Here is a 49,525-nt window from a genome sequence, read left to right as displayed (position 1 = left end):
AGGCGGAAATTCGCCGGGCATTGTTGCGGGGAACGGTTACGTTTCAGCGCATGGAATTGATCCGGATTCGCACCAATTGGTATGAAAATCCACCGGAGGTGCATCTAACGGTGCGGACGCCGGGAGAAATTACCCCCCGCCAGGTTCCTGGCCGAGAAGATGGGGCAACCTTTTGTGCTGGTGCTTGACGTGGAGGCCGTGCAGGAAGTGCGCTCCGATAGGGATGCGGCAACCACACCGGATAACTCGCCCAGGCAGTAAATTTATTGCAATTTGATTAAAGCAGCGACAGCAGGGGCAATTTCTTTAATCAACGGTGCGAAAATAACGGCTGCGGCTTCATTAGCTGCGAAGTCGCTACTTTTGGGCCGCTTGCCCTCTATAGCAGAAAACATTTAGGTTGCCGCTCCTTGAGAAGCAACAAATACAGGAACATCTATGGTTCCGGGTTCTACCTATGTCAAGCATTCTGTGCTTAGCTATAGCAGAAAACATTTAGGTTATCGTCCTTGGGGAGCAAGTAGCGTGGAAACATCTAGGGTTCTGGTTGCTGCCTGTGTCAAGCATTCTGTGCTTAGCCATATATATTTGCCTAGATATTCGCCAGATTTGAACCCGATTGAACATGTGTGGTATCGGATTAAGCAAAAGGTGCGTAAGCTACAGGTAAGTGCAATCGAGAATCTACAATCCTTGGTCAATGAAACTATCCGTAGCTTATGTCAAGTTTTGTGATTTTAGCTATATAGCCAAGCCATCTATGGTTGTCAGCGCTTGAGTCCCAGCGCACGGCCTGGCCTTTGGGTTTTCTCTCCTCTCTCTGACAAGCTAAAGCAGCTTAGCTATAGCTATAAAAACCTAGAAAATCACATCGGCATTATATTCAACTTCATCCACCACTATAATGCATCATTACTTAAATAGCACTACTCTGACCTGGAACTCACGCTGGAGGAATTGCTGCGCAAGCAGGCGAGTTTTCAATAGGAATACCCCCGCCAGATGGCATCGGCCATTTGGATGACTTGTTTCATTGGGGCTACGTCGTGAACCCGCAGAATATCGGCACCATGGGCAATAGCGGCACAGCAAGCGGCGGCGGTTCCCCACACCCGCTGTTTGGGGTCGGGTTGGTTGAGGACGTGGCCGATAAAACTCTTGCGCGAGGGGCCAACCAAGATGGGGCAATTTAAGGTTTTGAATCGGTGAAGTTCCCGGAGAATCGTCAAATTTTGGTCAGCCGTTTTGGCAAAACCAATCCCCGGGTCGATCACGATGCGTTCAATGCCGAGCTGCTGGGCTTTGCGCACTTGTTGCTCTAAAAAATCTCGAATTTCCCCGATCAAATCGTCGTAGTGGGTCAAGGTCTGCATCGTCTTGGGGGTGCCGCGCCGGTGCATCAACACCACGGTTGCTTGGGCCTGCGCAACCACTGACAACAACTCGGGGTCGTCGGTGCCGCCAGAGACGTCGTTGACCCAGGTTGCTCCCGCCGCCAGGGCTGCTCGCGCGACCACGGCCCGCGTGGTATCTACCGAGATTGGCACGTTCACCCGTGGGGCGAGGGCTTCAATCACGGGAATCACACGGCGCAATTCTTCCTCGACGGGGACAATTTCAGCGCCGGGACGGGTCGATTGCCCGCCAATATCTAAAATATCAGCCCCTTCGGCTACGAGCCGCTGTCCGTGGGCCACCGCCAGCTCTGGGGCAAAATACTCCCCGCCGTCACTGAAACTGTCGGGGGTGACGTTCACAATCCCCATCAAATAGGTGCGCTGTCCCCAGTTCACCGTCAGTTCGGGCGCTTCAGTGCTTGCACTAGCAATTTCGCTAGCAGGGTCAACTGCGCCGGCTCAAAGTGGGCCACCAACAATTTGGCGGCCTCTTGGGGCTCCAACGGAATGGTGATTTGTTTTGGCGCTGCCGGTGCGACCGTCTCGCCCCCCGCCAGACGGCAGAGCACCTCGCTGGGTGCGACCTGTTGACTTTTGCCCTGCTGGATCAGTTCGCTGGCCTGTTTGAGTTCCTTGAGCAACACCCCTGCAATTTTAGTCAGGGGCACGCGCGGATTGGTGGCCGCTCGCTGGGCGGTTTGGGTCAGGGTTTGCCAGGTGGAAATGTCAGGAGCCAGATTTCCCAGCTGGCCACATAGGTCCGCCACCCGCTGCGCGCATTCAGCACCATCTCCCTGTTTGACCGTCTCCAGGATCTGTCGCAGGATGCCCAATACTTGGGCCGAAAAATTGGCCGGAACCGCTGGCTTGGTCTCGACTGGCATGCCCGTCAGCCGCTGTTGCAACAGCCCAAACAGGGGTTCTGCCTGCTGCAGGGCCGCCTGTCCCATCTCTTCGGTGAAATCCCCCTGCTCCAGACGCTGGATTAGGGTCTCTAGAGTCTCCAAGCCCTGTAAGAATAGGTTCTCCGTCTCTTGGTCCACCTGGGTGCTGGGATGTTCCTTGACGATCTTGAGACAGTCCTCCAGCCGATGGGCCGTGCGACGAATGCTGTCAAACCCCAGCATGGCCGCCCCTCCCTTGATCGAGTGGGCCGCCCGGAACATTTCGTTGACCATTTCGCTGTTGCGGGCGTTGGCCTGCAAGTTCATCAACCCCTGCTCTAAAGTCTGCAAATGCTCTTTGGCCTCTTCGATGAAGTACAGTAGGATTTTGCGCTGTTGTTCCGGTAACATGACCACTCTCCCTTCAACGGCGTGGAGGCGCGGGGCTATGGCATCAGTGTACCCCTATTTTTCCCCAAACGGGTACTCCCCGGTCAAGCGTGGATTCATTCTTGAGGTTCGGTCCAGGTCTCCGTCTCCCGCAAGTGGGTCAGTAAACTCTCCAAGCTACGGCGATAGATATAGGGCCAACCACCGTGGGTTTCCATGTCTAGCAACAAGTTGTACAAATCCCGGCGGGTCTGGGGCAAGGCGTCGTTGAAGGGGCCGGTTTCAATCTCCCGGTGCAGGGCCTCCAGGAGACGCAACAACGCCAGCAAAGCCGTCACATTGCCCTCGCGCGCCCGGGCTGCTGCCCGCACCAGGTCCTGAATCTCCCGCAATTGCGGGTCCTCTACGACCACACCCGCAGCACCGTGGGAATGGCCGTTACCGCCGTAAACTGGCGGATTTCCTCCAGCGCCAGCCAAAAATCCCCCTCCCGCACCTGATGCGTGACCACCACAATTTCGGCCAGGTCGTCCCGGCGACCAATCTGCACCACCGATTCCAGACTCACCCCGTGCCGGCCAAAACTGGTACCCAGTTGCCCGATGACCCCTGGCTTGTCCTGGGTCAAGACACGGGTATAAAAACGAGTCTGTACCTCGTCCATGGGCAATCGCCGCGTCGGTAGGGCGCCGGTCGCCCCCAACAAGGGATGATAGCCGGAGTTGGCCCGCAGCGTCGCCGCTACATTGACAATATCGCCCACCACGGCACTGGCGGTGGGTCCGGCTCCCGCCCCCGGTCCCTGGAGCATCACCTCGCCCACGGGGTCGCCCCCTAGGACAATCGCGTTTTGCACCCCCTGCACACTGGCTAGCGGGTGACTGACAGGAATCAGGGTCGGATGTACCCGAATGTCCAGCGCTTCCCCTTGCCGTTGGGCCAAGGCCAGCAATTTTATCCGAAATCCCAACCGTTCGGCGTACTGCAAATCCACTGGCTCAATCCCACCAATGCCTTCGCAGTAAACCTCCTCCCGCACCACCTGCACGCCGAAGGCCAGGGTCGCCAGGATGGCAATTTTGTCCGCCGCATCCTCGCCGTCAATGTCCGCGCGGGGGTCGGCTTCGGCATAACCCAAGGATTGGGCGGTCGCCAGGGCGGTGGCAAAGTCTATCCCCGCCTGCTCCATCTGGGTCAGGATAAAGTTCGTAGTGCCGTTGACAATCCCCAGCACGCGGGTCAGCCGGTTGGCTCCCAGCGCCTGCTTCAGGGGGTGAATGATGGGAATGCCGCCGCCCACCGCCCCTTCCATCAACACGTAGACTCCCTTGTCCTGAGCCGCCTGCCACAGTTCTGTGCCGTAGCGGGCCAAGACCGCCTTGTTGGCCGTGACCACGTGCTTGCCCTGCTGGATAGCCTGCAGGAGAAGACTGCGCGCCGGTTCCAGTCCACCCATTAACTCCACCACGATGTGGATGTCCGGGTCCTGGACCAGGCCTACCAGGTCGGTGGTGAGAATCCCCGCCGGCAGATGCAGCGCCCGCGGTTTGTGCAGGGACCGTACCCCCACCCGCCGCAACACGATGTCCGTTAGCAGGGGATGGCGTCCCTGGGGGTCGAGCAGAATCGCTGCCACGCCGGCACCCACGGTCCCTAGCCCTAAAAGACCAACGTTAATTTTATCCATGCCACCCCCGTTGCTCTGTTTCCAGGATAGAAGGGGAACCTTGGGCTAGGTAGCGCTCTAACCAAGCCACCGCCGCTTGATACTGGGGGTCCCTAGCGGGGTCAGTGATACCCTCTGCAGGCGTCGGCACCAGTTGGTCGGGCGTGATCCCTCGCCGGTGAATATCGTGGTGCGCTGGGGTTTGGTAGCGGGCCACCGAGACAGCTAACCCGTCCCCGTTGCTCAGGGGAAAGACCGACTGGATCAATCCCTTGCCGAAGGTGGGTTCTCCCACCAGCCAGGCGCGATGATGGTCCTGCAACGCCCCTGCCAAGATCTCGCTGGCGCTTGCGGTGCCGTGGTTGATCAACACCACCAGGGGTTTATCCGTCAACGCCTGGCCCGCCGCGGTGAAATCCGTTTGCTCCCCGTCTCGGTTAACGGTATAGACCACCGTGCCCTGGTCTATCCACTCTTGGGCGATTTCTATCCCCGCCTGGAAAAGACCACCTGGGTTGTTGCGCAAATCCAAAACGTAGCCCCGTACGCCCTGGGCCTCGAGCGCTTGAATCGCCCGGGCCATCTCCGCCGCAGAACTGGCGCTGAATTGGCTGAGTTGGATGTAGCCGATGTCACCGGGCCGCACCTCCCACACCACCGAGGGTAGGATCACCCGCTGCCGTTCCAGGGTCACTGTCCATTGCTGCTCGCCCCGTTGCAGTGTTAGGGTCACAGGGGTCCCTGGCGCGCCCCGCAACCGGCTAGCCGCCGTCTCCATGTCCAGACCCTGGGTGGGTTGGCCGTCAATCGCCACGATGCGGTCATGGCTCTGGATGCCCGCCCGGGCCGCCGGTGAACCGGGAATTGGTGCCACCACCAAAGGCACCCGCTGCTCCCCATCTAACACGAGCTGCAGCCCTACACCTGTCAGCGTTCCCGCCGTGGTAGTCTGCAGGGTGCGGTATTGCTGGCGGGGCAACAGCCGGGTAAAGGGGTCGTCCAACTGGACCAGCATTTCTTGAATGACCTGCCTTGCCTGGGCCATGGTCTCCAGGGGGCGCTGCAGGGCCGCCCGCCGCACCTGCTGCCAGTTGTGACCGTTGAAGGTGGGGTCCACGTAGGCCCGGTTGACGATGTGCCATACCTCTACCACCAACCGCTGGGCGTCGGTCATGGCCAAGGCTGGTGCCGTCACCCCACCGTAGCACCACAACAGCAATCCCAGCAAACAACTCCAAAGCAGGCGCATCGGGTTTCCTGCTCCCTAGAATGACAGCCCTAATTGCACGCCCAAGGCCATATGCACCACCGCCACCGCCAAGGTTGCGCTTCCCACGTAGGCGTGGAGGGTGCGAATGGCCGCTGCCCCCTTCATTCCCAGCGCCAACAGGGCGTTCACCGTCAATCCCGCCAATACCAGGGTTCCCGTTACAAAGTGGGCGCTGTGGAAAATCTCCTGCCCCTGCATCACCAGCGAGAGCAGTCCGCCGCTGTAGCCCAACGCCAGGAACAGGTACAGCCAGGGGACTAACTGGCGGTGTTCCCGCCACGCTTGCTGCTTGAGGTGGGGGTCGGTCGCCAACCGACCTTGCCATCCCCGCCAAGCGGCAAAACTGCCCATAAACACCAGTACGATGCCCATCATGACGGGATGCCCCCAGTGGACAATCGGTTCCGGTATAGACAGACCGTTAAAAAAATCAGCCACCGGCTGCAACCAGCTCCGCACCTGCGCGTCCATGGGTTCTCCTCCTCGCTAGCTTTTACGATAGCGTATCAGGCCGGTGGGGCTTCCGTCTCCTCTAGCACCTGGACCACGACAGCGGTGATATTGTCTCGGCCACCGTGCTGACAGGCCGCATCCACCAAAGCCTGCACTGTCCACTCCGGGGAACGCCGCCGCCGCAACGTCGCCGCAATTTGCCAGTCCAGCACCTCTTCGGTCAACCCATCGCTGCACAGGAGATAACAGTCCCCTGGCTCCAGCGTCAGAGACTGCACTACCACCGGTTCCAAGTCCTCGCGCCCAAGACACTGGGTCAGCAGATGGCGCCAGGGATGCGAACGCGCCTGCAGCGGCGATAGTCCTCCAGCTTCGACAGCCTGCGCCACCCAGGTATGGTCACGGGTTAACTGCTCCAGGTGGTTGTGCCGAAATCGGTACAGGCGCGAATCCCCCACATGGCAATACCAGGCCTGATTGCCCGCCCCGCAACACAGCAGTACCAGCGTGGTTCCCATGTCTCTGATCACAGGGTTTTCGGCCTGTTCCACCAGCAGGTGTTCGTTAGCCCGCAGGATGGCTTGTTGGATAGTCTCCGCTAGGGATGCAGTGGATTGCCAGTGGGTGTCGAGATAGAGCGCTACCAGCGAAACCGCCAATTGGCTTGCCCGTTCGCCTCCCGAATAGCCACCCATGCCGTCGGCCACCATGAAAAAGCGCCCTGCGGGATCTACGTAGTAGGCATCTTCGTTGTGTTGCCGGACAATACCAGGGTGGGTTAGGGCACTAAAGCGCAGCCGCATAGCGGTCACCCATCCACCGCGAGCCTGCAAGCAGCCGCATTTCCACGTTCTTAACCAAAACCGTCCTACGTTGCCATCATGACAAAAAATCGCGCCGCTCCCCTGCGTAAATTTACGGAAATCCCAGCCCTAGACAGCGGTTTCTGGCGGGTCAGGTCCATTGATATTAGCGTTCTAGGGCAAGGCCCTGCGGTTGGTTCCCTGTAGCCAAGGTTTGTCATGTCATACCGCTGCAGGGTGCAGCACCGTTCTAGGGTGGCCTAGCCATAGCGGCCTGAAGTGGTTTGGCGATAACCAAAGCCATGACACGCTGTTTCTAGTGGCCTCTTCTCTCTGCTTGAATAGTTAAAGAGAACGACCAGTTGCCTCAGCCGCCATGACGCCAATTCAGCGCATTACTGGTCGCGCCCTTCCCCTGGTAGGCCACGACATTGACACTGACCGGATCATTCCCGCCCGTTTTCTGCGCTGTGTCACGTTTGACGGGTTGGGGGCGCACGTCTTTGCCGACGACCGGGCGCGGGGCGACCACCCGTTTGACCAACCCCAGTACCAGGGGGCGACGATTTTGGTGGTCAATGCCAACTTTGGGTGCGGCTCCAGCCGAGAGCACGCCCCACAGGCCCTGCGACGCTGGGGGATCCGGGCCATCGTGGGGGAGAGTTTTGCGGAGATTTTTGCGGGAAACTGCCTGGCGCTGGGCTTGCCAGTGGCAACTGCTCCGCCTGACGTGATTCAGTTCCTACAAGCGCACATTGCCACTGACCCCAGCCAGGTGTTTACGCTGGACCTAGAGCGGCTGACCTTGGCAACGGGAACCCAAACCTGGTCGGTGCAGATGGAGCCAAGGGCGCAACGGGCGTTGTTGCAGGGCACGTGGGACGCCTGTGGTCAACTGCTGGCCAATCGCGAAGCCATCCTGGCGACGGCAGCCCGGCTGGACAGGCACGCAAAAATCGCCTACAGTCGGAGGAAAGATCTGTAAAGGGAAGGCAATGGACAAGCAGGAACTCCAGCAGAAAATCAAGGCCATCCAAAAAAAGCGGGACGTCCTGGTGCAACTTTTGGCGCAACCGGAGCTGGGTACCCTGCGGATTGACGTCACCCAGGCGCTGGAGGAAATGGACGACCTGCTGGCGGAATTTGCCCAGACCTTTCCCGAAGCGATGGTCTAGATCACTGACATCCCATCCCAGGAAGTGGTCAATCGTCCCTCAGCGGCTTGGGCTAACTGCCGAGCCACGCGGGCGGCGCGAGGCCGGATAACCGACCAGACCAACGGCGATAGCCACCCCTGGAGCGTGAGGGAGTAGGAAATCTGGGTGCCGCAGACGGTGGATTGCACTTGGTAAGTCACCCGCTCCTCCACGCCGGGCAGGGCAAACACCCGCACGCTCAGTAATTGCTGCTGCTGTACGCGCTCTACAAAAATCCGCACCCGGATGGGAAACAGGCGAGAGACCGCATCGTACAGCAAACCGGGCTTGGGCAGTAAACCCCACGGGACATGGGGGCGAGTAACCAGGGGATGCCAGGACAGATCCGCCAGATTCGCCAGCTTCTGCCAAATTTGTTCGACCGGCGCGCTGCTCAGGGCGTAGTAGGTGACGGCAATTTTTTTTGGCTGCAGGCGTGGACGTCGCCACCGGCTCATCCCTGCGTCTCCCAGTGTTGGTTTTTACCATTTTAGGACCTGGGTTTCCAGGCGGGCTATTCGCAACATATAGAAAAATTTTGCTCGACGCTACCCGTCCGGGGATGGATGGCTAGACTGGAACAGGGGCCCACATCTAGGGAATGTTGACCATGAACCTGTCGGCACCACCAGCAACGCAAAGCATCCTGCTGGATATCGAGGGCATGAAATGCGCTGGCTGTGCGCGGGCGGTGGAACAGCATTTGCGGCGCTATCCGGGGGTGTTAGCCGTAACGGTGAATTTGGCGACCCACCAAGCCCAGGTTCTTGGGGATGCCACCCAAGTCGTCCCGGAAAAACTCGCCCAGTTTTTGACCCAAAAAGGCTATCCAAGCCGGCCCCACCGTCTCTGGGAAACCCATCGGACACTCGAGCGCTCGCGATGGCACTTGCTGTTAGCCCTGGGACTACTAGCGCTGGCGGCGCTGGGGCACTCTTCCTGGGGGTCTCATCACTGGCCCTGGCTCCATCACCCCCTGACGGAATGCCTACTGGCAACCCTGGCGCTTCTCCTGCCAGGACGGGAAATACTCGTCTCCGGCTGGCAAAGCTGGCGGTCCGGAGCGCCGACCATGTATAGCCTCGTGGGGTTGGGCGTGACGGTGGCCTACGTTGCTGGTCTGGTGGCCTGGTGGCGGCCCGACTGGGGGTGGGACCGGTTTTTCTACGAAGTGGTGATGGTGATTGCCCTGATGTCGGTGGGGCAGGCGCTGGAGGCGCGGGCGCGTCAACGGGCGGGACAGGCGCTGGCGGCCCTGGTTGCGCTGCAACCGCCAACGGCGCGGCTGTTATCACCCCAGGGCGTGTGGGAATCCGTGCCGCTCGTGCAGGTGCAAGTGGGTCAAAAAGTCCAGGTGCAACCGGGCGAGACCTTCCCCGTAGACGGTGTGATTTGCGACGGGGTCACGCTGGTGGATCAGGCGATGTTGACTGGTGAATCGCTCCCCGTCCTGCACCAGCCGGGCGACCCCGTCTACAGCGGCACGGTGAATGTCACTGATACGGTGGTGGTGGAGGTAACAGCCACGGGAGCGGCGACTCGCCTTGGCCAAATCCTGAACTTGGTGCTCACTGCGCAAGCCCGCAAGGCACCGGTGCAGAGGATCGCGGACCGGATTGCGGCTGGGTTCACTTACGGGGTGTTGGGCATTGCCAGTGCGACCCTGCTGTTTTGGGGGTGCCTGGCGCCGATATGGTGGCCCGATATAGACCATCCCTGGCTGGTCGCCATTCACCGAGTGGTGGCGGTGCTGGTGGTGGCTTGTCCTTGCGCGCTGGGGTTGGCCACACCGATGGCAGTCCTGGTAGGTTTGACGCGCGGGGCGCAACGGGGCCTATTGATTCGCGGGGGGGACATCCTAGAGCAGGTGGTCACGGTGGATACGGTGGTGTTTGATAAAACCGGCACGCTTACCCAAGGGCAACCTCAGGTGGAGCAGGTACATCTGCTCCACTCCCATCCCCTGGTGACCAGCGCGGATGAACTGTGGCAACTGGCGGCCCAGTTGGAGTGGGGGAGTACCCATCCGATAGCGGTGGGGATTCGCCAGGGCGCACCCGCCGTCGAACGCCAGTGGTCTATTCATGACCGACAGGTGCAACCAGGCATAGGGGTTACCGCCCAGGTAGATGGCTACCCTGTTCAGTTGGGGCGTTGGCCGGCGGAGTTACCGTTACCCGTCCTCTTGGCACCCGGACAGACAGTGGTGGCGCTCCAGATTGCGGGACAACCGGTGGGGATTTTGCTCCTGCGGGACCAAGTGCGCCCTGAAGCCCACGGCGTGGTTCAGTGGCTGAGGGACCAGGGGTTGCAGGTGCGGGTGCTGAGCGGTGACCGCCCAGACGTGGTGGCACATCTGGTTCAGGCGTTGGGTTTGCCCCGTGACCACGGGCAAGGCGGTCTACTACCGGCAGATAAGGTAGAGTGGGTGACTCGCTGGCAACAGCAGGGGCATCGGGTGGCCGTCGTCGGCGATGGCAGCAACGACGCGCCGGCATTGGTCGCAGCCCAGGTGGGGATTGCCCTGGCGCGGGGAACCCAAGTGGCCCTGGAAAGCGCGGGCATTGTTCTCATCCACAACGACCTGCGGGATGTGGCGGCGGCCTGGGAACTGAGCCGGCGGACGTTCGCCAAAATTTACCAGAACTTGGCCTGGGCCTTTTTATACAACCTAGTGGCCATCCCCCTAGCGGCGGGCGTGTTTTTACCGTGGGGTTGGGCGCTCACCCCGACGTCAGCCGCCGGATTGATGGCCCTCAGTTCGCTGGCGGTGGTTCTAAATTCGCTGACCCTGCGACCACCTGTTCCCCTCATGCGCCAGCAGACGGCGTGAGCAGGGCCGTTAACCAAGAAGGGGCAAGCACTTGTCGCAGCGCCGCTTTCGCATCAGCCAGGGTGACCTCCAGGTCCTGGTTCTGGATGTCCGTGACCATAGCGTAAAGCACCTCGAAGGCAAGACGGTCTTCCCGCTCCATCCATTTGAATTGGCCGTTGGCAGCATGGTGTAATTTGGCAATTTCCTGGGCCGTCACCGGACCGCTAGGCAAGGGTTCACGACGGTCTCGCCACAGCAGGAATTGATACTGGGGGTAGGCGGCGACGAGTTCATTGAAGTTTTTGAGGCGGGCCACGAAGGAGGAGCCGCTGCGGCTGTGAAAGGCGATAACCTGCTGCTGGGCGGGGAGCAGGACCAACTCGGGCAAGGCTTTTTTACCCAAAGGCAAGTGCGCAAAGGGAATTTGAAAGGTCTCCAGGAGGGTGGTGAATTTACCCAGGTCATCTGTGTCGTTGATGACTGTGGGACGGTCGTAGCGGGCAAGCAGTTCGCCGTGTTTGCGCTGGAGATAGGGTTGGAGGATTTCCATCGGCGTCGGTCCCGCTGCGGCTGTAGCAGAGCGGTCGGGAAGAGACGGCGATGGGGAAAACAGGGGCTGCAAAAGGCGCCAGATTTGGGCCAGGGCTTGTTCCAATTGTTCCTCGCGGGAAGGGGTGGGCGTATCCGGTAAGGGAATATGTTGATACTTGTAGCGATAGTAAGCCGCCGCCCGATTCAGCACCGCCCGGATGGATTTTTGGTTGAGAATATCGGCCAATTCCTGCGGCGTAAACAATTCCTCCAGGGGGGTATCGCCAGCCCGTTGCTGCAGCATTTGTCGGAGTTGTTCTGGCTGGGGGTGTCGCAGGTGAATGACGTATTGGGAGAGCCGGTCGGTAACCGAGGGGTCAAACACGGTTTGAAACTGTTGCCAGCGCTCGGGAAACAGGTTGAGAATAACCAGGCTATTGGGCACGTGGGTCAGCATCTCCTTGACCGCCGCCCCAAAGCTTTCCAGCAATGGCGCCTGGTGGGCTTGGCCCAGGCCCTCCAGTTGGTCAAACACCAGGATCAGGGGCTGGTCCAGCACCGACAATTTCCCAAACACACCCATGGCCGTCAGGGCAAACTCCTCGCGGCTGAGGTCCTCCTGCCAATTGGGAAGGCCAATCCCTTCCGCCTGGTCCGGTTCCAGTTCTTGCGCGGCCAACCAGCGGCGGGTCAGTTCCTTTTTCGTCGGGTCAGTGTAGCGGCAAAAACGGACGAGACCCTTGAGAATGTGGACGGCATAACCCGCAGCGGCATAGCGCTGGCTCCACCAGTCGGTTAAGTAACGCTCGATGATGTGCCAGCTCTGGCGGTGACTGTCGGTGCCCTCTTTCCCCAAGCGTTGATACAAACTCAGTTGGTCATTTTGTAGGCTGGCCAGGATGTCTCTTCCCCTTTGCGTACTGAGAAATTTCGGCGAGTCGCCGAGGATACGGATGAGGCTGTTGGCTATAAACAGTTCCAGTTGGGTGTAAGGCGTGCCGGGGACCTTTTCGGCAAACGATTCCAGGATACGGGCGTAGGTGTGATACAGAACGGTTTGGGGGTGGTTGGGCTGGCGGATAAACAGTAAACGGTTGCTGCTAAGCAGTTCCTGGGCCATGCGCATGATCAGGTGGGTTTTGCCGGAACCCGCTGGGCCAAGGACCACCGCGCCCCGACTCTGGTGGTTGGGGTCCTTCTGAATATAGGGCAGGAGCGATTTCAGATAGCGGTACTCTTCGGCGTAAATACTTGCGCAATCGGGGTGTTGCTGAAACGGATGGTCCACCCGGCTGCTGTCAAAGGGATTGGTCATCAGGGCACACAGGCGACGGTAAAGCTGGTGGGTAAATTGGGCATCGTAACGGGCGCTATGGGCGTGGTTCGGGTCAAAGCGTTTGTTCCCGACCCTCAGATTAAGATATTTGCACAAATTTTCCAAGGAATAGTTGGCCAGGGCCGGCAAGCGCTGCCGAGCCAGCTCCCAGGTGCAGACGTAATTAAAATCTGGCGGGGGCAAACCCGCGCGCCGGTAACTGCGGGCGATAATTCGGCGGTCGTGTTCGGCATAGTGGCACACCAGGGATTTACCCGCAGCCAGGGTTTGCAAGTCCCGCAGGATTTGCCGTAGCGGACGGCTATGAGGACGACGGTCTGCATTCTGGGGATGCTCCTGGGCGTAGGCCGTATAGACCACCGCACCACCGGGGTCTACCAGGGCCACTTCCGCCAGGTAGTCCTGTCCCTCCGTGTCTATCACCAGGTAGTCCTTGGGGTTCACCGCCAGCGCTCACACCTGCGATGGTTCAAAAACGGGTTGGGCCACAACCGGAGATTGCGCTGAAGGACAAGCGGGCATCAAGGTAATCACGGTGACCTCCGGCGGGCAACCAAATCGTCCCGGCAAGTACGTCCCCAGCCCGCGATTGACGTAGAGCTGATTGTTCCCCACTCGGTGCAGTCCCTGGCTCCACTCCCAGTGCTGGGTCACCCGGTCACAGCTTTGGTTGAACAGGGGCGAAGGAATCCGGCGGCGTAACCAGCGAGGAATGCGCTGCCTCCAGGCGTGGGTATAGGCAGGCAGCGGCCCCCAACCAGGAATAACAATTTGGCCGCCATGGGTGTGCCCCGACAATTGCAAATCCACGCGCCACCGCTGGAGCACCTCGGCGCTGTCCGGGTTATGGGAAAGCACCAGACGCGGCACGTCCGGGGGTAAGGACTCGAACAGAGGCGCTGGTCGAAATTCCTTGGACCAAAAGTCCGCCAACCCCACCACCGCCATTCCCGGTCCCAGCGGGTAACAGACCTGGTTCCACAGGACTTCAATCCCGACACTCGTCAATGCTTGGGTGATAGTCGCCCGGGCTTGGGGCCATTCAATGTCATGGTTGCCCAGCACCGCGTAGATGCCGTAGGTCGCCCGCAACTGCCCCAGATAACTGGCCAATTCCCAGATGGGCTGGGGGTCGTCTGTAACGTAATCGCCCGTGAGGGCAATCAAATCGGGTTGCGCCGCTTGGGTCGCCGCCAGAGCCGTCCGCAGAAGCGATGGACTCAACCGCAACCCATCAAAATGAAAGTCAGAAAGCTGCACCACGCGCACACCGGCTAGGGTTTGGGGCAAGCCGGGAATGGCCACTGTCACTTGCTCCACCTGCAACGCACCCACCAGCCAACGATGCATCGACCACCTTGAGTATCCCTACCTATTCTTAACCAATTTCTCTAGTTAGAACCTTAAAAAATCATTGCAGAAGGTTTTATAGCTAAGCCGGCAAAAGTTGACATATAAGACAGACGGTTTCATCCACGAGAGAACGCAGGTTCTGTTTGGTTAAACTCCACGCATGACTGACCCACCGTTTTATTAATCGGATTGAAATCAGGTGAATATCTTGGTAACTAAACCAAGCGACACCCAGCCGCTTCCACGACCTATCTCACCGCCTTATCGCTGGTAAAAGTCTCTCACTTAACCATCGGATAGTAGCCTATCCAAGTGAATGGCTCCACCACACACCCTGATTGATAAACCGTTCCCCACAATGGTTTTTCCCCATAGACTCTTGGACTGGCCGATATAGGCCACCTTCTCTGGTGGTATTCACCATAAGCCTGTCGCTTTTGCAGGGCCTCAACTCACACCGAAGCAAGCAGCCATCTCCCGTTAATCCGCAAACCGCTGAAATGCTTATGACGATGGCCTTTTTGATAACCTTCCTTGGGGTGAACGTCTCCGGTTTCTGACCCTTGTCTGAGCCATTTTTGTACCGTTTGATAGCTGACGTTTAGGAGCTGACTGACTTCCATGATAGTTTCTACTGCCTTGTTGCGCAAATCATAGTTATATGGTCTGAGCATTTTTTCACCCCATAGTAACACGTTCATTATATGACAACCTTAAAAAGCTTAGCTATGACAACCATAAGTAACCTAAGTGATGAAGTTGCTGCGGCCAAGCCACTTCAGTTATCAGAGAGAAGCGGCAACGGAGCTACACTCTGGGACCCCAAATGTGACGAGCATGGATGACTGAGCGATGAAGTGCTGGCTCAGGAGTTTTTACAGGTTCAGCGCTTGAGATTCCTGCTTCCAAATGTCATGATGGGGGAAAAGGAACCGGCACCGGCGAGATGGATTTTCAACAACGACGGCGACAAATCCGCCGCCAACGACGGCGGCAATTACTTTTGGAGGTATGGCAGACGCTGGCGACAGCAGGAGTCGCTGCTGGCCTGGTCTGGCTAGTGCAACATCCGAGCTGGTGGGTGGTGCAACCGGAGCAGATTCGGATTCACACAGAGGGCCTGCTGACGGAAACTCAGGTGCGCCAGTGGCTCCAGTTTGACCAGCCCCAACCCCTGTGGCAACTATCGCCAACGGTGCTCACAGCACGCCTGCAGCAACAACCCGTAGTAGCTGATGTGCGGGTGCGACGGCGAGCCTTTCCGGCGCGGGTCGAGTTATGGGTTCAAGAGCGCTGGCCAGTGGCGGTACTGACCTGCACTCAGCCCTGTCCATCTGAGCAGCAGGGGTTTCTTGACGCCGAGGGCCATCGTTTGGGGGCGGAATACGCGCCAGTGCTACGGCAATTGCAGCGGTATCCCGTTTTGCAGGTGCGGGGCTGGCATCCGACCCAGGCCTCCCTGTGGCCACAGGTGTATCGCGCGATTGCCACGAGTCCCGTGCGGGTAACTGCCCTTGATTGGGAGCAACCGGGGGATCTGCGCCTGCAAACAGAGTTGGGGTGGATTCGCCTGGGGAGCGACGTGCAACAATTACCCGCGCAATTGCTGGCCCTAGACCGCCTGCGGCATTTACCTCGCCAGGTGCCTTTGCAGCGGATTGCCGCCATTGACCTCAGCGACCCGCAAGCACCGTTGATTGAGCTGCGCCGGTGAATTAAGTCTTTTTGCGCCGGGTCGTTGTGCGTTTGCGTCCGGCTGGACCCCGCTCGGCCAGCAACTGCACCGCCTGGTCCAGGGTCAGTTGTTCTGGCGTCACTCCTTCCGGTAACCCCGCGTTTACCTTGCCGTGTTTGATGTAGTAGCCGTAGGGGCCTTGATAGACCTGCACCGGTTCCTGGTCCTCGGGATGGGGTCCCAATTCCCGCACCAAGGTACTGGCGCTCCGGTTGCGGGTGGCTTTGGGCTGGGCAAGCAATTCCAGCGCCCGCTCCAGACTAATGGTCAATACATCATCCTCAGGCTTGAGGGAGCGGAACTCCTGGCCGTCCTTGCCGCGGTCGTGGACGACGTAGGGACCAAAGCGACCCAATCCCGCCTTGACGATGCCGCCCTGGGGATGGGGACCCAGAATCCGCGGCAATGAGAGCAACCCCACCGCCATGTCCAACGTCACTTGCTCTGGCGTTATCCCCTTGGGAAGCGAAACCCGCTTGGGTTTTTTGTGGGTATCGTTCACGTCGCCCAGTTGCACGTAGGGGCCGTAGCTGCCGGTGAGGACGTAAATCGGCTCGCCGGTATCGGGATGGAAACCCAGCTTGGTGGGGCCTTCGGTTTTCTGGCGCAGGAGTTCCTCCAGCACCGCCGGCGTGAGTTCCCCTGGCGTTAGGTCTTTGGGCAGGGAAATCGTGATAGTCTGACCATTCTGGGGGATTTCCACGTAGGGGCCGTAGCGGGTACTGATGTGGACTTTGGCATCACCCAACCCTTCGAGTTCCAGGGTGCGGGCCGCCGCTGGGTTGATGCTTTCGGCTTGCTGCTTCACCTGGTTGGCCAGCCCCTGTTCCCCTAGATAGAACTCCCGCAAGTAGGGCAGCCAATTCACCTGCCCTTCCGCAATCTCGTCCAGGGTCTGCTCCATCCGAGCGGTGAACCCCGTGTCCACCAGGTGAGGGAAATAACGCTCTAGCAGCGCCGTGACCGCAAAAGCCGTGAAGGTGGGCACCAGCGCGTTACCCTCAGTTCGCACGTAACCCCGTTCCTGAATCGTGCTGATGATGGTGGCGTAGGTGCTGGGCCGGCCAATGCCCTCGCTTTCCAGGGTTTTCACCAGGGAGGCTTCCGTATAGCGCTCTGGCGGTTGAGTCTCGTGGCGCACCGGTTCCACTTGGAGACAAATAGGGGTATCGCCCACCGCCAACGGCGGCAAGTGAATTTCCTGGTCTTCTAGAGCCGCCTGCGGGTCATCGGAACCCTCCACATAGGCCCGGAAAAAGCCAGGGAAATCAATGCGCTTGCCGGTGGTGCGAAATTCCGCGTCTCCCGCCTGGAGGGTCACCGTCAGATGGGTAATCCGGGCTTCCGCCATTTGGGTCGCCACTGTGCGTTTCCAGATCAGTTCGTAGAGAGCCAATTCCCGCCCCGTCAAGCCCGTTTCCTGGGGGGTGCGAAAGGTACTGCCCGCCGGTCGGATCGCCTCGTGGGCCTCCTGGGCGCCCTTGGTTTGGGTGGCGTACTGGCGAGGTTGGGGACTGAGATAGGCCTCGCCGTACATCTCCCGCACACAGGCGCGGGCTGCGTCAATCGCCTGCTGGGACAAATGCACCGAATCTGTGCGCATGTAGGTGATGTAGCCCTGCTCGTAGAGATTCTGGGCGATGCGCATGGTCTCCTGGGCAGAAAGCCGCAGTTTCCGGTTGGCCTCCTGCTGTAGGGTGGAGGTCGTGAAAGGCGGCGCCGGTTTCCGCTGGACTTGCCGAGACTCGACTGCCTGCACACGCCACAGGACCCCTTGAAGCCGTTGACACAAGTCTGTCGCTTCCGTTTCCTGAAGCCACCGCACTGCGCGTCCTGGGAGCAGTTGACCAGTTTTCGGGTCAAAGTCCTGGCCGGTGGCCAAGCGCTCACCGTTGAGCGCCACCAACCGTGCCTCAAAAGGGGTGCCTTGGGCCGACAGGCGCGCCTTGACACCCCAGTACACCGCTGCACGAAACGCCCGCCGTTGCCGTTCCCGTTCCACCAGCAGGCGCACCGCCACTGACTGCACCCGTCCGGCTGACAGCCCCGGCCCCACCTTTTGCCACAGGAGAGGTGAGAGGGTATAGCCCACCAGGCGGTCCAGGATGCGGCGGGTTTCCTGGGCGCGGACCAGCCCTTCGTCCAGTTGGCGGCAATTTTGCAGCGCCTCTTGGATGGCCTCGCGGGTAATTTCGTGGAACACCATCCGTTTGGTGGGCACTTGGGGCTGGAGCACCTGGGTCAAATGCCAACTGATGCTTTCTCCTTCGCGGTCTTCATCAGTGGCCAGGATCAGTTCCTTGGCGTCCTTGAGGGCTGCTTTCAGTTGGTTGACCACCTTTTTCTTATCTGGCGGGATGATATAGAGCGGTTCAAAGTTGTGGTGGACGTTGACCCCCAAGCTGGCCCACTCCTGGCCCTTGTATTCCGGGGGAATTTCGCTGGCCGACTGGGGCAAATCCCGCACGTGACCCATCGAGGCTTCTACCCGGTAATTCGCTGGCAGGTACTGGCGGATGGTGCGGGCCTTGGTGGGTGACTCCACGATGACGAGGGTGGGCTGGCCGTTGTCCGATGCTGGAGCCGGCGTACGCGAACGGGGCATAGCAGTGAACCACCAGTAAGCGGAGCAGTTGATGACCAGGATAGGATACTTACTACGTTAGGCAACAGACGGCGCCAGTGTGTAGTCCAAAGAACCAGCCAAGCTTGCGGGGAACCCCAAAATCCAGATAGCTCGGCACAAGTTATGCTCTGTAACCCCAAAGAGAACCCGTCGGGAAACTAAGGACCAAGCTTTGTCTTGGGACCCAATGACAAGGGCTTTCGATAGCAATACCCTACAATTGGGAGTGAGCGTTGCGTCATGGGCGTGGATGTTTACCCTTGTTGCGCCAGTAACGACACATCCTGTAGGTGAAAAACGAGTCACACTCCGCGGCTTAACCTGGCAATCCTATCAGCAAATTCTCCGCGCATTACCGGAATCACGGGCCGCTCGCCTGACCTATGACCAGGGAACGTTAGAAATTACCATGCCTTTAGAAGAACATGAATTTGCACTGCGTCTGATTGAGCGTTTTATCGTTATTTTGGTGGTTGAAATGGGGCTGAAACTCAAGACCATAGGTTCCACCACGATTGAACGAGAGGACTTGAATCGGAGTGCAGAACCTGATAGCGCCTACTACATTCAACATCAACCCGAAGTGGCAGGGCGCAGTGTGGATTTCCGGCGGGACCCGCCCCCCGACCTGGTGGTGGAAGTGGACATTACCCACACCGACATTGATAAAAATTGCTTGTACGCGGCCATGGGTGTACCGGAGTTCTGGCGTTATAACGGGCAGGAGTGGCGGATTTTTGTGCTGGTCAATGGGGTTTACCAAGAGTCAGATTCTTCACCGACTTTCCCTTGGGTTCAAAAAGAACATCTGTATCAATTCCTAGCCCAAGCGCGCCAGGATGAAGTAGCAGCCGAACGGGCCTGGCGGCAAACAGTCCAAGCCCACATGAGACAGTTAAAGGAATGACAGCTCTTGACACCCAGCGGTTGCGGCGCTTAACTGACCAGGATGGTCCAGCCGTCGTGGCGTTGGACCAGGCGGTGTTTGGGGGCTGGTGGTCCGCTCGGCAGTATGAAACGGAATTGCAAAAAGACAGCACTCTCTTTGTGGGGTATGACGTTGCCAATCAATTAGTTGCTATGGCTGCTGCCTGGCTCATTTTAGATGAAGCCCACATCGTTTTGCTGGCGGTGCATCCAGACCACCGGCGAAAAGGAATTGGTCGTGCCACTTTAAATTATCTGCTTCAAGAATTACCCTCTACCATTGCCCATGTTACCTTAGAAGTGCGTGCCCAGAACACCCCAGCACTCAATCTCTACCAATCCTGCGGATTTCGCATCCTAGGCAAACGTCGTCATTACTACCACAATCCTGACGATGACGCTTTCATTTTGTGGCGACATCAGCCCAATCATTAAAACGCACGGTAAACGACACTGAAGTAAAGCCCATAATCCTGCATATCGAATCCACGATCACGGTTGTAGATAATTGGCACTCCGGCGTCGAAACGCACGTCTAAACCTGGCACCGGTGTCCAAAGAAATCCTATACCTGCACCAGCGAGCGTGTTAGGTGTCGTTAATACATTTGGGTTTGTTCTGTTATTCCAGACCCGACCAAACTCAATAAACGGGGTCAAATAAAAAAACGGCTGACCATTCGCATCTCGGGCTGCGGGAATTCTAAATTCAGCAGAAATGCGCATGCCATTATCACCAGAGCGAGCATTTTGCCGATAGCCCCGGACTGACTGGCCGCCCCCGATGACAAACTGGTGTTGCGCTAACAAAGGCCTAGTTGCAAGTTGCACATCACCTCGTAAAATTAGTAAAAAATCGTTGCCGAGATTTTGCAGCCGCAGCCCCTGGGCTTGCCAGCTAAGAAAGCGTCCATCGGGAAAGACCTTTCCAGGAAAGGGACCATCGCCATTAAGGGTAGCATTGAAGATGGGCAACCCTAGATTAAATTGTGAGAGTGCTAGCCAAACCCCCGACGTGTCCCGATAAGTGTAGTCAACGCCAAATTTCAAGACACTCGTCCGGCTAGAGCCATCGCGGTCAGGTCCAAATCCAAAGGGTGTTGGCCCTGCAAAGGTAAAGGTTTGGGAAATTTGGTAGGTGAATCCCGTAGAAAGGGCCAGTTCTTGTCGCACGCTCCGAATAATCGGTTGCCGGAAGGAAAACTCAGCCAAACCTGAAATTGCATTGATGTCAAGCGCTTCAAAAGCCCTGTCTGTGATCTGGCTCGCAGTCGCTACTAGACGCACCTGGATTGTTCCATCCATCGGGTTAATGGGCACGCGATAACGCAAGTCAAGCTCATTCAGAGCCGGTACACCAAAACGACTAGGGGTTAGGCCAAAGGTATATGAACCAAAGATTTCATCACCGATGCCGCTAATATTCTGATACCCTAAGTAAAAAAGCCCCCGTTGCTGGGAGATGCTTGGAGGGATATAGTTATCAAAACCAACTCCTAGGACTAGAGGTTGCTTATCCTCAAGCACTTTCACGAGCAGAATGCTGTCTCCTGCGCGAGCCTGAGGGTCTTCACTCGGTCGTAAGGTGGCCTCAATGTTTTCAATGTAGGGGGTGGCCCTAAGCAGTCTCAATTGCTCCTCAAGAGCGTTCACATTTAAGGGAACCTTATCTGCTAGCTTCAGACGGCTACGAATGTAAGCCGTGGACAAACGCCGGTTGCCTGTAATTTGAATGTCGGCTAGCCGTCCTTCAATAACATCAATGCGAATCTTACCCAGGGGAATGGTCTCTTCAACGACAACCGCTCGAGAAGTGATATAGCCTTGCTCAACATAGATACGCGTAATAGCATCCGCAACATCCTGCAATTGACGACGGGTGACACGCCGAAACAGGACTGGTTCAATCAATTGCCTAATTTGTCGAGGCGAAAGGATAGTACTGCCAACAACTTCCACCGCTTCTACAGTCAGCATCTCATCGGGATTAGCTAAAGGTGTGGTCAAAATGAACCTAGGTGAGACTTGAACCAATCTGGGAGAAAATTCCATAGGTTGCTGGGCGCTAGACATAGGCCCTAGCTGCCCCGCCCGTGTGGAGCTAGCTTGGATAAGGTTGGCAGCCACTCCCTTGAATTCACCTTCAACATCTGCACTATTATCAGGGAGAGAAAGCAGGGAACTGTTCAGCCTAAGCCATCGTTCCGATACAGAACCGTTCTTGGTATGTGAGGCCGCATCCGTTGAGCCATGAGCCGGTCCACCTATCGTAACGACTGCAACCAATCCCAGACAAGGACCACACCACCAGCCTTGTCGGAACATAAAGCGCTAGATCTCTCTTGAACTAACTCTATTAAAGGACCGATTGCTTGTCCTGTCAACCGACAGAGCTTTGCCTACAGCGATTTTGGAGTTGGAATTTAGGGCCACGTGTATCCATCGGTAGATTAGGTTAAAATTGGAGCAGGGTTAAAGCTCCCATTGTAGGTGGTCAAGGTAGGCAGAGAAAGCGGGATATGCAGTATCCAGTTGTGGGTGTGATTGTCTCAGGGATGATGGTGTTGACCCTACCCGTTTTGGCGCAGGTGACTCCCGCTGGCAGTGGAACTTCTGTTTATCAGTCAGGCAACGAGTTTAATATCACTGGTGGCACCCAAGCAGGGCGTAATTTATTTCACACGTTTTACCAATTTGGTTTACATCAGGGTCAAACAGCTAATTTTTTTAGCAACCCTACCATCAGCAATATACTTGCTCGAGTTACTGGCGGCTCCGTATCCTACATCAACGGTTTGATTCAAGTGCTAGGTGGTCCAAGCAATTTATATCTAATGAATCCAGCAGGCATTGTTTTTGGCCCGCATGCCAGCCTGAATGTGCCGGCTGCGTTTACGGCGACGACTGCAGATAAGATCCTGTTTCCAAGAGGAGCGTTTAGTGCCTACGGAGAAAACCACTATCAGCAGTTGGTGGGTGAGCCTATTGGCTTTGTTTTCAGTAGCTCCAAACCAGGGATTCTTGTCAATGAAGGAAACCTGCAGGTGAAGCCAGGGCAGAGTCTAAATTTGGTGGCTGGTCAAGTTATCAGTGGGGGTACGCTGACTGCGCCAGGTGGGTCTGTTGTGGTAACCTCAGTGCCCGGAGAGCGATGGATGCGCTTGTCTCAACCAGGTCACCTATTGAGTTTTGAGTTTGACCGATTAGAAGCTATCAATGTCATGGTGGATAACACCATTCCGGTTACTCGCCTACCAGAGTTGATTGCGGCTCGAGGACCACAGGTAAGTACTTCTTTGACAGTTCAGAATGACACGGTTCGACTCCATCAGTTGGTTGTTCCTGACCAGGCGGGCACAACGATTGTTACAGGTAAAGTCAATGTTGCCTCGCCAGATAGCACGGGTGGCGCAGTTCACATCACAGGGAATCAAGTTGCCGTCTTGGACGGGGTGATTGACGCTTCTGGTCGAAAAGGTGGTGGTCGCGTCCTAATAGGAGGCAATTATCAAGGTCAAGGTTCCTTACCAAGGGCAAGACAAACTCTGGTCAATCAAAACAGTGTGATTAGGGTGGATGCCTGGGAAACGGGTCCTGGAGGTGAAGCGATTGTTTGGTCAGACGGCGTTACGCGCTTTTACGGCAGCATTAGCGCTAGAGGGGGTGCTGCTGGAGGTAACGGCGGACTTGTCGAAGTGTCTGGGCGAGAACGGTTCATCTTCCAGGGCCAAGTGGATACATCTGCTCCCCAGGGCCGGCCAGGAACTCTATTGCTTGACCCCAGAGATATTGTGATTGTCCCTGGTAATGGAGTTAATGATCCAGAACTAGCGGACGGGCAAATTTTATTCAGTGATGCGCCGGATATAACTTTTACGATTGGGACAAATCTACTCGCATCCCAATTGACTCGCAACAACGTCATCCTTCAGGCATCTAATAATATTGTTTTCACCACCAGTTTTTCTGCTAGCGGTCCTATCACCCGTCTATTTGCTCAAGCTGGTAACAATATTGACATCAACGGCTCTCTATCGTTAGAAGGGATTGGATTAGAACTCGTTGCCGGCGGTCGTATTAATGCAAGGGATATTTTCGCTAGCCGTGGTATTAAACTAGATGCAAACCGCGGCATTCAAGCTGGTAACCTCACAACTAGGGGCAGAAGTGTCAATATCTCCAGTGGTCAAAGGGGAGCACTAGATGTGGAAAGGTCAGACATTTCCCTAGCTAGGGTCCCCTTTTTAACAACAGGGGGCGGAGACATACGGGTCGGCGATGTGATTACTTCCGGTGGGAGTATCAGTATTGCCACTGCGAATGGCCGGATTGAAGCAGGGAATTTAGACGCCTCCAGCGAAGTGGGTAATGCTGGCAATATTGGCGTTGATGCGACGGGCACAGTGACGATTGGTTCTGCGCGAGCGGAGTCAAGTGTCGCTAAAGGGGGCAGCATTGGGCTGCGTAGCTTACAGGATAACGTGCGCATCGTTGGCGTCGGGAGCAACGGCTTTAGTATCAGTACCAAGGGGGTAACGGACAACGGAGTAATTGGTCTAATCTACAGCGGTCGCAATCCGTTTAATGTTGGCAATGCGACTGTAAATGGCAGTGCTGGACCAATCACAACTGGTTTATTCACTCTCACCCCCCCTCAAAGTCTTTCTGCAGCAGAACTCTCAATCAACTCAGCTCGGCCTGAATCGGGCAGCTTGGTTCTCTTGCCGTTGTCTTTTTACGGTGATCTGAATACCCAGTTGGTGGCTACTGGCCCTGCAGTGCTGCCTGCAGGGGTCCAAGCCCTGCCGGAGGTTGGTTTTGATACAGCCGACTTTAGTCGCGTGCGTATTGCTGCGGCCCTGAATACAGGTGACTTTACAGCAATTTTGAATTTAGATTCTCTCTTTGCCGATGAATTTAGGCGCTTTTTGAATGTGCCACTGTTGAATAACTTGAAGTCTGTGGAGGCCATTGCAGATACCCTTGGTCGTTTGGCGAGAGAAACAGGCAAAAAACCAGCTGTCATCTACTTCATGGTGGATGAACAACAACTCACGATTGCAGCGGTAACACCAGGCAACCAGCCACGGACCGCAATTGGCTTGTCGGCTAGAGTACTTGCCTCAGCTAATCTTGGGATAGGGGTGGCAAAAAGCACTCAGCCAATTGTTCGTAGTGTCCCTGAGGCGCGTCGTTCTCGACTCATTCCCCTGGTCGAACGATTTGTTCGAACGATCACGGACCCTCGCCAACGCGGGAGCGACACTTACCTTAAAGATGCTCAGCAACTGTACCGCTGGTTGATTGCGCCGATTGAGCAAGAGTTGCAAGCCCAAGGCATTGAAACATTCCTGCTAGCCCTAGATAGTGGCTTGCGCTTATTGCCGATGGCAGCTCTGCACGATGGCAAACAATTTTTAGTGGAAAAGTACAGCATGACCCTTATTCCCAGCATAAATCTCGTTGATATGCGCTACCGCAATCTCCGCGATGGACAAGTGCTGGCTATGGGCGCAGATACATTTGTGAATCAAGTTCCCCTGCCCGCCGTACCTCTAGAGTTAAAGCTGATCACCCAAATGTGGCCAGGGCGCAGCTTTTTGAATCAGGAATTCACGGTGCAACGTCTAACCCAGGAACGACTCCAGGGGGGCTACCCAATTGTTCATTTAGCGACCCACGCAGATTTTGCCCCAGGACGACCCGAAAATTCCTACATCGAATTCGGGAATAACCAGCGCTTGTCTCTACCGCAACTGCGTCAACTGCCCTTGCAGAAACCTAATACCGTTGAGCTGCTTACCCTCAGCGCTTGCCGAACTTCGGTAGGAGACCTTAGCTCAGAGCTGGGTTTCGCTGGGCTGGCTGTGAAAGCTGGTGCCAAAAGCGCCCTGGCCTCCCTGTGGTACGTGTCAGATGAAGGGACACTGGCGTTGATGAACGAGTTCTATCGTTACCTGAAGGAAGTTCCTATCAAAGCTGAGGCGTTGCGGCGGGCTCAAGTTGCCCTATTGCGAGGACAGGTGACCATCCAGGGGGGTGAGTTGCGGAGTACCCGTGGGGCTGTACCAGTGCCACCAGCTATCGCGCAACGGGGAGACCAGACACTCACTCATCCCTACTACTGGGCGGGATTTACCCTTGTCGGTAGCCCCTGGTAGAGATTTGATTCCAGTCATCAACGAGTTGCAATCACATTCAAACCTGATCAACGTATCCAAAATACGCATGGAGCTGCAATCAGGAAACAAGTGAAACTCACTGACTTGCTCATAACTGCTAAACCCAGCTTCTGTCAGATATAGTTATCTTAGACAAAAATGAGACAATACACCAAGGGAGAGTATAAGACAGAGGTCGAGTGGCAATAGTGGAGAAGATTGAAGATGTGCTACGGCCTGGACTACGGGAAAAAGTCATGGCTTTTGTTGAGAATGGGCATAGTATAGCCAAGCCATCTATGGTTGTCAGCCCTTGAGTCCCAGAGCACGGCCCCGCCTTTGGGTTTTCTCCCTTGTCCCTGACAAACTAAAGCAGCTTAGCTATATCACCCAAGCAGCCAAAGTGTTTAATATCGGCAGACAACGATTTACCGCTGGCTAGCAAGACCGAATCTAGCAAGTGTTCGGGTCGAACGCAGGAAACGAAAAATAGATATTGCTCAACTGAATCAAGATGTGGAACAGCATCCCGATAAGACCTCAAGAGAGAGCGAAAGAATTTGGGGTATGGCTAAGCTGACAAAGGTTGACATAGAAGACAGATAGCTTCATCCACGAGAGAACGTAGGTTTCGCTTGGTTAAACTCCACGCATGATTGACCCACCGTTTTATCAATCGGATTCAAATCAGGTGAATATCTTGGTAACTAAACCAAGCGACACCTAGCTGCTTCCACGATCTGTCTCACTGCTGCATGGCTTTCCCGGGATCTATCGCTGGTAAAAGTCTCTCACTTAACCATCGGGTAGTGGCCTATCCAAGTAGTAAATGGTTCCATCACACACCCTGATTGATAAACCGTTCCCCACGATGGTTTTTCCCCATAGACTCTCTCTCCCTTGGGTGCTCAATATCCCGGCCATCTACGCCGGATGCTCTGGTGGTATTCACCATAAGCCTGTCGCTCTTGCGGGTGTAGCCTATCTTTCGCAGGGCCTTAACTCACACCGAAGCGAGCAGTCATCTCCCGTTAATCCACAAACCGCTGAAATGCTTATGAGGATAGCCTTTTTGATAGCCTTCCTTGGGGTGGACATCTCCCATTTCTGACCATTGTCTGAGCCAGCGTTGTACCGTTCGATAGCTGACGTTTAGGAACTGACTTCCATGATGGCTTCTACCGCCTTCTTGCGCAAATCATAGTTATATGGTCTGAACATTTTCTCACTCCACAGCAACACGTTTCTTATACGACAAACTTACTTAAACAATTGACTACTTGACTATAACTGACTGCGGTTTGAAAGCCAGCTTTACCAGCGTTTACACCGGCAGTATTTTGTGGTGATTGGAGCGGGGTCAGGATTTAGATTGACAGCCGTGCAGTATGTATTGTATGATCTCGGCTAAAAATTGGAATAGTCGTTGTATGCATTTATCACCCATACTATTTTTTAAGCGCTTTGCCAAAAGTATTCTTCGGCAAATGGGATATGATGTTGTCCCTTACCAGAAGAGAACCAGTAAACATTCACCTGATTTGACTAAGTCAAGAATTGAGCAGAGAACTAGTAAATATCCACCCAATTTGACTGAGTTAAGTATTGAGCTGTGGGAGATTGTTGACCTCTATACAATGACCAGTCTGGAGAGAGTAAATGCTTTGGTTGAGGCAGTTCAGTATGTAGTTAAAAATAATATTCCCGGTGCCATCGTTGAATGTGGTGTCTGGCGGGGAGGGTCGATGATGGCTGCTGCTTTGACCTTACAGAAAATGGGTGTGCAAGATAGGGACTTGTTTTTATATGACACATTTTCGGGTATGCCAAAACCAGATGAGATGGATAAGTCTCATTCGGGTGAGATGGCCCTAGAGCAGTTTTTGTCTAGCTAAATATCAGAAGATGCTTCAAATTGGTGCTTTTGCCCTCTGGAGGAGGTTCAACAGAATGTTTTAAGCACTGGCTACCCATCCGATAGAATTCACTTTATTCAGGGGAAAGTTGAGGAAACCATACCCCAATACGCACCGGAACAAATTGCCTTGCTACGACTGGATACCGATTGGTACAGGTCCACAAAGCACGAATTAATCCACCTGTTCCCTCGTTTGCAACCCAAAGGCGTTTTGATTATCGATGACTACGGCTACTGGCAGGGAGCAAAGCAGGCAGTAGATGAGTTTATCCAAGAGAACAAATTGTGTCTCTTGCTGAACCGAATTGATGACACCGGCCGCATTGCTGTTAAGTGTGATTGACAAGCATCTATTACAAATTGACCACATACGCATCCTGAATCCCCTGCACTTGCAGTACTTTCTCCACTACACCGTCGGGCAAGGGGTCGTCCACGCTGAGAACCATCACCGCATCCCCCCGCACGAGTTTGCGGCCCACCTGCATGCTGGCAATGTTTACGTTCAAATTGCCCAGCAGGGACCCGATTTTGCCGATGATGCCGGGCATGTCCTGGTGCAGGGTGATCAGCATATACCGTGTGGGCGCGACACTGATGGGGAACCCGTCAATGCTGGTGATGCGCAATTCCCCCGTACCCAGCAACGCACCGGCAACGCTGTGGCCCCCTTGACTGCCCTGGGCGGTGACCACCAACGACCCGCTGTAATCCCGCACCGATTCGTCCCGCGTTTCCACAACTCGGATGCCCCGCTCTTTGGCCTCGATGGCGGCGTTGACGTAATTCACCCGCTCCTGCAGAGCCGGGCCTAGCAACCCTTTGATGGCGGCGATCACCACCGGCTGGCTGGCTTGGGTCGCTAGTTCCCCCTGCAGACGTACCTCTAGCGTCTCCACGCGCCCCCCCGCCAATTGCCCCGCTAGGTTGCCCAGGATTTCGGCCAGCTCCAGGTAGGGCTTCAGGCGCGTCAATACGTCGGCGCTCAGACCGGGGATATTCACCGCCGACCGAGCCGGCAACCCCAGCAACACGTCCCGAATCTGCTCGGCGACATCGGTGGCGACGTTGCTCTGGGCTTCAATAGTAGAGGCGCCCAAGTGGGGGGTGAGCACCACTTCTTTCCCCAGCAGCAGCAGCGGACTGTTCACCGGGGGTTCCTGCTCGTACACGTCCAGCGCCGCACCGGCAATCCGACCCTCCCGCAGGGCATCTACCAGCGCTACCTCGTCAATCAACCCGCCCCGCGCACAGTTGATGATCCGCGTCGTGGGCTTCATTTTTTTGAAACTCTCCCGGTTGATGAGATGAGTGGTGTCGGGGGTCTTGGGAATATGCAAGGTGATGTAATCGGCCTCCCGCAGCAGAATGTCCAGCTCCACGAGGGTGCAGCCCAACTGTTCCGCCCGTTCCTTGGCGATGTAGGGGTCGTAGGCCAGCAGGCGCATCCCCATCGCCCGCGCAATCGTGGCCACATGGGACCCGATCTTGCCCAGCCCAATAATCCCCAGGGTTTTCTTGTAAACTTCAACCCCCACAAACTCACTGCGGTTCCAGCCGCCACTTTTGACGGTTTGGTCCGCCTGGGGAATATAGCGGGACAAAGCCAACATCAGGGCAATCGTGTGCTCCGCCGCCGCAATGGTGTTGCCCTCCGGGGAATTGACCACCACAATCCCCTGGCGGGTCGCCGCCGCCACGTCAATGTTGTCCACCCCCACGCCGGCGCGGCCAATGATTTTCAGGTTGCGTCCCGCTTTGATGACCTCCGCCGTGACCTTGGTGGCCGACCGCACCATCAGCGCGTCGTACTCTCCAATGCAGGCCTGTAGCTCCGCCGGCGTCAGGTTGTAGCGCTGGTCCACCTGGGCGACCTGGGCCAGTATCTCGATCCCAGCCGGGTCAATGGGTTCGGTTACCAGAACGCGGGGCATAGGCGCGCAACAGGACCTTACATCTAATGTACCCCGTTTGGGCGGTATCTCCAACAAGGGAATTCGCGCTAGAATAGAAAACCAATCGTCAGCCGGTGGGGTTTGGGAATAGCGACATCGTGACTGCAACCCTAGCAGGAAGGGAGAGGTGTCGTTGTCTGAATTGGTGTACCCGACCGCGCCGGTGCATACGGTGACACTGGCCAATGGTTTGCAGGTAGTCTATCAGTACCAACCAACGGCGGCGGTGGCGATTGGGTTTTGGGTGCGGGCTGGGTCTGCCGCTGAGCCGGTCCTTTATAACGGCGTGGCCCATGCCCTTGAGCACATGGTGTTTCGGGGAAGCGAGCGATTTCCAGCGGGGGCCTTCGACCGCCTGATTGAACAACATGGAGGTCTGACCAACGCCGCCACTAGCCAGGATTACGCCTACTACCATGTCCTGACCCCCCTGGACCACTGGCAAGAAAGTTTAACGGCCCTGGCCGACATTCTGTTGCGACCGACGCTGGCAGCAGAGGCCTGGCAGCAGGAACAGGCGGTGATTGCTGAGGAGTTGCGCCAGGCCCAGGACCAGCCCGATTGGGTGGGCCAGCAGATGCTCTGGCAACGTTGTTACTCGGACCATCCCTATGGACGACCCATCCTGGGCACGGAGGCTAGCCTGGCGCGGATTACGCCAGCAGTGTTACAGCAGTTCCACCGGCAACACTATCACCCGGCCAACATGGTCGTGGTGGTGGTAGGCGCTGTCCCCTGGGAAGCCCTGGTGGCCGTCTTGGAGGAGACCTGCACCGTACCTTGGTCAGCGCCACCTGCGACCAGTAGTCTCGCCGCGTTACCAGTGATGCAGCCGAGCTATCACCGGCTCTCCTGTCCCCAGGCGGAACAGGGACGTCTGTGGTGGGTCTGGCCGGTGCCGGAGACCCAGGAGGCAACGACGGGTTGGGGACTAGACCTGCTAGCGGCGATTTTGACGGGTGGACGCATGGCTCGCTTGACGCGCCGCCTGCGGGAGGCGTGGGGCTGGGTGCAGGACATTGATGCAGGTTACCATCACCAACTGGCGGGAGGACATTGGCAATTGACGGCTTGGCTCAACAACGGGGTGTGCCCGGAACAGGTACAGGCGGTGATTGCTGAGGAAATCTGGGCGCTCCAGACCCAGCCTGTCTCCCCGGACGAACTGCGGCGAGCCAAACGACAGTTGCTCCACGCGTATACCTTCGCCATGGAGACGCCCCAGCAAATGGCGCAATTGTATGGCTATTATCACTACGTTGGCTGGTTAGAGCAGGGGATGCACTACCCCGAGCGGTTGCATCAATTCGGACCGGAGGACCTGCAACAGTTGGCGTGCCGCTATCTTCACCCGGAGCAGGCGGTGCGGTTGTGGTTGCAGCCAGGGGAAACGGCATGAGCATGGATGTCCAGACGCCTGGTTTGCTCCAGGGACGTTGGTACCGCTGGCGCTTGGATAACGGTTTGACGCTGTTGGTGGTGGACAATCCGGCGGCGGATATTGTGGCGGCGCGCTTGTTTTTGCGCCCGGGGATGTTAGCCGAACCCCCCCACCAGTGGGGACTGAATCACCTGCTAGCGGCCACCTTGACCAAGGGCACCGAGCGCCGTTCAGCCCAGGACATTGCCCTGGCGGTGGAATCCCTAGGGGCGAGTTTAGGAACAGAGGCGGCCCCAGACTACTTTATGCTGGGGTTGAAGGCGGTGACCAGTGATTTCGCCGAGCTGTTTGCCCTGGCAGCGGAACTGTGGCGCATTCCCACTTTCCCCGACGCCGAGGTGGCGCTGGAGCAGGAACTGACGTTGCAGGGGCTGCGGTTGCAGCAGGAACAGCCCTTTAGTTTGGCCTACGACCAGTTGCGCCGAGCGCTTTACCCCAACCATCCCTACAGCGTGAGCACCCTAGGCACGCCGGAGACGGTGCAACGACTCACCGCCGCTGATTTGCGGGCCTATCACCAGCGGTACTTTTGTCCAGCCCACACGGTGGTGAGCATCTGCGGGCGGGTGGAACCGGAGCGGGTACGGGCCTGGGTGGAACGGTGTTTTGGGGATTGGTCCGTGCCGGCGGTGGATTGGCAACCGCCAGCAGTGCCGACACCGGAACAACCCACGGCGCCGTTGCGCACCGTGCGTCCGCTGCAGCAGAGTTTGGTGATGCTGGGGTATCCAGGGCCGTCGGTGCATGCCGCCGATTATCCGGCCATGAAATTGCTGAGCACCTATCTGGGCAACGGGCTGTCCAGCCGGCTGTTTATGGAACTGCGGGAAAAGCAGGGGCTGGCCTACGATGTGTCGGCGTTTTATCCCACCCGCTGGCAACCGGCCCCTTTTGGGGTGTATTTGGGAACGGCGGCGGCCAATACGAGTCTAGCGCTGGTGAAGTTGGCCGCCGAGATGCAGCGGTTGCTGGCCGAGCCGTTGCCGGAGGCGGAGCTGTTAACAGCGCGCAGCAAGTTGCTGGGGCAATACGCCCTGGGCAAGCAGACCAACGCCCAGATTGCACAACTGCTGGGCTGGTACGAGGTGCTGGGGCTGGGTGCTGATTACGACTGGATGTTTCCCCAATTGATCCGCCAGGTCACTCCAGAGCAGCTCTGGCGGGCCGCCCAACGCTACCTGCGTCACCCCTGGGTGTCCCTGGTGGGGCCAGCAGCAGCACTGGCGGACATCTGTTGAAGGTACTGCTCCAGGGTCTGGGTCATCACCGCTAGGGGCGCTTCTTGCTGAAACCAGTATTTCCAAGCGGCGGCCCCTTGCCCCACCAGCATGGCCAGGCCGTCCTGGGTGCGATATCCGAGAGCAGCAGCCCAACGCAACAGTTGGGTCGGGCGGGGGGTGTAAATCAGGTCGTATACCCAAGCGCCGCGGGGGAGCTGTTGCAATTGCTCCGGCGTCAGGGGACTGCGGGTCACCTCCGGCGCCATCCCCAGGGGCGTGGTATTCACCACCAAATCGGCCTGAGGGAGATAGGTGTCCAGGTCCGACCAGGGATGGAGACGCGCAGGCGGCGCAACAGCTTGGTCAGGCCGGCGACTGAAGATGTGAATGGCCGTGCAACCCCGCTGTTGCAATCCCCAAACCACCGCCCGCGCAGCACCGCCGTAGCCCAGCACGACAGCCGTTTCGCCAGACCAGTCCGCCAGGGGCTGCACAAAGCCCACCCCGTCCGTATTGGCGCCGCACCAACCGGACGCTCCGCGGTACAGCGTATTCACCGCTCCAATGGCCTGCGCCACCGGCGTGACCTCGGTCAGGTAGGCCATCACCCGCTGTTTGTGGGGCAGGGTGACGCTGAGACCCAGCCATTGGGTGTGCCATAAGGCGGCCAGCACGTTCCCCAACTGGTCCGCCGCCACGGGCAAGGCAACGTAGCAGGCGTCAATCTGGGCCTGGGCCAAAGCAGCATTGTGCATCAAAGGCGAAAGGGAGTGATGAACCGGGTCACCCACAACTGCCAGCAAACGGGTGCGACTGGTGATCATTGCCGCCGACAACGGGGGAACTATCGGTCATAATAGCGATTAAGGCTGGGGGAGACATCATGCGGCCAGGCGACATGTTGGCGGGGCGTTACCAGGTGGTGAAAGTCCTGGGGTCGGGTGGATTTGGTACAACCTACTTGGCGCGCGATACCCAGCGACCAGGCCAACCCGCCTGCGTGGTCAAGCACCTCAAACCCGACAGCAGCGATCCATTTGTGGTTGCTACCGCCCGCCGCCTGTTCAACAGCGAAGCTGAAATTTTGGAGAAATTGGGCAAGCACGACCAAATCCCCTCCCTGCTGGCCTACTTCGAGGAAAACGGCGAGTTTTACCTGGTGCAGGAGTTTATTGAGGGTCATCCCCTGAGCCAGGAACTGCAGCGGGGGGTACCCTGGCCCCAGGAAAAGGTGGTGCAAATGCTGGCCGATGTGCTGACCACCCTGGATTTTGTCCACCGCAACGGCGTGATCCACCGGGACATCAAACCCGACAACCTGATCCGCCGCAAATCCGATGGCAAGCTGGTGTTGATTGATTTTGGAGCCGTCAAGGAGATTCGCGACCCCCAAGCGGCCGCCCAGCAGCGCACCGGGGCCACCGTGGCGATTGGCACCCTTGGTTACGCACCGGCGGAACAGGCCCAGGGCAAACCCCAATTCGCGAGCGACATCTACAGCCTGGGGATTGTGGCGATTTGCGCCCTGACGGGGAAAGAACCGAGCCAACTGGAGAGCGACCCCCAGACGGGTGAACTGCTCTGGCGAACGGGGGTGCAAGTGAGCCATGCCCTGGCGACGGTGCTGGACCGCATGGTGCGCTACCACTACAGCAAACGCTACGCCAACGCCGGTGAAGTGCTAAGCGCCCTGCGCAGTTTTCATCTGCTGGACATGCCGACGCCCCAACCGACCAGGGCTACCGCCGTGACCACCGCAGCTCCAGCAGCTACAGGTATCCGTCGGTCGCCGCCGCCGACCCGCATCGCAGCGCCACCCCTGTTCAACAGCGTTGTTTTGAAATACGGCGCGATTACCGCAGTCATGCTGGTGGTAATCGGCCTTCTCACGATTCCCTTTCAGACCCTGGTCAGCCAGCGGGCGCGCCGCGTTGAACCGGAGCCACCAGCCTCCCCTTCCCCTTCGCCCGTCGCCTCGCCGTCACCTGCACCTCAACCAACGACCCAGACCATCGGGATTGAGTTGTTGCCCAACAGCACGTTTGCGACCGAACGGGTGTTGCAGCCAGCCGAGACCCATCTGTACACCTTTACGGCGAACCCTGGTGCGGCTCCGCTGGAACTGGCGATTGCCCTGACGGCTAGCGATGCCGCAGTGACCGCTGCGCTGATTGGCCCCGACCGCCAGGTGCGTGAGAGGCTGACTAACGGCCAGTACCCCCTGACCCAGGCGGGGCAGTACAGCATCCGCATTAGCGGTGGGAAGGGCACCTACCGCTTGCAGTTGCGGTTGCTCGCACCAACACCTGAACCCAGCCCTTCGCCGGAAACGGAGGAGGAACCGCTCCAGCCCGTGTTACCGGGACGCTAACGGGGTCATTTCGTGTCAGGATCAACACAGCAACCCCAACTAACCATCATGAGTCAGGCAATTCCGTTTCGTGTCGGTCAAAGGGTACGGGTCAAAACCCGCGTGGTGGTGTACCACCATCCCCAGCACAAAGGCAAACCCTACGACCTGCAGGGACAAGTGGGCCAGGTCGTGGAGGTCATCGAAACCTGGCAGGGCCGTCCGCTCACCGCCAACTTGCCCATCGTCGTACAGTTTGACCCCAAATTCAAAGCCCATTTCCAGCCGGGGGAACTCGAACCAGTGGATTAGGCTAGGCAACGCTGGCCTGGACAAATCCTTAACAAAATGTAACAATTCAGGAACAGTGGGTGGAGGTGCAAGGATGCAGCGATTTTGGGAGAAGGTGAATGTGAACCCGACGGGAGAAGGGACGTTCGGATTTACCCATTTCGCCGAGAAGTGGAACGGGCGCCTGGCCATGATTGGGATGGTTTGCCTGGTGATAGGGGAAATCACCACGGGCAAAGGCCAGTTGGCCCAGATGGGCATCGTCGGTCGTGGCCCGGCGCTGGTGGTGGTGCTGTTGTTGCTGGCGTTTACCGTGGCGACGCTGCTGGGGTATTACGCGGTGGGTTTGGCAAAGCAGATGGCCGTCACGGCACCGCAAGGTTCAACAGCCCCCGCTCCGGCAGGTATCCCCGAAACTGGCCCGTCTGACCCAGCACCAGCAGCAGAGACACCGACCAGTTAGGGGCTACGTGCAACTCCCGCCAGGGCACGGCAATTTCAAGACAATTCCCTAGGGCCATCTGGGTTGCTGTGGGCTGGGGAATCCAGGTATCTCCCGCCCCCGCCACCGCCAGCCAGCAGAACCGCTCCCGTAGGTGGACGCCCAGGTGATGCCGGAAGCGGTAGTTGCAGGGGGGCACATCCGGGACATCCGCCAGGGGAATTGGGCTGGTTTGACCCACCTGGCCTGGGTAGAACCAGACCACGTGCAGGCTGGAGAAGTCGGCCTTGGCCGGGACAAATCCAGGTTGAAAGTCCACCCGCAGGTAGAAATGCAGGTGGTCAGCGCCGTAGCGAATGGCCTCGATGGGGTGGCGTTGGTGCATGGTCGCCCGTGCCGTCCCCACCCGTACCAAGCCCGCGCGGGACCAGTCCTGCTCATCGCCGCGTCCGTCGATCACTGGCTGGATGAGACCCTCTGGCGGGTAATCGCCCTGGTAGTGCTCGGGCTCCAACGGGTAGTCCAACGCAGGGGGCGGTGGTTGCCCCAGGCTCTGGTACAGCGCCTGCAAATGCTCCCGAAATAGGGCGTCAAACACCGGGTCCAGCCGTGAACTGTGCCCCGCCCCGAACCACCAGAACCAATCGGACCCCTCCGCCGCCGCCAGGGCCTCCCATGCGATGGCTGGCGGGTTGGCCACTGCCGCCAGGGCCGCCCGCGCCTGTCCCAGGTAATCCCAGGCCCGATTCTTCACCGGGTCGCCGATCCAGGTAGTGAAGCTGGCTTCGATCCAGGAACCGCTGTGCAGGTAATCCAGGGTTGCCTTAGGGGGAAACTGGGCCAAAAACTCCGACACCGTCACCCCACAAAACCGGTCGTCCTGGCTGAGGGCGCTCAACAGGGCCTCGATGAAGGGCCCCCCATCCTGCGGGTAGTACTCCCAGCAGTTTTCCCCGTCCAGGGCAATCGTCACCAGCCAGGGGTCCGCTGGTGTCGTCTGCTCCTGGGCTTGGGCGTGAATTTGCCCCAACCGGCCCACCAAATCCGCCACCGCCGTTTCCACCGGCAAGTGACAGTAGGAAAATCCAATCAAATCCGACAGCCGGTGGTCCCGAAACACCAGCGCCAGTTCGCCAGCGGCGGTCTGGAGGCGATAGGGGCGGTAGAGAACATCCGGGTCGGTCACCTGCCCTTGGCTGTCCCGTTGGATGGGGCGGCGCAGGCTGGCGGCCAACACCCCCTCATCGCTGCACAACCACCGGAACCCCTGGCGGGCAATGGGGTCGAGAATCGCCGGGCTTACCGCCTGCTCCGACGGCCACAACCCCTGGGGCGTCCGGCCAAAAACCTGCTGGTGATAGGCCCAGGCTTTCTCAAGCTGCCAGGCCACATCCTGGGGCCAGCAGAACCGCTGTTGGGGCAAGGGCAAATCGGGAACCGCCACCCGCGCCGATGCCGTATCCGCCAGCAGGGGCAAGATGGGATGGGTGTAGGGACTGGTGGTAAGTTCGATAACGCCCGCCTCCTGCCAGCGCCGGTGCGCCGGGATGATCTCAGCCAGAATCTCCCGCTGCAGCCGCCACAGGGCCTGCCGGTCCGCCAGGGTAAACCCACCGCCGCGCTCCCACCAACCCTGCACCTGTGGGCGGTCGTGAAACAGCGGGTCTAGCCAGGTCAGGTTGTGCCACATCAGCAAATCCTCAAAATCCTGGAGCGACCAGTTTTCCAGGCACCAGGCTCGCCCCTCGGTTTGCATCTGCTCGTACAGGCGTCGGTAGCCGGGGTAGGGGTCAATCATGGTGCGGTGGTGGGCGTCAAAAAAACTGGTGACCACAAAGTGGCGCTCCCACTCGCTCAAGTCCGCCGCCGGTTTCAGGCTCACCGCCAGGTAAGGGTCCATGGCCCGCCCCTGGGCATAGTCCTCAATCTGCACCAGCAGCGACGGCACTAGGTTGATGGTGTGGTGGAAGGTGGGGTAGCGGGTCAGCCGCAGTAGTAAATCCAGGTAATCCTTGGTACCATGCAACCGCACCCAGGGAAGCCGGTACTCCCCCGTCACCAAGCTTTTGTAGAAGGGTTGGTGCTGGTGCCAGATAAAGGCGATGTAGAGGGGATGCGGCATCGGCCTTGGCCACGCAAACTACCCCCACTCTACCAAAAGGATGGGATTTAGGAGGCAAGATCGCTGGGACGGGAGCGCTCCAACGACTCGCGCAACGACACTAACTCCTGGGTCAGCTCCTGCAACTGGGCTGCCGCCTGGGTCGGCGTGGGGACTTGGGTTGACTCCTCCTGAATCGTGACCTCGACCGGTGGTGAACTCGGACGGGGCGGCACGTTGCGATTCAACAGGCGTTCCACGAATTCCCGCGCTTCCGCCTCTGTCTTTTCCCCCTTGGCTACCATCTCCTGCACCAGTTGCTGCCACTGTTGCCATTGGGTCTGGCGCTTCTGCTCATCCTGCGCCCACTCGAGCACCGTGCTGGCGCACCCCAACAGCGCCCGAAATCCCTGCTGCAACCACATCTCTGGACCCGTGGCCATGGTTTTGTCCTCACTTTGGTTCTACTGTATCAATCGGTTGACCCCGCTGGCAAATCGTCCCGCTTGGGTTCGATGTGGATGGTGACTCGCGCGGGGCCGTAGTGCTTTTGCAGCAGCGCTTCGACCTGTTCGCTCACCTGATGGGCTGTGCGCAAATCGGCGGCCGTTACCACCAAGTGCAGTTCGATAAACACCTGCCGTCCCACCAAGCCCCGCGACGCAATGTCGTGACAACTGTGGACCCCAGGCACCTGGGTCGCCACACGGGCAATCGCCTCCGGTGCAATCGCCATTCGGTCCACTAGCCAGGGCAAGTTGGCCGCTAAAATCCGCCAGCCGCTGTGGAGCACCAGTCCCGCCACCGGTATCGCCAGCGCGGTGTCCAACCAGGTCCATCCCGCGAGCACGCCCGCCATGCCAACTAGCACGGTCGCATTGACCCAGACATCCCCCAGGGTGTGCAGCGCATCGGCCCGCAGGATGGGGCTGTCGAGGCGTTGACCTTCGCGGTACTCGTACCAAGTCACCGCCCCATTCACCAGCAGCACCCCTGCCAGCAACCCCATGTCAGCTAGACCAAAACGCGGCGGGGGAGCTTGTTCTATCCATCGCCCTACAGCTTGTTGGATCACCTCAAAACTAACTACCCCCAAGAACACGGCAATCACCAGCGCCCCTACCGCCTCAAACTTTTGGTGACCATAGGGGTGTTCCCGATCCGGTTCCGGTTTGGCCCAACTCTGCGCCACCAAGCCCACAACACTGCTCAGGCAATCGGTGAGACTATGTAGGGCATCGGCCAGAATCGCCAAGGAACCCGTCCCAAATCCTACGGCTAGTTTCACCCCGGATACAGCTAGGTTGTAGCCCAATACGATACGGAGAACTCGCTTGACTTGCCCGCCCCGGCTAGCCGGCATAGGTCCCTACGCTCACCAACTGGTTGAGCCGGCGAATCCGCTGACAAAGGTTTTGGATGATGTTCAGGGCAATGGCCGGGTTGTTGAGAATCGCCTCCTGCATTTGGGAGTGGGATAAACACAGGCACGTGCAGGGGGTCAAGGCTGTGACGGATGCCGAGCGGGGCTCACTGTCAAACAGGGACATCTCCCCAAAATAGGCCCCCGCTTCCAACCGAGCCAGCTCCACATCACCAATGTGAATTTTCACTTGCCCTTCCGACAGGATGTAAAGCAATTGCCCGACGTCCCCCCGCTCGAAAATCGTCTCTCCGGCTTGAAAACGCAACTCCACCATTTCCACCGCCAAGTCCCGCAGAAAGTCGTAATCATCAATGCCCCGGAAAATCGGCACTTCCCGCAAAAACATCAAGCGGTCCGTTAGGCTCAAATCGGATGCATGAATGCTCATTCCTAGCTCCCCGCGCGCTGAGAAAAACCTTCGGACTCCCCCCCCACCCCCTCGATTTTAACCTAGGCAGTTGTGGCTTCCTGGACCGTTCCCAAAAATTTTTACGAAGCGGCCTTGGCACGTCATAGGAGGACCGAACTGGGTTGGGGATGGGTCACCTCCTGCAGGTGGATGACATCGCGGTAGGGGTCCACGTGGGTAACCTGAACCTGGAGCTGTTCCCCCAGCTTCACCGACCGTTGCACCCGCATGGACAACTCCAGCCCCAAATCCTCTAGCAACACCAGCACCAGATCCCCCTCCTCCCGTAACCAGCGCAACACCACCGCCGTCCAGACGGTGTCACTGTGGCGACGCAGGTACTCCAGACTCCAGTAGCGGTTCGTTTGACGCTCCACCGCGCTGGCTTCCTGAGTGGCCGCCATCACCCCCTGGAGAATGGTTTGCAGTTCCGCAGCATCAAACATCGGCGCTTCGCCGCGCAGGTGGGCCTTCAGTTGCCAGTGGGCCAGCAGGTCGCCGTAACGCCGGATGGGGGACGTGGCCTGCACGTAGGCGTCCAATCCTAGACTGGCGTGGCGCCCCGGCGTGATACTGACCTCGCTTTTGGTCAAACAGCGACGAATCGCGTAAGTGCGCACCAGACCGCTGGGGAGCTGAAGCAATTCCTCCTCTGGCGGCAACTCGGGCTGGGCCTGGGACCGGAAGGGCATCGGCAAACCCGCCGCTTGGGCGTAACGGGCGGTGACTTCCCCCGCCAGGATCATCATTTCCGCCACCAGAAACCGGGCGGGCGACGGTGGTTGCACCTGCACCTCCACCTGGTCGTCCACGACTTTGATCTGGGCCTCTGGCATCTGAATCTGAATCGCGCCCTGGGCCAACCGCCAAGCCAACCGCCGCTGCGCCCACTGATACAGATGGGAAAGCTCGCCTTCGTTGCTTTCCTGCAGGGGCAACAGTTCATCCACGTCATCGTAGGTGAGCCGGTACGTGGGCCGCACCCAACTGGGCATGATCTGGTAGTCAGCAATTGCCCCGGACGGTTCCAGGGTCACGGCAAAGCTAAGGGCGCAACAGGTCTGGCCCTGCTGTAGGCTCATGGGGCCAGTCGCCAGGGCCTCTGGAAACATAGGGATGACGCCTGTGGGCAAATAGACGCTCGTGCCCCGACGGCGGGCCTCCTGGTCGAGCACATCCCCCGGCGTCAACCAGCGGGAGGGGTCGGCGATGTGAATCCAAAGGCGCTCGCGGCCATCCGGCAACCGCTCCCAGCTCAGGCCGTCGTCAATTTCGGTGGTGCTGCTGTCGTCAATCGTATAGACCTTCAGGCCCGTCAAATCCTGACGCCAGGGAGCATCTGGGTCGGGGGGCGGGGTGTGGATACGCATGGATGCCGCCTCCAAAACATCAGCAGGGAAGGTCGTCGGCACCGAACTGCGGCGCAGCGCCAGATTCTCGTGGGGGTGCCACCACCCCAGCGCCACCAGCAACTCGCGCGCTGCCGAGGGCGTGACCGCCCGCTCCAGATGGGTCAGCAATTCCGCTACCGGACGGGGGGGTTGCCCCTCCACGATAACAAACTGCTCCAGTTGTTCCAGGACATGGCGCTCCTTCGGCGTCCAGGTTATGGCTTGCCCAGCTAGCGCTTGCCGGACCTTGTCGTAGAATGCCTGGAGTTCCTGCTGCTTTTGGGCTTCCTTTTGCAACTGGTGGCGCAGCTCCTGCACCTGTTGCGGCGAGCGAGGTTCGTAGTATTCGCCCCGCTGTTTAAAAAAAATGCGGTCTTGCCGGAGCAGGCGGTGGGCGGCGTAGCACAAGGGAGGGTCGGTCTGGTTAAACAGCAATTGGGCCAACTCCTCGGGATTCACCAGCCGGTTTTCGCCGCTGAGCAACTCCCAGGCCACCTCCAGGGCCTCCGGGTCGGTATAGGCCGCCGCCGTCTGTTCAAAGTCAGGGATGTCGGCGATGGTGTAGGCCCGGTCGGACACCACAAAACTGACCTGGCGGGGGTGAATGCTGTAGGTACGCCCCTGGGCATCGCTGGCAATCCAGTTTTTTTTGCCATCGGGGCGTTGGATGACCCCTAGACGCGTGCCGCCGTCCGTTTCAAATTCGACGAGCGTGCCGCTTGCCCACATCCGTTGACCAACTTTTTCACGTCTCCTAACTTCTATTATGAAGTACTGTGAAGTGCCGGTCTAAAGCTCTCGGCGTCCCTCCAGGGCCTTGGCTAGGGTCAACTCATCGGCGTACTCCAAATCGCCCCCCATCGGCAACCCGAAGGCGATGCGGGTCACTCGCGTCAGGGGCTTGAGCAGGCGCCCGAGGTAGAGGATGGTCGTTTCCCCTTCAATCGTGGGACTCAGCGCCAGGATCACCTCTTTGATGGGCTTTTCCCCCACCCGTTTCACCAGGGCGTTGATGGTGAGCTGCTCGGGGCCAATGCCCTCCATCGGGGAAATCACACCCCCCAGCACGTGGTATTTGCCCCGGTACTCGCGGGTTTTTTCCAAGGCAATCACATCCCGGGCATCGCTGACGACGCAGATGACATGGTCGTCTCGCTCCGGGTCGGCGCAAATTTCACACACCGGTTCGGCAGACAGGTGGTAGCAGATCTGGCAGTGCCCCACCTGCTGTTTGGCCTCCACCAGGGCTTGGGCAAGAGCCTGCACTTCCGACTCCGATTGCTTGAGCAGGTGCAGGGCAATCCGCTGGGCTGATTTGGGGCCAATGCCGGGCAACCGCTGCAGCCGTTCGATCAGACGGGCCAGGGGACGGGTGTAGGCAACGCTCAAGGTCGGTTCACCGGCGGCGATTCACCCTCAGGAACAAACACCAGGGCCACCCCGTTGATGCAGTAGCGCAGGCCAGTAGGCGGGGGACCGTCGGGAAACACATGCCCCAGATGACCGCCGCAGCGGCGACAATGCACTTCAATCCGGCGCATCCCGTAGGACCAATCTTCGCGCGTGCCAATCGCCCCTTCGACCGGCGCGTAGAAACTCGGCCACCCCGTCCCGCTGTTGAACTTGGTCTCCGACGTAAACAACAAGGCCCCGCAGCCGGCGCAGTAGTACTTCCCAGGGGCATAGTTTTTGTCAAGGGGGCTACTCCCAGGCCGTTCCGTGCCGTGCTGCCGCAACACCCGAAACTGCTCCGGCGTGAGAATTTTTTGCCACTCTTCCTCAGTCTGGGGTAAAGCCGCCGAATCCATGATTTCCCTTCCTGCAACGCGCCTAGTTCTACTATAGCTTTTTAACATAACTTCACACACTCGCCGAGCGGGCTACAATAGGGAACTGTTCCCCTTGCGTGACAACCACCTGTGGACGACCTGAGCGGGGGGCCGTCTCCCCGGCAAATGATTGCCATTTTGGACTTTGGCTCGCAGTACTCCGAGCTGATTGCCCGCCGGATTCGCGAGACCCAAGTGTACTCTGAGCTATTGCCATACCACACCACGGCGGAGGAACTGCGACGCCTGAAACCGCGCGGCATTATCCTCTCGGGCGGACCCAACTCGGTCTATGACCGGGGCGCGCCCCAGTGTGACCCGGAGATCTGGAACCTGGGGATTCCCATCCTGGGCGTGTGCTACGGGATGCAGTTGATGGTGCAGCAGTTGGGGGGTAAGGTGGTGCGTTCCGCCCTGGGGGAATACGGCAAGGCGGCGCTGCACATTGACGACCCCACGGACCTGCTGACCAACGTCGAGGACGGCACCATCATGTGGATGAGCCACGGGGACAGCGTGGTGCAGTTGCCGGAGGGGTTTTCTATCTTGGCCCACACGGAAAACTGTCCCTGCGCGGCTCTGGCCCACCACGAGCGCAATCTCTACGGGGTGCAGTTCCATCCGGAGGTGGCTCATTCCCAGGGAGGGATGGCCATCATTCGCAACTTTGTCTATCACATCTGCGGCTGCGAACCCACCTGGACCCCAGCGGCCTTTGTGGAGGAGGCGATCAACGAAATCCGCGCCAAGGTGGGCAATAAGCGGGTGTTGCTGGCTCTGTCAGGGGGGGTGGACTCCTCGACCCTGGCGTTTTTGCTGCACAAGGCCATCGGCAACCAACTCACCTGCGTGTTCATCGACCAGGGCTTCATGCGCAAGCTGGAGCCGGAGCGGTTGCTGAAGCTGTTTCACGAGCAATTCCACATCCCGGTGGAGTATGTCAACGCCCGGGAGCAATTTCTGCAGGCCATCAAGGGCGTGACTGACCCGGAGGAAAAACGGCGGATCATTGGCCACGAATTTATCAAGGTGTTTGAGCGGGAGTCGCAGCGGCTGGGGCCGTTTGACTATCTGGCCCAGGGGACGCTGTACCCTGATGTCATCGAGTCGGCGGGCGGCCCGGTGGACCCGCAGACTGGCGAACGGCTGGCGGTGAAGATCAAAAGCCATCACAATGTGGGGGGGTTGCCCAAAAACCTGCAATTCAAGCTGATTGAACCGCTGCGGCGGCTGTTCAAAGACGAGGTGCGCAAGGTGGCCCGCTCCCTGGGCCTGCCGGAGGAGATTGTGCAGCGGCAACCCTTTCCCGGACCAGGGCTGGCGATTCGCATCCTGGGGGAGGTTACACCTGAACGCCTGGAAATGTTGCGGGAAGCTGACTGGATTGTGCGCCAGGAAATCAACCGGCACGGTCTGTACAACCAGCTCTGGCAGGCCTTTGCCGTCCTGCTACCGGTGCGGTCGGTGGGCGTGATGGGGGACAAGCGCACCTACGCCTATCCCGTCGTGCTACGCCTGGTCACGAGTGAAGACGGGATGACGGCGGACTGGGCCAAGGTGCCCTACGAGTTTTTGGAACTGGTGGCCAATCGCATCGTCAACGAGGTGCCGGGCATCAACCGCGTGGTGTATGACATTACCTCGAAGCCGCCGGGGACGATTGAGTGGGAGTGAAAAAAAACCGAGTTGTGGGTAGCCGCCGGAGAAGGCATGGGTTATACTGCTCTCTTGGTGCAGCCTGCTCTCGCAAGGAGACGTGAGCGATGCGCTGGATGCTTGTGCGATGGGGAGGGTGTTGAAGGTCCGTGTGGAGGCACTGGTGCGACGGCAGTTCTCCCCTTCTAGTTATGCCCATCTTTTGTGAGAACCTATGACGTTAACCCCTCATGCTGTCAACCCGGCCACGAATGGGCACGGGAGCGTGCTGGCGACGGATACAGACCATGCCCTGAGGCTCTTGACCAACCCCAACCCTGACTTGTACTTGGAGGAGGAACCCGTTACCCGTGCCCAGAAAACCGACCCGGAGTTGGGGCTACGAGTGGCGCAATTTCTCCTCGAAAAGGGGGTGGCTACGCCCCAGGTGGAAACGGGCTTGGACGACACCCAAAAACGCAGCCTGATTGCCTGGCACTTTGCCCAGATCATGCAGGTGCTGGGGTTGGACTTGCGGGATGACAGCCTGGCGGAAACCCCCAAGCGGGTGGCGCGGATGTACGTGGATGAGATTTTCTACGGCCTGGACTGGCGCAATTTCCCCAAATGCACCACGGTGGAAAACAAGATGGGCTACAGCTCGATGGTCGTTGAGCGCAATATCAACGTCCAGAGCAACTGCGAGCACCACTTTGTCACGATTGATGGCCGCGCCCACGTGGCCTACATCCCCAAGGAGAAGGTGCTGGGTTTATCTAAGATCAACCGCATCGTCCAGTATTTCGCCAAACGCCCCCAAATCCAGGAGCGGCTGACGGAGCAGATTTTCTACGCTTTGTCCTATATCCTGGAGACAGAGGACATCGCGGTGGTGATCCAGGCCAAGCACTACTGCGTTAAGGCGCGGGGGATTGAGGACGTGAATTCCGATACGGTCACTAGCAAGTTGGGGGGTGTGTTTTTGCACAACACGGCAACCCGCGCAGAGTTCATGCGGGTCGTCAACACCGTGCTCGCGTCGTAGGGCTTTTGGTGTAAGCTACTCCTAGAGAGCAGGTGGCCCCATGGACGTCACGTTCCCCGAATTGACCGAAGCGGAGCGCTCGACCCAGCGGATGGACGATGTGGAAACGGTCATCAGTTCGCTGGCAGAGCCGGATTCCGCCCAAGTGAGTCATTTAGAGCAGGGGTACATCTGGCGGTTTCGCTACGGGACGGTGGAAGTTTACGTGCAAATGACCGGCACCACGCCCGACGATATGTTGACGGTCTGGTCCACGGTGTTGAAGTTGCCGGTGCAGCAGCAAGCAGACCTATTCCAGCAGTTGCTGGAGTTGAACTGGGCGACAACGATGGAGGCGCGGTTTGCCCTGCTGAACCAGGAGGTGGTGGTGGTGGGAACGCGGTCGGTGCAAGATCTGGACCCTTCAGAAGTTGCCCGCTTGATTACCATCGTGGCCTCGCTGGCAGACCTGTACGATGAGGAATTGCAAACGCGCTTTCCGGCGGTGAATGGGTAAATTCTGGCGGGGGTGGCGTCATGCCCTCGGGCAGCCCTTTTGTCGTCTGGTTTGGCGGTCGGTTCTCAAATATCGCCTGCGGGTGGTGGGCGCTGTCCTGCTGAATTTGGGGGCGGGCCTGCTGGAAAGCTCGACCTATGTGTCCGTGTACTTGGCCCTGAGCGCCCTGGCGGATGACCAGTTTCAGGTTGCCTGGTTGCAGCCCTGGGTGCAGGGGTGGTCTCGCCTGCAGGTGGTGGCCCTGCTGGTGTTCATCGCCTGGGGGTTTCAGGTCCTGCAGAGCGCCTTGAAGTATTTCAGTACCGTGATCACCAGTTACCTGGGCAACCGCATGAGCATGTACACCAGCCAGTTGCTCATGGAGCGGATGTTGCGGTTGAGTTTTCCCTGCATCAGCCGTTACCGGCATGGGGAGCTGGTGAATTTTATTGACCTGGGCATGATGACCAGCGCCCTGTTTTCAACGACCAACCGGCTGGTGCTGGCGGTGTGTCTCATGCTGTCGTATCTGGCGGTCCTAGTCTGGATTTCACCCCTGGTGCTGGTGTCCACCCTCCTGCTGTCGGGGACCTTGATTGGGATGCAGCGCTACATCCTCCCCAAAGTCCGCGACGTGGCCAAGACGCTGACGGGGGAAACCGCCGACATCAAAAGCTACATGGTGGAAACCCTGCAGGCGTTGCGGTTGATTTACAGCTTCCATCGCCACGAGGAAACCCTAACCCGCCTGCGCCAGCTCCAGCGCAACGTCCTAAAGATGCTGGACCGGCAGGTGGCCTGGAGTACCCTGCCCGATCCCCTGTCTGCGGTCTTGTCCACCACCATCCTGGCGGTCATGCTGCTGGGGGGGTTGTGGCTGCTGAGTCGAGACCGGCCCATGCAGTTGCTTTTGCCCACCCTAGCCACCTTTATTTCCGCCTACAATCGCTTTGCGTTCCAAAGCCAGAGCCTGGTCTCCATTTCCAGCCAACTGGGGGTCCTGTGGGGTATGTTGCAGATGCTCGACCCCTTCCTAGAGAACCAGGATAAGGAATTTCTGCGGGTGGAGGGGCGACCGTTTCGGGGCCTGCAACGGGAGATTCGCTTTGACCGGGTGACGCTGCAATACCCAGGCACGCAGACGCCGGCGGTCATGGACCTGAGTTTTACGTTACCGGCGGGAAAGGTGACAGCACTGGTGGGGGCGTCGGGGGCGGGCAAGTCATCGGTGGCTGACCTGCTCGTTGGGTTGTACGAACCGACAGCGGGCCGGATTTTGGTGGACGGGGTGGACCGGCGGGAATTGTCCCTGGCGGACTGGTGGGCGCGGCTGGGAGTGGTCAGCCAGGACACCTTTGTCTTCAACACCACCATCCGGGAAAACATCCGCTTTGGCCGGTTAGACGCCACCGATGCCGAGGTGGAACGGGCGGCGGCAGCAGCCTACGCTGACGAATTTATCGCCCAGCTTCCACAGGGCTACGACACAGTGGTGGGGGAGCGGGGCTACCGGTTATCCGGCGGGCAACGGCAACGGCTAGCTCTGGCGCGGGCCATCCTGCGGCAGCCGGAGATTTTGATCCTGGATGAGGCCACCTCGGCCCTAGACTCCCACTCGGAATCCCTAGTGCAAAAGGCCCTGTACGAGTTCCAGCGCCAGCGTACGGTGCTGGTGATTGCCCACCGCCTGTCCACGATTCGCCACGCCGACCAGATCCTGGTGCTGGAAAAAGGCCGGTTGGTAGAACAGGGCACCCACGCGGAACTACTGCGGCAAGGAGGCCTCTACGCCCGCTACTGGCGCCTGCAGGTGGACGGGCACAACCCGGTAGCGCTGGCCTAGGTGCTATCCTAGGGCTAGCAGCACGAGAGGAACAGCCATGACCTGGGCAAGGGTAACAGTCTGCGGCTACGTGGCGGCCAAGCCAACCATTCGCCACTTTGAGAAGGGCACAGTGTTGTGCAGCTTTCCCCTCTACGTCAACCGCCGCAAAAGTGAAGGAGAAGACGCCCCCCCATTGCGCTTTCAGGTGGACGTGTGGGGGAACCAGGCGGAAACAGCCATGAATTTGTTGGACAAGGGGGCGCGTCCCACGGTGACTGGGCAACTGGACGAAGAGCATTACACCGACAAGGACGGCCAGCCCGCAACGGCCCTGCGGATTCGGTTTGCCGAAATTCTAGACTACGGGGTAAAAGCTAGCGACGAACCGGCGCCCGCCACGGCATGAAGGCCGACGAACGGTACATGGCCCGCTGTCTGGAGCTGGCTCGCCGCGCCTGGGGGCGCACTAGTCCCAATCCCATGGTAGGAGCCGTGGTGGTTCGCGACGGTCACATCGTGGGCGAAGGGTTCCACCCCCAGGCAGGACAGCCCCACGCGGAGGTCTTTGCCCTGCAGCAGGCTAGGGAACAAGCTCAAGGAGCGACCCTGTACGTAAATTTGGAACCCTGCAACCACTACGGTCGCACGCCCCCCTGTACGGAGGCCATCCTGGCTGCGGGGATTCGGCGGGTGGTAGTGGGCGTCATTGACCCTGACCCACGGGTGGCTGGCAGCGGCGTCGCTCGGTTGCAACAGGCCGGTATTGACGTGACGGTGGGTGTACTGGCGGACCAATGCCAAGAACTCAACGAGGGCTTTTTCCACCGCGTGCGCACAGGGCGGGCCTTTGGGATTCTCAAGTACGCCATGACCCTGGATGGCAAAATTGCTAGTGCCACTGGTGACAGTCTCTGGGTGACGGGACCCGAAGCGCGGCAATGGGTGTACACCCTGCGGTCCCGCTGCGATGCCGTGATCACTGGAGGCAACACTGTCCGGCATGACAATCCCTCCTTGACGACTCACGGCATGACGCCCCATTCGCCCCTACGAGTCGTAATGTCCCGGTCGCTGGATTTGCCCCTCGAGGCCAGCGTCTGGCGAGTGGAAAATGGCCTGCGCACGGTGCTGATTACGCCCCCAGTGTCTGACCCTTGGCCACCCCTGCTCAAACAGTTGCAAGCGCTAGGGGTCGAATGGCTGCCTTTGGACCCCTGTGACCCCTTGACCGTGAGCCAAACCTTAGCTCAGCGGGGCTGCAACACGGTTCTGTGGGAATGTGGCGGACGGTTAGCGGCGCCGGCGATCCGGCAGGGTGTCGTGCAAAAGGTAGTAGCGTTTATCGCTCCCAAACTCATCGGTGGTGACAGCGCACCCACCCCAGTCGGGGATTTAGGACGCTGGCGGATGCAGGAGGCGTTGCTCCTAGAGCGGTGCCGCTGGGAAATGGTGGGACAAGACTGGCTTATCCAGGGTTATTTACCAGCAGAAACGCTTTTGTAAGCAGCACAGAAAATTTCCCCTCGTTCATCCTGACGTCTGTAGCTTAGTTACCTATACTCGTCTGAATCACGGGACGAGTTCCATTCCAATCGCAGCCATTTCAAATCAGATTGAGACATTAGCTTATGCAATACTTGCGGGGTGGTGCTATGTAAGTAATGATGCATGATATAGCAGACAACATTTAAGTTGGCGTACTTGAGCAGCAGGCAAAGCCAAAGCTTCAAGGTTTCTAGCTGCTGCTCGTGCCAGACATTGTGTGCTTAGCTATAGTGGTGGATAAAGTTGTTTCTAGGTTTTTATAGCTAAAAACGTTTACTTGGCATAGAATAGGGCTAATGAGTTCATAGAGGTTTTTCATGTCTAATCCTTACAGCACAGACCTGCGTCAGAAAGCCATTGAAGCGGTCGTGGGGGGCGCAACACTCATCGAAGTGAGATATCGCACGTTACAACGCTGGCTCAAACAATGGTCTGAAACCGGTGATTGCTTACCAAAAGGGGCATAGTCATAAGATTAAAGACTTGGATGAATTTCGCAAGTTTGTCGAGGCAAATCCCAGTCTGACCCAGAAGGAAATGGCGGCGATCTGGGGTGTGAGTAGTATGACGATTTGTAGAGCACTCAAAAAGATAGGCTATACCCGCAAAAAAAAACTTTCTCCTACCAAGAACAAGATGAGCAGGAGCGACAGGCGTATCTAGAGAGAATGAAGGATGTGAAGCC

43 protein-coding genes and 1 pseudogene are annotated in these 49,525 nt (G+C 58.2%); 22 read left to right on the top strand and 22 right to left on the bottom strand.

What is annotated here, in order from left to right:
- The coding region (locus tag NZ705_07920) for a hypothetical protein (protein MCS7292882.1) at nucleotides 1-188 on the top strand (188 nt) is incomplete at its 5' end.
- A gap of 250 nt (nucleotides 189-438) precedes the next feature.
- The gene (locus NZ705_07915; GenBank protein ID MCS7292881.1) at nucleotides 439-735 is read left to right on the top strand and encodes a transposase; all 297 of its coding nucleotides are present in this window, start codon (nucleotides 439-441) and stop codon (nucleotides 733-735) included.
- A gap of 245 nt (nucleotides 736-980) precedes the next feature.
- Here the strand turns inward: NZ705_07915 and folP are convergent, their stop codons facing one another.
- The 7 genes from folP to NZ705_07880 form a co-directional block, all read right to left on the bottom strand.
- A complete protein-coding gene (gene folP, locus NZ705_07910; GenBank protein MCS7292880.1) occupies nucleotides 981-1,793 on the bottom strand; it encodes a dihydropteroate synthase in 813 nt (270 codons plus the stop codon).
- 2 nt (nucleotides 1,794-1,795) lie between these two features.
- The gene (locus NZ705_07905) at nucleotides 1,796-2,692 is read right to left on the bottom strand and encodes an Hpt domain-containing protein (protein ID MCS7292879.1); all 897 of its coding nucleotides are present in this window, start codon (nucleotides 2,690-2,692) and stop codon (nucleotides 1,796-1,798) included.
- A gap of 95 nt (nucleotides 2,693-2,787) precedes the next feature.
- Entirely contained in the window at nucleotides 2,788-3,084 is a 297-nt protein-coding gene (locus NZ705_07900) for a hypothetical protein (protein ID MCS7292878.1), read from the bottom strand.
- Nucleotides 3,075-4,358 carry a homoserine dehydrogenase gene (locus NZ705_07895; GenBank protein ID MCS7292877.1) on the bottom strand — a complete coding sequence of 428 codons (1,284 nt, stop codon included), beginning with the start codon at nucleotides 4,356-4,358 and terminating at the stop codon, nucleotides 3,075-3,077. The genes NZ705_07900 and NZ705_07895 overlap by 10 nt, the downstream gene beginning before the upstream one ends.
- Complete coding sequence (locus NZ705_07890; protein MCS7292876.1) at nucleotides 4,351-5,586, bottom strand: S41 family peptidase; 1,236 nt, start codon at nucleotides 5,584-5,586, stop codon at nucleotides 4,351-4,353. The genes NZ705_07895 and NZ705_07890 overlap by 8 nt, the downstream gene beginning before the upstream one ends.
- A 15-nt stretch (nucleotides 5,587-5,601) precedes the next feature.
- A complete protein-coding gene (locus NZ705_07885; GenBank protein MCS7292875.1) occupies nucleotides 5,602-6,078 on the bottom strand; it encodes a DUF4079 domain-containing protein in 477 nt (158 codons plus the stop codon).
- Between the two features lie 35 nt (nucleotides 6,079-6,113).
- Entirely contained in the window at nucleotides 6,114-6,863 is a 750-nt protein-coding gene (locus NZ705_07880) for a protein phosphatase 2C domain-containing protein (protein ID MCS7292874.1), read from the bottom strand.
- A 376-nt stretch (nucleotides 6,864-7,239) separates the two neighbouring features.
- Between NZ705_07880 and leuD the strand changes: the two genes are divergently transcribed.
- On the top strand, nucleotides 7,240-7,848 hold the full coding sequence (leuD, locus tag NZ705_07875) for a 3-isopropylmalate dehydratase small subunit (GenBank protein ID MCS7292873.1): 609 nt from the start codon (nucleotides 7,240-7,242) through the stop codon (nucleotides 7,846-7,848).
- Nucleotides 7,849-7,858: 10 nt separating this feature from the next.
- The gene (locus NZ705_07870; GenBank protein MCS7292872.1) at nucleotides 7,859-8,038 is read left to right on the top strand and encodes a hypothetical protein; all 180 of its coding nucleotides are present in this window, start codon (nucleotides 7,859-7,861) and stop codon (nucleotides 8,036-8,038) included.
- Here NZ705_07870 and NZ705_07865 read toward each other — a convergent pair.
- Nucleotides 8,035-8,517 carry a hypothetical protein gene (locus tag NZ705_07865; protein MCS7292871.1) on the bottom strand — a complete coding sequence of 161 codons (483 nt, stop codon included), beginning with the start codon at nucleotides 8,515-8,517 and terminating at the stop codon, nucleotides 8,035-8,037. The two genes, NZ705_07870 and NZ705_07865, sit on opposite strands and share 4 nt — an antisense overlap.
- Before the next feature lie 152 nt (nucleotides 8,518-8,669).
- On the opposite strand from NZ705_07865, the gene NZ705_07860 reads away from it, so the two are divergent.
- Complete coding sequence (locus NZ705_07860; protein ID MCS7292870.1) at nucleotides 8,670-10,892, top strand: cation-translocating P-type ATPase; 2,223 nt, start codon at nucleotides 8,670-8,672, stop codon at nucleotides 10,890-10,892.
- On the opposite strand, the gene NZ705_07855 is transcribed toward NZ705_07860, so the two are convergent.
- The 3 genes from NZ705_07855 to NZ705_07845 form a co-directional block, all read right to left on the bottom strand.
- Complete coding sequence (locus tag NZ705_07855; protein ID MCS7292869.1) at nucleotides 10,870-13,185, bottom strand: AAA family ATPase; 2,316 nt, start codon at nucleotides 13,183-13,185, stop codon at nucleotides 10,870-10,872. The genes NZ705_07860 and NZ705_07855 overlap by 23 nt on opposite strands.
- 9 nt (nucleotides 13,186-13,194) lie before the next feature.
- Nucleotides 13,195-14,091: a metallophosphoesterase gene (locus NZ705_07850; GenBank protein MCS7292868.1), complete on the bottom strand. Its 897-nt coding sequence runs from the start codon at nucleotides 14,089-14,091 to the stop codon at nucleotides 13,195-13,197.
- Between the two features lie 455 nt (nucleotides 14,092-14,546).
- Nucleotides 14,547-14,795, bottom strand: coding sequence for a hypothetical protein (locus NZ705_07845; protein ID MCS7292867.1), 249 nt, complete (start codon nucleotides 14,793-14,795; stop codon nucleotides 14,547-14,549).
- 245 nt (nucleotides 14,796-15,040) lie between these two features.
- Between NZ705_07845 and NZ705_07840 the strand changes: the two genes are divergently transcribed.
- The gene (locus NZ705_07840) at nucleotides 15,041-15,808 is read left to right on the top strand and encodes an FtsQ-type POTRA domain-containing protein (GenBank protein MCS7292866.1); all 768 of its coding nucleotides are present in this window, start codon (nucleotides 15,041-15,043) and stop codon (nucleotides 15,806-15,808) included.
- A gap of 1 nt (nucleotide 15,809) precedes the next feature.
- On the opposite strand, the gene topA is transcribed toward NZ705_07840, so the two are convergent.
- Nucleotides 15,810-18,434 carry a type I DNA topoisomerase gene (topA, locus tag NZ705_07835; GenBank protein MCS7292865.1) on the bottom strand — a complete coding sequence of 875 codons (2,625 nt, stop codon included), beginning with the start codon at nucleotides 18,432-18,434 and terminating at the stop codon, nucleotides 15,810-15,812.
- Nucleotides 18,435-18,705: 271 nt separating this feature from the next.
- Between topA and NZ705_07830 the strand changes: the two genes are divergently transcribed.
- Both NZ705_07830 and rimI read left to right on the top strand, forming a co-directional pair.
- A complete protein-coding gene (locus tag NZ705_07830; GenBank protein ID MCS7292864.1) occupies nucleotides 18,706-19,362 on the top strand; it encodes a Uma2 family endonuclease in 657 nt (218 codons plus the stop codon).
- The gene (gene rimI, locus NZ705_07825) at nucleotides 19,359-19,817 is read left to right on the top strand and encodes a ribosomal protein S18-alanine N-acetyltransferase (protein ID MCS7292863.1); all 459 of its coding nucleotides are present in this window, start codon (nucleotides 19,359-19,361) and stop codon (nucleotides 19,815-19,817) included. The genes NZ705_07830 and rimI overlap by 4 nt, the downstream gene beginning before the upstream one ends.
- On the opposite strand, the gene NZ705_07820 is transcribed toward rimI, so the two are convergent.
- Nucleotides 19,814-21,388, bottom strand: a complete 1,575-nt coding sequence (locus NZ705_07820) for a BamA/TamA family outer membrane protein (protein ID MCS7292862.1) — start codon at nucleotides 21,386-21,388, stop codon at nucleotides 19,814-19,816. The two genes, rimI and NZ705_07820, sit on opposite strands and share 4 nt — an antisense overlap.
- 548 nt (nucleotides 21,389-21,936) lie before the next feature.
- Between NZ705_07820 and NZ705_07815 the strand changes: the two genes are divergently transcribed.
- Both NZ705_07815 and NZ705_07810 read left to right on the top strand, forming a co-directional pair.
- Entirely contained in the window at nucleotides 21,937-25,542 is a 3,606-nt protein-coding gene (locus tag NZ705_07815; GenBank protein MCS7292861.1) for a CHAT domain-containing protein, read from the top strand.
- A 1,637-nt stretch (nucleotides 25,543-27,179) separates the two neighbouring features.
- Nucleotides 27,180-27,803, top strand: a pseudogene (locus tag NZ705_07810) (TylF/MycF family methyltransferase).
- A 10-nt stretch (nucleotides 27,804-27,813) separates the two neighbouring features.
- Here NZ705_07810 and serA read toward each other — a convergent pair.
- A complete protein-coding gene (gene serA, locus NZ705_07805; GenBank protein ID MCS7292860.1) occupies nucleotides 27,814-29,394 on the bottom strand; it encodes a phosphoglycerate dehydrogenase in 1,581 nt (526 codons plus the stop codon).
- A gap of 154 nt (nucleotides 29,395-29,548) precedes the next feature.
- Here serA and NZ705_07800 point away from each other — a divergent pair, with 154 nt between their 5' ends.
- Nucleotides 29,549-30,814 (top strand): insulinase family protein, encoded by a 1,266-nt coding sequence (locus NZ705_07800; GenBank protein MCS7292859.1) that lies wholly within the window; start codon nucleotides 29,549-29,551, stop codon nucleotides 30,812-30,814.
- Nucleotides 30,811-32,094: an insulinase family protein gene (locus tag NZ705_07795; GenBank protein ID MCS7292858.1), complete on the top strand. Its 1,284-nt coding sequence runs from the start codon at nucleotides 30,811-30,813 to the stop codon at nucleotides 32,092-32,094. The genes NZ705_07800 and NZ705_07795 overlap by 4 nt, the downstream gene beginning before the upstream one ends.
- Here the strand turns inward: NZ705_07795 and NZ705_07790 are convergent.
- A complete protein-coding gene (locus NZ705_07790; GenBank protein ID MCS7292857.1) occupies nucleotides 32,040-32,900 on the bottom strand; it encodes a shikimate dehydrogenase in 861 nt (286 codons plus the stop codon). The genes NZ705_07795 and NZ705_07790 overlap by 55 nt on opposite strands.
- A 59-nt stretch (nucleotides 32,901-32,959) precedes the next feature.
- Here NZ705_07790 and NZ705_07785 point away from each other — a divergent pair, with 59 nt between their 5' ends.
- From NZ705_07785 to NZ705_07775, 3 genes are all read left to right on the top strand, one after another.
- On the top strand, nucleotides 32,960-34,447 hold the full coding sequence (locus NZ705_07785) for a serine/threonine protein kinase (GenBank protein ID MCS7292856.1): 1,488 nt from the start codon (nucleotides 32,960-32,962) through the stop codon (nucleotides 34,445-34,447).
- 48 nt (nucleotides 34,448-34,495) lie between these two features.
- Nucleotides 34,496-34,738, top strand: a complete 243-nt coding sequence (locus NZ705_07780; protein ID MCS7292855.1) for a ferredoxin-thioredoxin reductase variable chain — start codon at nucleotides 34,496-34,498, stop codon at nucleotides 34,736-34,738.
- 73 nt (nucleotides 34,739-34,811) lie between these two features.
- A complete protein-coding gene (locus NZ705_07775) occupies nucleotides 34,812-35,180 on the top strand; it encodes a chlorophyll a/b-binding protein (GenBank protein ID MCS7292854.1) in 369 nt (122 codons plus the stop codon).
- Here NZ705_07775 and NZ705_07770 read toward each other — a convergent pair.
- The 7 genes from NZ705_07770 to msrB form a co-directional block, all read right to left on the bottom strand.
- A complete protein-coding gene (locus NZ705_07770) occupies nucleotides 35,083-37,281 on the bottom strand; it encodes a glycoside hydrolase family 57 protein (GenBank protein MCS7292853.1) in 2,199 nt (732 codons plus the stop codon). The two genes, NZ705_07775 and NZ705_07770, sit on opposite strands and share 98 nt — an antisense overlap.
- 47 nt (nucleotides 37,282-37,328) lie before the next feature.
- The gene (locus NZ705_07765) at nucleotides 37,329-37,703 is read right to left on the bottom strand and encodes a hypothetical protein (protein MCS7292852.1); all 375 of its coding nucleotides are present in this window, start codon (nucleotides 37,701-37,703) and stop codon (nucleotides 37,329-37,331) included.
- A gap of 29 nt (nucleotides 37,704-37,732) precedes the next feature.
- Nucleotides 37,733-38,623 (bottom strand): cation diffusion facilitator family transporter, encoded by an 891-nt coding sequence (locus NZ705_07760; protein MCS7292851.1) that lies wholly within the window; start codon nucleotides 38,621-38,623, stop codon nucleotides 37,733-37,735.
- The gene (locus NZ705_07755) at nucleotides 38,613-39,074 is read right to left on the bottom strand and encodes a cyclic nucleotide-binding domain-containing protein (GenBank protein ID MCS7292850.1); all 462 of its coding nucleotides are present in this window, start codon (nucleotides 39,072-39,074) and stop codon (nucleotides 38,613-38,615) included. Before NZ705_07755 ends, NZ705_07760 begins: the two co-directional genes overlap by 11 nt.
- A 122-nt stretch (nucleotides 39,075-39,196) precedes the next feature.
- Nucleotides 39,197-41,215 (bottom strand): ribonuclease R, encoded by a 2,019-nt coding sequence (locus tag NZ705_07750; GenBank protein MCS7292849.1) that lies wholly within the window; start codon nucleotides 41,213-41,215, stop codon nucleotides 39,197-39,199.
- 60 nt (nucleotides 41,216-41,275) lie between these two features.
- Nucleotides 41,276-41,875, bottom strand: a complete 600-nt coding sequence (recR, locus tag NZ705_07745; GenBank protein MCS7292848.1) for a recombination mediator RecR — start codon at nucleotides 41,873-41,875, stop codon at nucleotides 41,276-41,278.
- A complete protein-coding gene (gene msrB / locus NZ705_07740) occupies nucleotides 41,872-42,294 on the bottom strand; it encodes a peptide-methionine (R)-S-oxide reductase MsrB (GenBank protein ID MCS7292847.1) in 423 nt (140 codons plus the stop codon). Before msrB ends, recR begins: the two co-directional genes overlap by 4 nt.
- Nucleotides 42,295-42,441: 147 nt before the next feature.
- Here msrB and guaA point away from each other — a divergent pair, with 147 nt between their 5' ends.
- From guaA to NZ705_07705, 7 genes are all read left to right on the top strand, one after another.
- Complete coding sequence (gene guaA, locus NZ705_07735) at nucleotides 42,442-43,989, top strand: glutamine-hydrolyzing GMP synthase (protein ID MCS7292846.1); 1,548 nt, start codon at nucleotides 42,442-42,444, stop codon at nucleotides 43,987-43,989.
- Between the two features lie 196 nt (nucleotides 43,990-44,185).
- Nucleotides 44,186-44,995, top strand: coding sequence for a GTP cyclohydrolase I FolE (gene folE, locus NZ705_07730; protein ID MCS7292845.1), 810 nt, complete (start codon nucleotides 44,186-44,188; stop codon nucleotides 44,993-44,995).
- 40 nt (nucleotides 44,996-45,035) lie between these two features.
- Nucleotides 45,036-45,491, top strand: coding sequence for a YbjN domain-containing protein (locus NZ705_07725; GenBank protein MCS7292844.1), 456 nt, complete (start codon nucleotides 45,036-45,038; stop codon nucleotides 45,489-45,491).
- The gene (locus tag NZ705_07720) at nucleotides 45,484-47,313 is read left to right on the top strand and encodes an ABC transporter ATP-binding protein/permease (GenBank protein ID MCS7292843.1); all 1,830 of its coding nucleotides are present in this window, start codon (nucleotides 45,484-45,486) and stop codon (nucleotides 47,311-47,313) included. The genes NZ705_07725 and NZ705_07720 overlap by 8 nt, the downstream gene beginning before the upstream one ends.
- Nucleotides 47,314-47,350: 37 nt before the next feature.
- Nucleotides 47,351-47,701, top strand: a complete 351-nt coding sequence (locus NZ705_07715; GenBank protein MCS7292842.1) for a single-stranded DNA-binding protein — start codon at nucleotides 47,351-47,353, stop codon at nucleotides 47,699-47,701.
- A complete protein-coding gene (ribD, locus tag NZ705_07710) occupies nucleotides 47,698-48,798 on the top strand; it encodes a bifunctional diaminohydroxyphosphoribosylaminopyrimidine deaminase/5-amino-6-(5-phosphoribosylamino)uracil reductase RibD (protein ID MCS7292841.1) in 1,101 nt (366 codons plus the stop codon). The genes NZ705_07715 and ribD overlap by 4 nt, the downstream gene beginning before the upstream one ends.
- Nucleotides 48,799-49,157: 359 nt before the next feature.
- Entirely contained in the window at nucleotides 49,158-49,307 is a 150-nt protein-coding gene (locus tag NZ705_07705; GenBank protein ID MCS7292840.1) for a hypothetical protein, read from the top strand.
- Nucleotides 49,308-49,525 lie beyond the last annotated feature (218 nt).

Source organism: Gloeomargarita sp. SKYB120 (assembly GCA_025062155.1).
In the GTDB taxonomy this organism is placed as follows: Bacteria; Cyanobacteriota; Cyanobacteriia; order Gloeomargaritales; family Gloeomargaritaceae; genus Gloeomargarita.
The sequence above is the reverse complement of the archived record's forward strand: the minus strand, read 5'-3'. Positions and strand labels throughout refer to the sequence as shown.

Bases quoted from the DNA above. Each gene is read 5' to 3' on its own strand.
- NZ705_07790 (MCS7292857.1), bottom strand. From the start codon at position 32,900: ATGATCACCAGTCGCACCCGTTTGCTGGCAGTTGTGGGTGACCCGGTT.
- leuD (MCS7292873.1), top strand. From the start codon at position 7,240: ATGACGCCAATTCAGCGCATTACTGGTCGCGCCCTTCCCCTGGTAGGC.
- NZ705_07750 (MCS7292849.1), bottom strand. From the start codon at position 41,215: ATGTGGGCAAGCGGCACGCTCGTCGAATTTGAAACGGACGGCGGCACG.
- NZ705_07915 (MCS7292881.1), top strand. From the start codon at position 439: ATGGTTCCGGGTTCTACCTATGTCAAGCATTCTGTGCTTAGCTATAGC.
- NZ705_07850 (MCS7292868.1), bottom strand. From the start codon at position 14,091: ATGCATCGTTGGCTGGTGGGTGCGTTGCAGGTGGAGCAAGTGACAGTG.
- NZ705_07830 (MCS7292864.1), top strand. From the start codon at position 18,706: ATGTTTACCCTTGTTGCGCCAGTAACGACACATCCTGTAGGTGAAAAA.
- NZ705_07715 (MCS7292842.1), top strand. From the start codon at position 47,351: ATGACCTGGGCAAGGGTAACAGTCTGCGGCTACGTGGCGGCCAAGCCA.
- NZ705_07785 (MCS7292856.1), top strand. From the start codon at position 32,960: ATGCGGCCAGGCGACATGTTGGCGGGGCGTTACCAGGTGGTGAAAGTC.
- NZ705_07895 (MCS7292877.1), bottom strand. From the start codon at position 4,358: ATGGATAAAATTAACGTTGGTCTTTTAGGGCTAGGGACCGTGGGTGCC.
- NZ705_07880 (MCS7292874.1), bottom strand. From the start codon at position 6,863: ATGCGGCTGCGCTTTAGTGCCCTAACCCACCCTGGTATTGTCCGGCAA.
- NZ705_07755 (MCS7292850.1), bottom strand. From the start codon at position 39,074: ATGAGCATTCATGCATCCGATTTGAGCCTAACGGACCGCTTGATGTTT.
- NZ705_07770 (MCS7292853.1), bottom strand. From the start codon at position 37,281: ATGCCGCATCCCCTCTACATCGCCTTTATCTGGCACCAGCACCAACCC.
- ribD (MCS7292841.1), top strand. From the start codon at position 47,698: ATGAAGGCCGACGAACGGTACATGGCCCGCTGTCTGGAGCTGGCTCGC.
- NZ705_07815 (MCS7292861.1), top strand. From the start codon at position 21,937: ATGATGGTGTTGACCCTACCCGTTTTGGCGCAGGTGACTCCCGCTGGC.
- NZ705_07885 (MCS7292875.1), bottom strand. From the start codon at position 6,078: ATGGACGCGCAGGTGCGGAGCTGGTTGCAGCCGGTGGCTGATTTTTTT.
- serA (MCS7292860.1), bottom strand. From the start codon at position 29,394: ATGCCCCGCGTTCTGGTAACCGAACCCATTGACCCGGCTGGGATCGAG.
- NZ705_07840 (MCS7292866.1), top strand. From the start codon at position 15,041: ATGGATTTTCAACAACGACGGCGACAAATCCGCCGCCAACGACGGCGG.
- NZ705_07775 (MCS7292854.1), top strand. From the start codon at position 34,812: ATGCAGCGATTTTGGGAGAAGGTGAATGTGAACCCGACGGGAGAAGGG.
- NZ705_07720 (MCS7292843.1), top strand. From the start codon at position 45,484: ATGGGTAAATTCTGGCGGGGGTGGCGTCATGCCCTCGGGCAGCCCTTT.
- NZ705_07725 (MCS7292844.1), top strand. From the start codon at position 45,036: ATGGACGTCACGTTCCCCGAATTGACCGAAGCGGAGCGCTCGACCCAG.
- NZ705_07905 (MCS7292879.1), bottom strand. From the start codon at position 2,692: ATGTTACCGGAACAACAGCGCAAAATCCTACTGTACTTCATCGAAGAG.
- NZ705_07870 (MCS7292872.1), top strand. From the start codon at position 7,859: ATGGACAAGCAGGAACTCCAGCAGAAAATCAAGGCCATCCAAAAAAAG.
- NZ705_07890 (MCS7292876.1), bottom strand. From the start codon at position 5,586: ATGCGCCTGCTTTGGAGTTGTTTGCTGGGATTGCTGTTGTGGTGCTAC.
- NZ705_07865 (MCS7292871.1), bottom strand. From the start codon at position 8,517: ATGAGCCGGTGGCGACGTCCACGCCTGCAGCCAAAAAAAATTGCCGTC.
- NZ705_07860 (MCS7292870.1), top strand. From the start codon at position 8,670: ATGAACCTGTCGGCACCACCAGCAACGCAAAGCATCCTGCTGGATATC.
- msrB (MCS7292847.1), bottom strand. From the start codon at position 42,294: ATGGATTCGGCGGCTTTACCCCAGACTGAGGAAGAGTGGCAAAAAATT.
- NZ705_07795 (MCS7292858.1), top strand. From the start codon at position 30,811: ATGAGCATGGATGTCCAGACGCCTGGTTTGCTCCAGGGACGTTGGTAC.
- NZ705_07705 (MCS7292840.1), top strand. From the start codon at position 49,158: ATGTCTAATCCTTACAGCACAGACCTGCGTCAGAAAGCCATTGAAGCG.
- folE (MCS7292845.1), top strand. From the start codon at position 44,186: ATGACGTTAACCCCTCATGCTGTCAACCCGGCCACGAATGGGCACGGG.
- topA (MCS7292865.1), bottom strand. From the start codon at position 18,434: ATGCCCCGTTCGCGTACGCCGGCTCCAGCATCGGACAACGGCCAGCCC.
- NZ705_07765 (MCS7292852.1), bottom strand. From the start codon at position 37,703: ATGGCCACGGGTCCAGAGATGTGGTTGCAGCAGGGATTTCGGGCGCTG.
- NZ705_07760 (MCS7292851.1), bottom strand. From the start codon at position 38,623: ATGCCGGCTAGCCGGGGCGGGCAAGTCAAGCGAGTTCTCCGTATCGTA.
- guaA (MCS7292846.1), top strand. From the start codon at position 42,442: ATGATTGCCATTTTGGACTTTGGCTCGCAGTACTCCGAGCTGATTGCC.
- NZ705_07845 (MCS7292867.1), bottom strand. From the start codon at position 14,795: ATGAACGTGTTACTATGGGGTGAAAAAATGCTCAGACCATATAACTAT.
- NZ705_07780 (MCS7292855.1), top strand. From the start codon at position 34,496: ATGAGTCAGGCAATTCCGTTTCGTGTCGGTCAAAGGGTACGGGTCAAA.
- rimI (MCS7292863.1), top strand. From the start codon at position 19,359: ATGACAGCTCTTGACACCCAGCGGTTGCGGCGCTTAACTGACCAGGAT.